Origin of the sequence: Bradyrhizobium sp. 187 (assembly GCF_023101005.1) — a bacterium.
Taxonomy (GTDB): Bacteria; Pseudomonadota; Alphaproteobacteria; order Rhizobiales; family Xanthobacteraceae; genus Bradyrhizobium; species Bradyrhizobium canariense_D.
In genome coordinates, this window is sequence record NZ_CP064693.1 from 561,099 (window position 1) to 616,986 (window position 55,888).

Here is a 55,888-nt window from a genome sequence, read left to right on the forward strand (position 1 = left end):
AGCGGGCGAATGCGGGCAACGTCATCCCGATTTCCGTTCTGGAGCCCGGCGATTTCTTCGGTGAGATGACGCTGATTGAAATGCAAAATCGATCCGCCAGGTGGTCGCGGAGAGTCCGACCGTGCTTTACGAGCTGACCGCCCAGAAGCCCTACGCTTGCTACAAGGCCGATATCCACACCTATGTGATCGTCCTGCAAAACATCAATCGCGAGCTATGCCGACGGCTGCGCCGTTCAGACGATCGGTTAGCGGGGCATCAGGTGGGTGACGAGAGTTGACATGCGTAGCATGGGTAGAGCGAAGCGAAACCCATCATGTCTCGTCACCGCGCAAATCTTCCATGGATTTTCGTTTCGCTGTACCCATCCTACGAACTCCCCGGCACCGTAGGCTTCGAATAGGAAACTAACATGGCTCAAGCCGGAGATAATGGACGGTTCGCGGCGTTCAAGCACCACGCCAAGGTGCACTCCTTCAGAGTCAGCACTGCTTTTCCGACTTGGATTCTGCTCGGCGCGACGCTCTTTTACAAGCCTGAGTGGGTCCGATGGGCCCTGCGAACAGGCACGCACGCTATTGAAGCTGTCGGCGATGCGCTTCCTGGTTATTGGGGCGCTCAGGCCGAAATTGTCTTGCGCGAACTCGGTGGTTTCCTTTGGATCCAGATCACGGCCGCGATCCTGTTTGTCCGGTTCGTGTTCTGGCTGATCGGGGCCTCGTGGCGCCGTGGTCGGCGGTAGATCCAGTCAGCTCGCGTAGGATGGGTAGAGCACTTGCGAAACCCATCATGCTTCGTCACCGAGCAATGCTATGCAATTCCTGGCCAAAACTGACTGGAGCTCTCGCTCGGGCGATGCCCGCAAGTGACCCCGAAGCGGCGGTCGCGGGGAAGTTGAGGTTCGCTAAGGCCCCACAGGCCTAAAATGTGCTTTAAGGAATATAAGAGACATCCTCAGCTGAGGGAGCCAACCTCAGCGGCGATTTCTTCCGTCAACCACGCAATGCCCGCATCCATCATTGCTGCCTTGGTCGTAATGGCCATGATTGCATCGGACTTCCGCTTCAAAGGAAGCTCAACCAATTGCAGCGCGAAACGAGCCGCGTATCTCTCGACGAGACGGCGCGGCAATGTTGCTATCAAGTCCGAGTTTGAAATTTGCGTGAGTGCCATCATAAAGGTGGGCACGGTCAGGACAATGCGGCGCTGGAGGCCGCGCTTCTCCAGGAGTTGGTCGACAAAACCTCGCGGATCGCCGTCGAGCGACACAAGAAGATGCTGTGCTCTGCAGAATGCAGCAATCGTTGGTGCGCGGGCGAATCCGTTTCCCTTGCGCATCGCGACCACGAAACACTCATCGTAAAGCTTTCTTGCCTGGAAGCGGGTTGGCACTGTGCCCAGGGGCAGGATGGCCAAGTCGATTTCGCGCTTCTCCAGCTTCTCCAGGCTTGACCGCCAAGGGTGCTCCACAGCGCTTGCATGCCGCCCTGGCATCAGATGGATCAAGCTCAGGTCGGCACGGGGTGCCTTTCTCCTGAGCCGCCCCGCAAATGGTCCCATCACCGTGTCCATGATCGCATCAGGAGCGCCAATGGAAAAACGGCGGCTACTTGTAGTCGCGTCGAAGGGCGTAGCTGAAGCAAATACGCGCCCTACGCGAGAAAGGATATCTCCTACTGGCTCGCCGAGTTCCAGCGCACGCTCCGTTGGCACAACACCCTTCGGCGTCCGTAAGAACAGGGGGTCATTAAATAGATGCCGTAGCCGCCCAAGTGAATGACTTACGGCAGAAGGGGTGATGTTCAAGCGGCTAGCCGCTCGCGCCACGTGGCTCTCCTCCAGCACAGTGTGGAAGACCAGCAGCAAGTTAAGATCGACTTTTGACAAGGAAATGTGGTTCAGCATATTGCTGAGGTTATATCACTGGATTCATGTCCCTGAAAGCTCCATGGATTGCGCAACGTTAGCCACAGGAGCTGAAATGACCAAACACCATGCAAACTGGCCAGGAACGCTGTCACGGCGGTCCGCGATCACGACAGTCGCTGCGGCATCGTTGACCCCTCGATTTTGCGCTAGTGTGGCTGCCAGTGACGACGTCGCTCACCTTATCGAGCGCGCCGCTGCGAAAAACGCGGCCTTCATGCGCGGGGACATGGATCGTTGGCTGGCCCTTGTTCGCATCGCCAGTGACTTCACGTTAATGCAACCATTCGGCGGCCCAACTAGCCACGGGTTCGACGCAAGTGCTGAACGTTTGGCGAAGCTATCTCAGTTTTTCAAGAACGGTGAGACGACCTTGGAGGTCGTGCAAACCTATGCATCGGACAAGCTGGTCGTTCTCGTCATGGTCGAGCGGCAATATGCCGAAGTCGGGAGCTTACCAAAACAAGACTGGTCGCTCCGAGTTACGGAAATCTATCGCAAGGACGGTTCTGAATGGCAGTTAGTCCATCGCCACGCAGACCCGCTGGTTCATGCCGTTACGTTGCAGGAAGCGGCCACGATTGCTCGCGGTGGACGTAAGGATGAATGACCGCGGCAACTGGCATCTTATCAGAAGAAGGATCGATTGCGCCGAAGACTGCATTACATGCAGGTCCACTTCCCCTTTTGGCCCCATAGCGGAAGTCTGCTCGATGTCGGCTTGTATCCCCTTCCATAGGTGGGGCGATATACGTGCTTAGGCGCGCGCTAGGCAGGCAAATCTGACCCGTCGGGCAAAACACCTCTCTCCTGCAAAATCTCGTCAACCCTCCTCCACAAAAATATTCCACTTTACCGAAATTCGGAATCGCAGTATCAATCCGCCATCCCGGTCCAGGGAGAGGGGCGATCGTCCGTCGTAACGTACGTGGATCGGGGGGCGGTGGACGCGGCAGTGTCGGGCACGCGGAGGCGGAACCAGGGCGAGATGAACCTCGTGAGGTCCTGTTGCGTGCGGACGAACGGCGCCTGTCCGGCGAAGCCTCTTGGCGAAGCCGGATCGCTGCGTACGGCAAAATCGTGTGGTCCTGGCCGTCGTTGCTACGGTCAAGCCTTGCGGAGATGGATCGAGGCTCAACCGGGTCTCAATGCATCGTCAATTCGCAAGGCGACGGTGACAAAAAGGAACTCGTCGCCGGGGAGAGCGCGGCATAAGCCGTCAACCCACTGCGCAGGGAAGGCCGAGTGTTCGGCGTCACCTGTATGCTGCTGTGCGGTCTTTTTGCGCTACATTTTCGCGCAGCGGACCGCGGGTGCCAGCCGGCACCCGGTCTTCCCTGCGCCCTCTTCACAGAGGAGAGTCAAGGTAGAAGCAAAACTCGGGCATCTCATGCCGCGAGAAGGCTGTTTCATGTGTGATTTGAGCGAGGGAATGGTGCTGCCAGACAGGATTGAACTGTTGCAACAATCCTGCCAGGTATTGATTTTGTTGAAGTTTTCGGCCCGGCGATCTATTTTTGTGTGGCGCTCCTGGGGGGCGCCCCGCGCTAACGTTTAGCACATTCCAGGCAAGGTCACGACGGAGGAATTGACCGGTCTGTTTGATGTTGTCTTTCTGTCGCAGTACCAAAGGTTGCTCTGGCGGAGATAGTGCGACTCTCTTCCCCTATGCCGCGAGAGCGCGAAATTCCGCAGAAACCCAAGGATTCCCAAAAAGCCAGGTCGGATTTTGTGACCACCGCCGTGTACCACTCATTCCCGCCTCGCGGGCCGTCAATCCCAGACTATTTCGAGGCAACTCGCGGGCCCTTCGAAGCGTGCGCCCGTCCCTGCCTTCGCCGGTCGAGCAACCTTTCCATGAGCCTCGGCGGACGATCGCTCGATATCAGCTTGTCGACGAATTCCAACTCCGAATGGTCGAGCCCGTAGACGTATTTGACGGCCTGTTTGGCGACTTGGGAGTTGACTTCTTGCGCCAAATCCTTGGGCGGCCGATCCTTGAACATCCTCTCGACTTCTTCCGTGTTGGCCGCGACGAACAGCCGGTGGGGACCTATCGGGAGGGTAAGGTAGCATCCGGGCTCGCTGAACGTCTTCGACATGTAGAGCGGCCTGTCGGACGTGAGGAACGGCGGGGCATCGTCCAGTGTGACGACGACAGACCAGCGCATCGCGGTGAGTGCCTGCCCAATTCCCTCGTGATCCGTCAGATCGCGCAGATCGTCCATAACCCATCGACCGATGTAGTCGGGGTCCTTCTTCTCGATGAACTCCTCGATCGTCTCGGGATCGTCCGACTTGCGGTTGGCGGAATATCTCTCCCTCAGGTGCGGAAGAATGCGTTTCCAGTCGTCTTCCACTACCTGCGTGAGGGCGACCAGGTCCTCGGGCATCCGCGTCATGAGCGACATCAGGAAGAGCGACCAGGCGGACCGCCGCTCCGCGTCGTTCTGGGTCTTCCCAACGTCGGCTTCGATGATGTCCAGAGCTTTCGCGGCGAAATTGTCGACCGGGCTCATGAACTTGTCCTCGACCTGCTGCGCGATAGATCTGGGTACGCCCGGCGTTTCGTAGAGCCGGTCCTTGAAGCCGGTCTGGATCGGATAGACGCGCTGGCGGTAGATCTTGTTTTTGTAGGGGCGGCTGAACTCGCAGACTTTATCGTCCTCTCCAGCCCAACGCCTCAGATAGAACTGGGGAATGTAATGGTGTCGGGTGGACTGCTGGGCCGCGCCGCGCAGCCAGATCATGTTCGGACAGGCGGCCTCCGTCTCCGCTGTGCAGGGTTGGATGTACGGATGGCTGCAGAAGCCGCACGCCACGGCGCGGGGCCGCGTCGGCGGGACCACCGGCCTGGCGTCAACGCCGCTCATTTGCGTACGCGATCGTTTTCAGGGCTTTGTTCGCGTCGCCTCGTCCCTGATAGAGGCCCAGCAATTCACCCTCGTCTTCGATGGTCTCCACGCGAAACAGCGACCAGCGTTTATCCTTGCCCTGCACGATCCGGAAGGTTCGGCCATTGCGACGGCAATAAAACGAAGTCGCGCTACCGATCGGGGTCCATCCGCAATCGGCACCGGAGAGGAAGCACTGCTGGAGCTTCGCCCGCTCGTCTTCCTTCAGCTTGCGATATCGTTCCTCCCGCTCCCTGCAGAGCCTCTCGTCCTCCCGCTCCAGATGCTCCTGCAGCATGCCGATGATGGCCCGCATCTCCGTACCCTGCGCCTTTTCCGAGTGATACAGCGCCAGGCAGCCCTCCTTGAGGTCTTCGTTGGGATAGCTCGTGTAGGGCTCCTCCCAGATCGCGCGCAGACGCTGTTCTACGTCCGTCTTGGTGAGCGGCGGGCCGGGCAAATTGTTGAGAGTACCGCGCAGGTCTTCGATCGGAATCCAACAGGGAGCGGCAGCCTTCGCCAGCTCCACCCGTTCTCCTTCCCATTTGCTCCAGATTGAGCTGGCCCGATCGATCGCGTTCACGATTTCCCGCGCAAGCTTATGCACGCTGTGGGGATCGCGCAGATGCCGCAGGGACGGGCTTTTCACGTAGTCGAAGAGCAGTGACGCCACAGCATACTGGCGGTCGGAGTTCATGCGCGGCCCCTCTGGTTCGTGCGCTCGACATCCTAGAACCGGGGATAGCCGCCGACCAGAACCTGCACGCCAAGGATTCGACGACCAGGTCACCGCGCGACTCAGTCTCAGCTCTTCTCGCAGCCCGCGGGGAAGGGCAGGTGCCGGACCTGCCCTTCCCCAGGCCTCCAGAGACTTGCAAGTGACCGGGCATCCCTCAAATTTGCGCTCCTTCGGTTCGGGCGCATTTGCGTAGAGCTTAACAGGCCTGAATCACAAGCTGGCAAATGCAGGCTACTATGCGCTTTTCCCTTGTTGGGGCACCTTATGTTCGATACGGCAACCACCGCGCGTTTGCGCGCGGTCTTCGACGAAGTATGCGAGGGTCTTCCGCGCCGCGAGATCGGGGCGCGTACGCACGTGGCATCGAAGATCCTAGAGGCCGCCACCAAGGGCGCGCTCTCTCCCGAGGACCTCAGGCAGGTCGGCCGCAAGGCCCTGTCACACGCACCCACCATGAGGCGCTAGTGGTGGCCGGGGGGCGGACATGAACTTCCAGGTGACTGTCCTGAAAATCCTGGCGGCGTATCCGGACGGGTTTGCTGTGATGGAGGACCTCAAGCGTGACATGGCTATCTTGGCGACCAGCGGCCGCGACTGGGCGGACCGGACCAGGCGGCTCGCGGCCAGGGTGCCCGACCTCGACATCTGGTCACAAGGACTGGTCGAACGCCTAAGCGGAGGATGGAAGATCACATCCAAAGGGCGGGCCGTGCTCGAGGTCATGGAGGCCCGACCGGCGGCGTCAGAGACGGCTCATGTGACCGCGTCGGAGAGTTCCAGTCCGTCCCTGCCGGAGAGTATTCCTCCGCTGCGGCAGCCCCCGGATCGTGCCAAGCGGCGCCGCGAGCGCTGGGAGCGTCGCCGTGAGGCCCGTGAACGAGCGAGGGCGAACGCCTCCTGAGGGAGGAGCGAGCCAAAAGAAAGCCGCCAGCGGAGCTGGGCGGCTTGATAGTCCCGGACCGTCGGTTGCCTCCCCAGCCCCAGCGTACCGCCGTTACCTTGTTTGCGGCCATGCCGCTCCGACCTACCGACGCGCTTCGATTCGGCCATCGGGCCGCCGAGTTATGCACGGGGCAGTCTACCGAGCCGGCAAGAGATCGAATTGGACGGGAGCCGAACCCGAGTGTTGGGGCCAGCCGCGACCGTCCGCGCCGGGACATAGCCCAGCACGCCGACTTGAATGGGGGCCGTTTCCGCCGACGAGAGATCGTGCCGTCAAGGCCGGCTTGCAACCGATCGCGGAGAGCGCCGTCTAAGAACTGATCGCGACTAGGCGGGGGCCTTCAGAGAATCGAGACGCTTGCGCAGAAATGCCAGAACTATGATCTCGTCGGAAGTGAGCTTGGCATACTGGCGCTTGAACTTCTGCGCGATCTTGGCTTCGATCATCTTGACGAGATCACCAGACATGTAGGCGTTCAGGACTTCCGGGTGCACGTAGCACTTGCGGCAGATTGCCGGCGTGTTGCCGAGCTGCTTCGAGACGCTCTCGATCGCGGCGACGACGTTGCGCTTCGCCTCGGCCTGGCTGTCGTACTTCTTGAACTCGGTCAGCGCCAACGCCGCCAGAACTGTCCCTGCCCAAGTGCGGAAATCCTTAGCGCTGAAGTCCTCGCCCGTGATGTCCTTGATGTAGGCATTGACGTCGCCGGAATCGACGGTACGCGGCTGCCCGTCGTCGTCCAGGTACTTGAAGAGCTCATGTCCCGGGATCTCCGCGCAGCGCTTCACGATCCCGGCTATCCGTTTGTCCTCGACGCGAAGCTTCCACTGCTTGCCCGACTTGCCCGTGAAGTCGAACCTAAGGACGCCGCGGCCGACCGCGACGTGCTTCCGGCGCATGGTAGTGAGCCCGTAGGATTTATTCTTCTCGGCATACTCGGCGTTGCCGACCCGGATCAACGTCTTCTCCAAGAGACTGACGATCGTGGCCAGTACCTTCTCGCGAGGTAGCCCGTCCAGCTTCATGTCGGCCGCGACACGGTCGCGCAGCGCTGGCAGCGCGGCCGCGAACTGGATGATGTGTTCGTATTTGTTCTGGTCGCGCAGCTCGCGCCATTTTAGGTGGTAGCGGTACTGCTTGCGGCCTCGCGCATCGATCCCGGTCGCCTGGATGTGGCCATTGGCCGAGGGGCAGATCCACACGGATTCGTACGCCGGCGGGATGCCGATCGACTTGATGCGCCGGATGACTGCGGCATCGGTGATGCGCTTTCCATCCTTATCGTAGTAGCTGAAGGTAGTCCCCGTGCGCTTGCGGGTGTAACCCGGCGCGGAGTCGCTGACATAGCGAAGGCCTTCTTCCGCGATGGTGGCTGCGACCTCGGCGGTGCGGTCCAGAACCTGTTCTTCGTTGCGAGTCTCTCGGAGCATGGGCCTGTTCCTCGGAAGCACCCTGCGATCGAGGCCCCACTCCTCCTAAAGGGATGAGGACACCAGTTAGTTCCGTTCCGAGATCGGTGGATCCATCTCAGGTGAAGCCGGGCTGGTTCCTTTTCGAAAGGCGCTGCGAGTCGTTGGTTGGCGTAGCTTAACTTCAGACAATCGCCACAAAGTTCACCGACACGATCCCAGAGTCAGAGTTCACTAAGGCCGCCATGTCCCAGTATTCACTCGATGTGCTACGTCAGCGCTATCTCGTCGAGAAAAGACCGCTCGAGACGAGCGTCGAGCAGATCTTGCGGGCCGACACCCGCGCGGGGGCACGCGCCATCCTGGCTTCGATCGATAAGCGGCGCTTCGAAAACAGGTCCGAAGGGCAGCGCCTCCGCAAGATGCTCAGTTTTGAAACCTCTCTGTGGGAGAGCGGCGTTCATGCCGTGGCAGGCGTGGACGAAGCCGGAATGAGCCCGCTCGCCGGGCCAGTCTCCGCTGGCGCCGTGATCCTGGAGCCGGGTACCCGGATAGTCGGGATCGACGACTCGAAGAAACTCGACGCTGCGGCCCGCGACGAACTCGCGAAGGAAATCAAGGCAAAGGCAGAGAGTTGGTGTGTGGCGTTTGTGGAGGTCGAGGAGATCGACAAGATCAACATCTATTGGGCGGGCATCCAGGCCATGCAGCGCGCGGTCAGGGGACTGGGATTGACGCCGCAGCACCTGCTGATCGATGCGAAGCGGTTGAAGGAGATCGATATCCCTCAGCAGCCCATCATCAAGGGCGATGCCAAGTCCGCCAGCATCGCTGCTGCGTCGATCCTGGCGAAAGTCGAGCGCGATACGGTCATGCGGACTCTCGACATTCGTCACCCCGGCTACGGCTTCGCGGATCATAAGGGCTACCCCGTGCCGGCTCACTACGAAGCTCTCGCCAGGCTCGGTGCGTGCGCAGCTCACCGGAGGTCATTCGGACCTGTACGCAAGGCTCTCGGGTTGCCGCCCCTGCCGCCGTGGCCTTCAGCGTCCGAGCGCGAAGCCGGCTGACCGGGTCGGACGTCTTCTCTTCTCGGCGGCGCTACTTTCGCGACCAACTCTTTTCGCGAACGACGTCCTTGGCTTTTTTGTCGGACCGCAGGCCGAGATAGACTGGCTGGCGCAGCTCTCCCTTGCTGGTCCACTCCGCGAACTTCACCTCTGCGACCAACGAAGGACGGACCCAAGTCGTGACCTGCTCATCCTTCACCTTGGCGGGAAAGGGCGACTTGGCCGTCTTGAGCTTCAGGAGCTTGCCGTGAAGCTCTTCGAGAACTTGGTGGCTGAAGCCGGTGCCGACGTGGCCGATGTACCGCCACCCGCCATTTTCCCGCACTGCCAGCGCGAGAGCGCCGAAGAAGGGCCGGGTTCGCCTCGGCGCCGTGAAGCCAGCGATCACGACCTCCTGGCGCTGCGCGGTCTTCACCTTCAGCCAATCCGCGGTCCGGCGTCCAGACGCGTACGGACTGTCGGCGCGCTTGGCCATGATGCCTTCGAGATGCCTCTGCTCGGCTTCTGCAAAGAACTTTGTTCCATTGCCTTTGCGGTGGTTGCTGAACGCGATCAGCTTGTGGCGCGGCAGGATAGCCTTGAGCCGCTTCTTGCGCTCCAAGAGCGGCAGCGCGCGCAGGTCTACTCCGTCCGCGAACATGAGATCGAACGCGCAGTACAGAAGCTTGGCTTCATGGCGCAGGGCGTTCTGAAGCAATTGGAAATGGGAGACGCCGTCTTTGCCGATCGCGACGAGTTCGCCATCGATCACGGCGTCCGCCTTCACGCCCTCTAGCGCTTTCGCGACCTCGACGTAGGAGTGGCTGATGATCTTCCCGTTGCGGCTGTAGAGCGCGACCCGACCACTCCGAACCTCCGCGACCATGCGGAAACCATCGAATTTGTCCTCGAAGACCCAATCTGGATCGTCGAATGGTGAATCGGTCAGCGTGGCCAGCATAGGCTGCAGGCGACGAGGCAGGGTCGATTTTCGTGCCATGGCGGGGGCTCGCTATAAGGCCGGCAGAGGCCGAAACGGGGAAGACAGGACGCGAACCCGCGCGATATCATCAGCCGCGACCGTCCCGCCGGCCCGTACCACGCCGAGCACCCCGGATTTGAACGGAGGGCCCGTTTCCGCCGACGAGAGCACCTGTCGCTTCAGGCCGGCCCGAAAGCGGTCGATAAGGAGACAGGGCGTCCGGAGACCGGTCAGCTCGACGATGGCCGAGGGGCCCAACTCGATGAAGGTGCCGAGCGGCATCCGCTCCAGGTCCAGGCCAGTCGTTGTGATATTCTCACCCATATCCCCCGCTGACACCTCGAAGCCGGCTTCCGAGAGGAATGCAAAAAGCTCGGCCGGGATCAGGTGGACCTGCCGGAGATTGGGCAGGCGAGGTCGGCGGCGGGCGAGATAGCGGTGCCGGACGAAAGGGCCGGCGTGGGCGTCGCCTTGGACTCCGTGGTCCTCGATCAGAACGATGCGATCCTGGACCGGTTTGCTGAAGTGGTGTCCAGGGTCGGCGGCGACCGCCGCCACCTTCCCCTCAAGCGATAAATCGTGCGCCTGCGGCATCAGGCGGCGCGGGCGAGCGAGCGCCGCTTCTGGCGGAAGTAGCGCGTGATCTCGGGAAGCTTCATCGAGTTCAGCACCCGATCGGCAGGGACGCCGCCCTTCCGGGCCATTTGGACGCCCCAGTGCATGTGGTCGAGTTCGGGGATCGAGTGCGCGTCCGGATTGATGCTGAGCATGCAGCCGAACTCGAGCGCAGCCTGGTGCCAGCGCCAGTCCAGATCGAGCCGCCATGGATGGGCATTGATCTCGACGACGACGTCGTGCTTGGCGCAAGCCCGCAGCACCTTCTCCACGTCGATCTCATAGCCGGGCCGCCGCTGCAGCTGCCGCCCGGTCATATGACCGATGATGGTGGTATGAGGATCGGAGGTGGCCCGAAGCAGTCGCTGCGTCTGCGCCTTGCGGTCCAGCTTGAAGCGGCCGTGGATGCTGGCGACTACGAAATCGAAGCGCTCCAGCACGTCGTCCGGATAGTCGAGCGAGCCGTCAGCCAAGATGTCGGACTCGATACCTTTGAGGATCCGGAAGTCCTTGCCGAAGCGCTTATTTAGGCGGTCCGCTTCCCGGTGCTGCTGCGCGATCTCCTCAACGGAGAGACCGCCGGCATAGTGGGCAGACTTGGAATGATCGGCCACGCCGAAATACTCGAAGCCTCGCTGGCGCGTCGCCTTCGCCATAGTCTCCAGGGTCTCGGTGCCGTCGGAGGCGTCGGTGTGGCAGTGAAGGATTCCGCGCAGGTCGTTGTCGGTGACAAGCTTCGGCAACTTGCCCTTGAGAGCCAGGTCGATCTCACCACGCCCCTCCCGCAATTCAGGATCGATGAAGGGCAAGCCGAGAGCGCGAAATATGGCGACCTCATCCTCGGCGATCAGGGTGCGGCCCTTGTGCAAGCCGTCGGCCTCCAACCGCATTCCCTTCCCAATGGCCAGCGCCTGAAGCTGGGCAACGTGAGGGGCAGAGCCGGTGGCGAAGAGAAGGGTGGCGCCGAAGTGCTTGCGGTCGGACAAGCGGATCTGCAACCCATCCGTCGCAGACGACTTCGCCCCTTTGGCGACTTTGGGCGCTTCTGCAACGATCGCGAGGTCACCGAGGAGTTCGCAGCCGCGACGGAAATCACCTGCGACTGTGATGCGCTTGAGTTCGGGCCGGGCCCTGCGAAGCGAATCCTTGGCGTGCGCGAGCAGAGCGGCGGCACGGTGCAGGTGAAGGCGGCCTTCTCCGCCTTTCACGATGGCCAGGTTCTGAAGGATCTTGGTCTGCAGCGCGGCGCCAAGTCCCTTGCCCTTCTTGATGCGGTCGTCCTTGGCCGCGGCCTCCAGCTCGGCGAGCGAGGCGATGCCGAGATCCTTGTAGAGACGCAGCACTTTCTCCGGGCGAAGACCGGGCACCGACAGCATCTGGAGCACGCCCTCAGGGATCTCCTTCCGCAGCTTTTCAAGGCTCGGATGAGTGCCCGTCTTGTGAAGCTTGGTGATGATGTCGGCGATCGCCTCGCCGACGCCCGGGATTTCCATGAGCCGGTCTTCTGCGATTAGGACGTCAAGCGGGTCGACAAGGGCTGCCAAGCTGTCGGCGGCCCGAGAATAAGCTTTTGCCCGGTAGGGGTTGCCGCCACGCAACGCGGTCCGCTGTGCGTATTCTCGCAGGAGACTTGCGACAGTGCGGGCATCGAGGGAGGTCACTTAACGAGCCTCCCGTCCAGCGCCCTGCCGCCTCGCTGGATCATAGCGACTTTGGCCGGTCGGCCCATCATCCGCTCGATTGTCGATTGATCTCTCAAGATTCTGGGCTGCCCTGAAGTCCTCAAGGTGCTGCGTATTCGGATTGTAAGCCGCCTCTTTCTTGAGGAGATTATAGATACGCCCGGCCAGCAGTTGCAGATGCTTCATCCTGCCGTGCGGCATGGATCGGGCCTTGCACAGAGCTCGAACAGCGTACGCACGGAAGTAGTCGAAAGCGTCTGACATGATGCCGATAACGTCTACTTCCGCCTATAGTTCGGTTCTGGCGTCCGCCCTTGCCGGCGAGCGCCTACCCGCCCGCTCAAAGGTCCTCCCGAAGTCCTTTGAAGACCGGATGCCGCACTTTCCCCTCGGCCGACTTGGCCCGGTACTCGATCTCCGCGAGCAGCATGGGCTCGACCCAGACGCCCTTGTGGGTGATCCGCTTGGCGTAGGGCTGCGTCTTCCGGACGAGCGGCTCCAGCCGTCTCAGGAGCTCCGCGGTCGAGGCTTTGTCGAAGCCGTGGTCGACCTTGCCGGCGTAGACGAGGTCGTCGCCCTTGCGCCGTCCGACGTAGAGCCCGTCCCACTTGGTACCATCTAGGGCGAAGCCTGCGATCGTCAGCGTCTCGCGCTGCGCGCAGGACTTCTTCACCCAGTTGTTGCCGCGCCCGCTCGCGTATCTGCTGTCGCGGACCTTGGAGACCACGCCTTCGAGGCCGACCTTGCAGGCGTGCGCGAACATGTCTTGGCCCTCGATCTCGAAGCTTTCGCTGAACTGGACATCGGTCCCGGCGATGATCTTCTTGAGCTCCGCCTTCCGCTGGTGAAGCGGGAGCTTCCTCAGGTCGCGGCCGTTCAGGTAGAGCAGGTCGAAGGCGACGAGGACGATGTGCTTCGAACTCCCCCGTAGCTCGTTCTGCAGAACGGAAAAGTCGGTGGTGCCGTCGGCGGCCGGCACGACGATTTCGGCGTCGACGACCGCGGAGCTTGCCTTGACGTGCCAGGCGTCGTGAGCGACTTTCTTAAATCGGTTGGTCCAGTCGTGACCGCGCCGAGTGAAGACCTTGACTGCCTCGTTATGCAGATGGACCTGGACGCGATAGCCGTCGAACTTGATTTCGTGAATCCATCGGGATCCGGACGGCACCCTCTCGATCGAGGATGCCAGAGCCGGCTCGACGAAATCCGGGAACGGTGCCTTGACGCCGATATCGGACGGCTTCCTACGCGCAAACGCCACTAACGAACTCCACGCAACAAACGTGATTCAAGGTGGCACATGGGGAATCGTTCCGGAACCAGTGAATCCTTGTGACGTTGCTTCCGCATCGTTCAACGATGGAGCCGACCATGGCAAAGGCAGCGAAGAAGAAGACCACTCGAGGACGCAATCAGGACCGGGCCCGCGTCGCCGGCGGGCAGAAGTACGAAGTCGGCTACGAAGCCAAGAAGACCGGGCGCTCGGCCTCCGCCGTCAAGAAGGCGGTTAAGAAGGTCGGCAATGGCCGCAAGAAGGTCGAGAAGCGCCTGGCTCGCTGACGTCTACTGCGCCTGCGTGCCCCTGCATCGCGGTCCGCGCCTGCTCAAATCCTGCAGGAGAAGCGGGTGAAGGCGGTAAGCGTCTGGAGGCGCGGCTCGACATCGCACAGGTAAATCTCCGCCTTCAGGAATGCGAGTTCGTCGTCGACGGCGGGCTCGCAGACATCGACGTACCATGACTTGGGGCGCCCATCCGTACCGTCACTCCAGCGGTACCCGCGGCGTTTCAGCGAGTCCTTCAATTCGAAGGGCGATTGCTCCGCCCAGATCCGGACCGTCTTCCGGCGTGCTGTATCAAGCAGGAGCGCGAGCGCCGGTGATCCGGTCGCCGGCAGAACGAAGTCCAGGATCTCCAGCAGCGCATGGCAGTCGTCGACGGCCCTGTGCGCCCGGTGGAAGAGGCCCGCCCCGTTGAGCAGGTATCCGAGTTGGCTCCCAACGAAGCCGTGCGCTCGCCAGTCGACCTCGGTCATGCTGCAGCCCCAGGCCATCCGCTCGAAGATCGGCCAGTGCCGCTCGGCAAACTTTCGATCGAAGCCCGCATTGTGCGCGATGGCAATTACCGCGCCGTCGACGAAGGCCTCCACGGTGCCCGCGTCGATTCTATGTCCCGCCACCATCTCGTCGGTGATGCCGGTCAGCGCCGTCACCTCGACCGGGATTGGCCCGCTGGGCTCGTTGAAGCCGGAGAAGACGTCGCGGACGCCGACGATGCGGCCGTCCGGAAGGTAGTCGAACTTGACCATGCCGAGCTCGATGATCTCGTCGCGGGCGTGGTCGAGGCCGGTCGTCTCGGTGTCCAGCAGGATGGCCGTCCGGACCTCTTGCCCGACGGTCGCCGGGGTGTACGTCCCCCGGGGGACGAGGCGGCGCAGCACGCGGTAGTCCCCCGACCGCCCGAGCGCCTCGGCCATCGCGGCCAGGGCCGCTGGGTCCAGAAGTTGCTCGTCTCTTAGCGGCTGGGTCAGCGCGTCCATTGGTCCATAATACCGGCCAAAACCTCCACGAGGTACCTCGAAAACAAGCGATTCACGACGTTATCGGGCGTGCTGCGGGCAGCTGGCCGATTTTCCTGTTGACTGGCTCGGCCCATGTCGGAACCGCTCGGCCCCGTTCGTCTTGAGTCCATCACCGTCACTCGGAGTAACGCGTAAATGGCCCCCCGCGCCAACTGGAAAGGCTTCCTCCGCCTGTCGCTCGTCACCTGCCCGGTGGCGCTGTACCCGGCGACGTCGGAGAGCGAAAAGATCTCCTTCAATCAGCTGAACCGGGCGACGGGCCACCGCATCAAGTATCTGAAGGTCGATGCGGACACCGGCGACGAGGTCCCGAACGAGGACATCGTCAAGGGCTACAAGGTCGACACCGATACCTTCATCGAGGTCACCAAGGAGGAGCTGGAGAATGTCGCCCTGGAATCCACCCGCACCATCGAGATCGACGAGTTCGTCGACAAGGCCGACATCGACCCGCGGTACCTGATCCGTCCCTACTACCTGCGGCCGGACGGCAAGGTCGGACACGACGCCTTCGCTGTGATCCGCGAGACCATCCGGGAGATGGACAAGGTCGCGATCGGGCGGGTGGTGCTGACCAACCGCGAGCACATCATCGCGCTGGAGCCGCTCGACAAGGGCCTGATGGGGACGCTGCTGCGCTACCCGTACGAAGTTCGCGATCCGAAGGAATATTTCGACGAGATCGATGACGTCAAAGTCACCAAAGACATGCTAGACCTCGCCCGACATATCGTCGAGCAGAAGGCCGGCAACTTCGAGCCCGACAAGTTCGAGGACCAGTACGAAACGGCGCTCGTTGACCTCATCAATCAGAAGCGCGCCGGTAAGCCGATCGTGCCGAAGGATCGGCCCAAGGGCGAGAACGTCGTCGATCTGATGGACGCACTGCGCAAGAGCGTCGGCGGCGCCGCGGCTGAGACTAAGGCTCCTAAGAGGCCAGCCAAGAATGCCAAGAAGGCCAAGACGGCGTTGGCCAGCCAGAAGGAGATGCTGATGCCCATCGCCGGCAAGAAACCTGCCAAGGAGGCCGCCGCCAAGAAGCCCGCAGCAGGGGCGCGGCGGAAGTCCGCGTGAAGTATCCGGTAACGCCCGACGGACGCTACTTTGTCGTCCGGGGCCGGCTCCCGGCCCGGGCGAAGCCGAGAGCTTGAAGCTGACGCAGAAGTTGATGACGGCTAGGCGCGCCGTCCGCGCCGCGAAGGCGGACCAGGACCAGGATGTAGAGGCGGCAGCCCCCCGAGCCGTCGACGAGGCCAAGCGGGCTCTCGGCGAACGCGGGGCTGTCTGGTGGACCGACGGCTCGCCGGACCTCAACCGGCACATGGCGAAGAACACGCCCTACGCCCACTGGTATTCGGAAATAGGGCGGTGCTTTTCCGGAGGAACATGATGCCCAAGGTAGCCATCTTCGACGTTGACGGGACCCTCGTGGACTCGGTGGATCTTCATGCGCTCGCGTGGCACGAAGCGATGTTGAGATTCGGCCATGACGTGAGCTTCGAACAGGCCCGGGGCCAGATCGGCAAAGGCGGCGACAAGCTGATTCCTCATTTTTTGACCGAGGACGCGCAACGGGATCATGGCAAGGATCTGGAGGAGTGGCGCGGGCGGCGGTTCAAGAGCGCATACCTGCCGTTGGTGCGCCCGTTTACCGCGGTGCCCGATCTCCTGAAGCGCGTGCGCGACGCCGGCGTCCGGATCGCCGTCGGTTCGTCGGCCAAGAAAGACGAGCTCGCCGAATACCTCGATATTGCGCGCGTCGCCGATCTGATCGATGTCACCGCCTCCTCCGAAGACGCCGAGGAGTCCAAGCCGGCGCCGGACATCTTCGAGGTCGTGCTCCGGAAACTGAAGCTCGAAGGCGCCGACGCCGTCGCCATCGGAGACACGCCCTACGATGCGGAGGCCGCCCGGAGGGCCGGTATCCGTACGATCGGTGTTCTCTGCGGCGGGTTTACGGAGCAGTCGCTGCGGCAAGCCCAATGCGTAGAGGTGCATCCGGGGCCGGCGTCGCTGTTCGCTCGTTTCGATCAGTCGTTGCTTGCGGGGCAAAAATGTAACTCGGTCAGTTGAACGACCGAACGGACCTTGGCCACGCCCCGGTCAGTTTCTGACCGCGTCCAGCAGTTCGCGAGGAGCGAAGGGTTTTCTGAGGAATACCGTCCGCGGCGGCAGCCGGTCAACGACGTTGCCCGACATCACGACGATGTTGAGCCAGGGATGACGCCCCCGCGCGTAGTCCGCCAAGTCCGAACCGGTCATGTTGCCGGCCAGGTTTTGATCGGTGATCAGCGCCTGCAATTCGGGGCCTGTCGAAGTCACGATGAGCTCCGCCGCTTCGGCCGTCGCGCACTCGACCACCTCGAAACCTTCGTCCCGGAGCAGATCGGACATGATCTCCCGCTGCAGCGGGTCGTCCTCGACGAGCAGAGTTACGAAGTTCGACATTCCGGTCTCCTCGGCCTGGAGGTCAATCCGGAATCGCCCCTTTGGTTCGAGGCTCGCTCCCGTCCCACCTTCAGGTCGTCGCGCAGACCCTTGAAGAGAGGATGCCTGACCGGGGCTGCAGCGAAGAAGGCCACGCAGAAAACCGCAGGCGGTCGGGACCCCGCACCGAGCGGTCGAGAAGCGTTCGGCGCGCTGAATGCCTAGACGCGGCAGCAGGCCAGATCATCTGCCCGGAAGGCATTCCGGGCACGTGTCGCCGATCGAGTCGAGGACATCGCGGACTTCCGCCACGGCGTCCGCCGCGGAGAGGCCAGCCGGCGGGTCCTGGCCTGCGAGATCGAAAGCGTGTTCGCGCGCGTGCGGGTCGGCTCGGTCCTTCGCCCAGCCGTGCTCCTCGCATTCGTGAATGGCGCCCGCCTCCTGCAGCACGTGGATGGCCCAGCCCCGCGGCGTGCGGGGCGCCGGCCGTCGTTCCTTCGTCTTCAGCATCGAGATAGCTCCTGCCAGGACGAATCCTTCGCCCGCCTGCTCGTTCCGGGCGATTAGCACAGGCCAGGGATTCGCAATCGGCGGGGCTGAACCTTGTCCACGTGTTCCGTTCCCGTTAAAGATCGGCCGGGCCGACATCAGCAAGACCTCGAGCGAAAAGAAACAGACAAATGACTCGAGTTGGCTCGACAAGGCTCCTAGACGAGAAGTCCGTGATCGCTCCGATCCGCAAGATGGCGAAGGGCTGCAGCGACCTGCGTTTGGCGGTAGCCTTTTGGGGCCTCGACGCGTCGAAGACGCTGGGACTGTCGGGAGCGAAGAGCGGCCGCATCATCTGCAATCTGGAGTCGGGCGCGTGTAATCCAGCAGAAATAAGAAAGATTCGCACTTCAAAGAAGTTCAAGATCAAGACCCACGCTCAACTCCACGCAAAGATGTACTGGTCCCCCGACCGCGTCGTGGTCGGCTCCTCGAATGCGTCGGCCAATGGGCTCGTGGTCGACGCCGCCGTGGCGAAGGGTTGGCGGGAAGCCAACATCCTGTTCGATCAGGAGAACGAAGTCCGTCGCGCCGGCGAGCGCTTTGACTCCCTATGGAAGCAGGCAAGGCCGATAACGAAAGAACTGATGGAAGACGCCGAGCTCAAATGGGAGAGTAGGATCAGAGCGACGAAAGTGTTGTCGCTCAAAAGCCACACCCTGTTCGACGCGTTCGCCGAAGACAGGTCGATCTTCCGCGATGAGAAGATCTTCCTTGCTATATACGACGGCTACATTTCCCGCGAGGCATCGGCAGAGCAGAAGAAATGGAGAGCGAAAAAGAAGACCGAGCGGTTTGAGGATGGCGTGCTAGTGAGATCGAACACGCTGACGACGTACGAGGACTGGCACAAGATGCCGGCGAGGGCTTGGCTGCTCGATTGCTCATTCATCAATTCCAAGAAGCCGACATTCCGCGGCATCTTTCGGGTCTGGGAAGGCGGGGTCCTGAAACTTTCCGAGTCCGACGTTCAGTTCGCATACCGGACGCCCTCCATCACGATCGGCGCTCGATGCTTCAAGCTGTCGTCTGACGAGAAACGCAGCATCGAGAAGAACGCCGCTAGGCTCATCCTGGCGGCCCGAAGACGTCCCAACGGTCTGCTGGAGCTGGGAGCTTTGGTGCGGATGTGCCGGAGCTGAGCACGCGACCGTCCGGGACGGCGACCGAATAGTCTTCTCGATCTCGCAGCGCGAAAGGCGCCGTGGCATCGATTCATGCGACAGCCCGCGCGTCCAGGCTTGCCTCCAAGCGCGTTCGCAAATCCTCCGCCGCGGCGACGAGCGCGGCGGCGCGATGCCGGACGGGATCCTTCGGGTCGAGTTCCGAGATCTTCTTCTCGCCGAGATAGACCGAAACTTGGCTGCCGCCCTGCCTCGACGGATGCGCCAACCATCCGAGAATCCGGCTTCGGTCGATCAGTCCCTTGTCGGCGGCGAACGACAGCGCCGCGGCTGGCGTCGGCCCTAGCGCGATGTAGTGCGCATCGCGGGCGAGGCCGGACAAGGTCGGCAGGAAGTCCCGCTCGAAGCAACAGCGCAGCAGTTCGATACGCAGGATTTCCTCGAACGAGCCGGCGAACGGCTTGCGACCTACGAAAGCCGCATGCGGGACGACCGACGTGGCGTGGAGCAGATCGGCCCGGCCTGCCCAGAGCTCGGCCGCTCGACCGCCTCCAACGAGGTCCATGACGCCCATCGCATCGAGCATGCGCTCGAGATTGGGACGCATGGCCGGCCCGCCGAAGGCCGCATGCTTCTTCGTTCTGCTGAGGATTTCCTCGTCCGTCAGTCCCCGGCGCAGCAGCAGCTTCGCCTCGACGTAGGCGTCGTCGCGCTGGTTCGGTCCGGGCGTGATGCCTACGATCACCAACCTCGCCTCGGTGTTTACGTGCTCGAACGGTACGTACTCGAGAGAGTAGCGCCCCTCCGAGCCGATGAGCAGCGGTGCGGCGTCTTTGCCGGATTTCGCGATGGCGTTTTTGAATGCGGCGGCGATTTCCATTTCGAGTCCCCCTTGTTTGCGATGATCCCGTTAGCGGCGCCGGAAGCGTTCCTGCTTGTGCGCGGCGGTCACCACGAGACCGTTGCATATTACTTATGTGGCGGATCTTCCTTCACGCCGCGGGCGACGATCTTGAGCGTCCCGTCCGGAAGCGGGCGCTGCAGCTTCAAGGCCTCGTCGGCCGGCGCGGTCATCCAGGTCTCGACCTCTTCGGGCGTCGTCAGGATCACGGGCATCGCCTTCGGATGGATGGCGAAGACTTCGGCGTTGGCCTCCGTTGTAAGGAACGCGTAGAGGTCGTTGGTGGTCTCGCCTTCCTTGACCTTCCGGACCGACGTCCAGTTCGCCCAGATGCCGGCGAAACAGGCGAGCGGGCGGGTCTCGTCGAGCGCGAACCAGATGTCGCCGCCTTCGGCCTTGTTGAACTCGCTGAAGCTGTTGAACGGCACCACGCAGCGGTTCTCGACGCCGAGCCAGCGCGTCCAGTGTTTGCTCTTCACGTTGCGGATATTGGTGGTTCCGGAATCCGGCTCCATCCTGAGCAGCTGCTTGAAGTCGACGGTCTGGCCCTTGGCGTCCAGCTTCGCGGCGCGCTTTTTGGTCGCCTCCATGAGCGCGTGCGCCGACGAGGGCATGCCCCACCGCGCGGTCGCGAGCTCGCGGCCATCGGGGCCGGTCCGGACGATTGGCGCCTTGTAGTCCGGAAACACGCCGGGCATCGGCGCCAGGTTGCCGACGTACCGGTTGACGACGCGGAACAGCGCGCTGATTGCCGCCTGGTTGGTGGTGATGGAATAGAGGTTGCACATCGTCAGGTCTCCGGAGCGGCCTGGCGGGGGCGCTGCGCCAACTGTAGCAGCGTCGCCGGCGGCCGGCGATTGGCCTTGGCGCACTTGCTGCAGCGGAGCCGGCTCGCCAGGTCGTGGACCAAGGTGGTCGGCGGATGGCGCAACGCGGCCAAGTCGACATCCCGCTTGGTCGTGCAGCGGGAGCACTCGATCTCGAGCCATGGGTAGCCGCCGCCGATCGCCTGGTCGACGGTTGGCGAAGGGTCGATCGGGCCGCCGTCAGCCCACATGCGTTCGTTCCAGCTTTCGCATAGGAGCCGGTCAGCCTGTTTGATCAGGGCCTCGCCCTTGGCCCGGGCATCGGCAGACTGAGCCGCGAGTATGGTCGTCATCGCACGGGCCCGGCCGAGCTCCTTCTGCAGCGCCCTGCGGTCGCCTCCAGAGAGCGGGGTGGGATGGTGCTTCGGCGCCATCGCCGGCGCGCTAGTCGAACGAGGGCCAGCAGCCATCGTCTTCGTGGCTGCCGGTCCGGTTGGTGCACGTGTTGTCCAGCAGGCGCTGGCCGACGTCCTTCCAAAGGGCGTCCCGGCCGTACAGCCGGACCGCGTCCAGCGTCTGGATCTCGACCGTCCTGCTGCAGCGCCGGCAGCCCACCCTCAGTAGATGCTGGCGAATTTGGCCGAGCTGCTGCAGGCGTCCGGGCGCAGCAGGGGCCGGCCCCCTGACGTCGGCACAGGCGTCCTGCAGTAACGCCTGCCAGTGTTCGGGCGGCAGGTCAGCGTCCGGAGCCAGCCCGGGCGCTGGAGGCGCGCTCCTCCCGACGGCACGAGCCATCTTATCCATCTGGGCTCGGGTCGGCATGCGCCAGCTCGCGGGGCGGTCGGTCATCTCTTGAATAGAACATAACAAGAACATAAGAGTCCAGCCTGCGATGTCCGCATCGGCCGATTGCCGCGCCCAACTCGGTATCGACCGTGCGGCCCGGGAAGGGTTTCTGCCGGCCAAGCCTTTATGGAGTCCGCGCGTGGAAGGGACCGACACCGGCGAAGCGACGACATCGAGCCCCCGGAACGGGGGCGCGCCGCGCATCGGCCTAGCCCTGTCGGGCGGCGGCGTGCGGGCGGCGACTTTCCACATTGGGGTTTTGAGACGCTTGGCAGCCGACGGCCTGCTGGAGCAGGTATCGGTGGTCTCGACGGTCTCCGGTGGCAGCCTGGTGACGGCGGCCATCATGTCCGGATCCGGGATGGCGTGGCCTTCCTCGACGGATTTCCTGACCAAGGTCTACCCGGCCGTCCGGGCCAGGATGACGTCCTGCGATCTCTTCAGTCTCGGCGCCATCGGCTGGCGCGGACTGCTCGACTTCAACGTCGGTCTGATCCGCGACCGCGCATCGGTGCTCGCGCGGCTCCTGGAGCGGAACTGGGGCGTTTCCGGCACGCTCGCGGACCTGCCCAACGCGCCGCACTGGCTCATCAACGCGACCTGCATCGAGACCGGCAAGAACTGGCGCTTCGCCAAGCGAGAGATGGGCGACTGGAATTTCGGCCGCCACTACGCGCCGGAGGTGCCGCTGGCGGTCGCAGCCGCGGCGTCCGCAGCGGTCCCCTACGTCATCGGCGCGGTCAATCTGCCGCTGCCGCCGGCGGGGTGGTGGGAGACCGATCCCGCCACGGGCAAGCAGGTCCGTACGCGCGCCCCGTCCCGGGACCGGGTCCGGCTGTGGGACGGCGGCGCCTACGACAACATGGGCCTCGAAGCGGTCACCAAGCCGGGCAAGGGCCTGCGCCATTGCGACTTCTTGATCTGCAGCGACGCATCCGGTCCGCTGCGGCCGCCGGGAAGGTCGCCGCTGGCGGCGCTGCTCGGCGGCAGACTGTCGAGCCCGCGCCTGTTCGACGTCGCTGGCGACCAGATACGCGCGCTGCGGTCGCGGGTGCTGATCGCGGATATCGCGTCCGGCACCGTCGACGGTGTGCTGCTGCGGATGGGCAACTCGGTGCGCGCGGTGGACGTCAAGAACGGTCTCGGGCGGCCGGTCGGCTTCTACGACCGCTTCCAGACCGACGAGCAGGCGGCCACGGCGCTCCAGTATCCGACGGACCTCAGGGCGCTCTCCGCCGCGGGATTCGACGCGCTCGCCAGGCAAGGATTCGAGGTCGCCGATGCGACGCTGACCACCTACGCCGCCCCGCGGTTCGGGACGCCGCACTTCTGGCAGGACCACCGTTCATGAGAAGCATCCGCACGCGCTTCCGCGCCTACCACCTGGGATCCGCGGGATCGTCGTTCTCCTACTTCGCCGACGGGCATTTCACGATGATCGAGGCCCGGCTCACCGAGGAGAGCCGCGCGCAGGTCGAGCATGAGATGACCGTGAGGTGCGGCGTCGACCACGCCGACGTCCTGCACATCACCAGTTGGGACGCCGATCACTGCAACAAGCACGAACTTCCGGACCTGCTGAACCTGATACGGCCGATGAAGATCGAGTGTCCCGGCTACGATCCGTACAAGGACTCCGGCCATGGCGAGGAATGCCTGGAGATGATCGCCGAATACCGGTCGAGGCGCCGCAACACCGGCACGACGCCGATCATAAGGCACATCACGCCGCAGTACATCCAAGGCCTCGAGCCGGCTTCGGCGAAGGCGTTCCGGGACACGCTCTACAACCCGGTGCAGATCTTTGAGAACGCCAACGACAACTCGACGGTCAAGCTCTTCCGCAAGGGTAGCTTCAACGTCCTCAGCCTCGGCGACGTCATGTCGCCGATCATCGGCGCCAGGCTCCGGCGCCAGCGCGTGCTGAGGAGCGAGGTCGACGTGATGATCCTGGCGCATCACGGCGCCGACAACGGTTTCACCACCAAGAAATTCCTGAACCACATCGAACCGGACGTGGCGATCTGCTCGTCGGACTACGACAACATGTACGACCACCCCCGCCAGGAGATCCGCGACCTGCTGCACGAACAGGGAATCCACCTGAAGACCACGAAGACCGGCGACGTCATCGTACGCTCGACGGGGGACCACACCGGCGGCTACGAAGTGATCAACCTCATCGGGCGGTCGACCAAGGAATCGTCGCGCGTCGAAGGCCTGTTCTCCAAGAAGAGCGGCATTCTGGACGCAAACGACGACACGCTCCGCCAGCGCTACGCCGCCAAGCGGACTTGGCCGCGCTGACCGCCGCCGCCGGCGCTATCGCGACATGTCGGCCTTGAGGGAGTCCAGCGTCGTGCCCATGCAGACCCGGATGCCCTCGTCGCCGACGATGATCATCAGCGCGGGACATCCGTCGGACGCGAGGCTGTCGGTCAGCCACGCGATCTGCGCGACGTCGATCGTGCTGGGGTCGGCGGAATGGTGGCGCGGGTGCGAGTGCCACTCGCCGACGTACCTGACCTGGTCGAGCGTGCGCTCCATCGCGGCGAAGACGCGCCGCCCGAGGCCGCCCGTACCCCTCTCGAAGATGGCGAGCGATCCGCGGCTGTCGGGCGGTTGATCCCACGCGTCGACGACGTCGATGCGTTTCGCGGCGACGTCGACCACGCCCATCAGCACGCCGCCGGTCTCGACCGGAAGTCTTTCCGCACGCATGCTCCGGAGCCGTCGCTCCACCTCTGGATCGAGCACGATCTGCCACAGCGACGCGTGGCGGAGCGGCGGCTCTACGCGTCTCGTGACGACGCCGACGGCGCCGTCCTCGGCGAGCGACCAAACCCGGACGAGCGCTTCGTCCCGGTCGATGGCCTTCGACAGGCCCGTGGCCGCCAGCCCGCTGAGGGTGATCGCCCTTGCCGCGGGAATGCGGTTGGTCACCGAGCGGCAGGCGCCAGCGTAGGGAATCGCGTCGGCCGACTGAGACAGGTGGTCGGCGAGTTCGTCCCTCGCCAGGATCTCCGCGTAGTACGCGGCTTCAAGTGACCGCAGGTCGACATCGCCGGCGCGGTCCTGGACCAGCAGCACGGCAGCGGTGCCAGCCGGATTGAAGAACGCGCTGGCGCGGCGCGCGTCCGTCTCCAGATCCGAGATCGCGCGCGCGACCGGAACGGAGGCCGAGGTGTCGATGATGACGTCTGCGGCGGCGAGCGCGTCCGTCAATTCGGCGTCGTGCGGTTCGAGGAAGTCGGCGACGATCGCCTTGCACGCGATGCCGGACCGCAACGTGCCGATCCTCGCGGAGAGGTGGTCCGCCTTGAAGGCGCCGGACGACTGCAGCGTCAGCGTGTGCCGCGCCAGGTTGTGCGGCAGCAGGTAGTCCTTGTCGACGACGGTCCAGGAGAAGCGCCCTTCGCGGACGAGGGCCTCCGAGAGGTTCGATCCGATCGATCCGGCTCCGACCATCACGGCCTTGCGGTTGTCGGGGGCATCGAGGCCGGACATCGTCGCCGCCGTCCGCGCGTCGAATTCGCCGTGCGCGATCGCGGTGCGGAGCGTGATCGTCGCAAGACCGCCGGCGCCCGTGACGGCCGGCACGATCTGTCGGACGAATCCTTGCCGGTCGCCCACGTCCGAGCGGTTCTCGAGCAGGCGGCCCATCGCGACGCCGACTTCGCCGAGGGACTGGTCCGTCACGAAGGCCAGATTGTCCGTGCGCGTGGTTTCTCCTGACGTCGGGTCGGTCACCGGCACCTTCAGCACGACGGCCAGTCTCGACGCGAGGCGGAAGGCGTCGCGCCGCTGCACGCCGGCCCATCCGTCGATCCTGGCGCTGAGATCCGCGACGAGGTGGATGCCGTGTCCGCGCAGTTCGGCCGCCAGTCCTTCCAGGGTGGTCGGCGCGTGCCGCAGCCGCCGCATGTGCTGCGGCGGGATCGCGTAAGAGGTCATGACGATGCCGCCGACGGAGACTGACCCGTGGCGCTCGGGCGAATACGTCTCCGCGATGATCACGGGATGCCGCTTGCCCGCCTGGATGAATCCGACGAGACCGGCGTCGTCGGTCGCCGACGCGGGCAGGATGATCTCGAAGGTCGCGCCGGTGAAGTAGGGGTCCGGCGCCCGGCCGGCTTCGTGGAGTTCTCCCATCCCGGCCAGCTTGAACCAGTTCAGGATGCGGTACAGCAGGCCTCCCGCGGTGTAGGTCAGCCTCGCCTCCACCCACGGACGGTCGTCGACGCACAGGCAGGCGGGGATGTGCTCCGGCACCCAGTTCTGATGAGGCGTGTCCGGGAAGTCGGCCCGCAGCGCCAACACGATCGGCGGTGCGCCTTCCTGCGGAAACAGGATCGCGATCGGTTCGGTCCGGTCCAGCGGGTACGCGGGCCGCTGCGGGCGGCCCGTCCGGACGTCGAGCACCAGCACCTCGGCCTGCCCGGACCGGCGGGCGCCCCGGATTTCGGCGACGCCACCGCCGTCGGTCGACAGAAGGCGGATCAGCTGCGAGGCGAGCGGGATCCGGAGATCGTGCGGATCGCACTCCTCGCCCCACAGACCGAGCCACGGGTGCAGCATGGTCAGCCCGCCCGGGCCGAGGTCGACGTGATGGTGCCGATCACGGTCGGCGCCACGACGCTGAGGCGGGTGCCGCGGCTGGTGATCTCGACTTCGAGCGGCTTGGGCGACGTCGCGTTCGGCGACTCCATCGTGACCTTGAAGTCGCCGGCCTTGTCGTCGACGACGCGCCGGTGGTGGTTGGCGGCCTGGCGGTGCGGTGGCTGGACGTCCTTGTCCTCGGTGGTGCCCTTGACCGGGATCGGCCAGCTCGGGGACACGATGATGCATCCGTCGCGGCTTCGGTCCTCGAACAGCCACTTCACGTCCGGCACCGCGACGGTCTCGTCGGTGCCGCGGTCCGGGCCGAGGGACAGGTAGGAGCAGTGGTGGAAGAGCTTCAGCACGTCCCAGAGCAGCCGGTCTTCCCGTCCGTGACGCTTCGTCGTCTGCACGATCTTGGAGAGGGTGTCGTAGTCGACGTCGGATCCGAAGATGGCGTAGGTCTCGTTGCCGCCCTCGTCGAACGTGGCCTGGAAGACGATGGAATCCTGGTTGCGGTCCTCGACCTCGCGGTCGTTGACGCGCCAGGCGAACGGCGAATGGACGAAGAACTCGGCCCCGGCGCCGCCGGTCTTGCTGAACCCCGGCACGGTCTGGCCGGCGTCCACAATGCAATGGGCCCGGTCGGCCACCGTCAGGCCCCGCGAGGCCAGGAAGTCGTGGAGGCGCGCCGGCCGCGAGAAGACCTTGATGCCCTCGCCCTTCTCTAGCCGGTAGCGCGCTTCCTGCCGGATGACGCGGGCGTCGCCGTCGAGCCCGTCCTCGGTGATCACCGAGGCCGGCACCCACATCTCGTTCATCTTGACACGGTCGTCGCCTTGGTACTTCGAGGCATGGCGGAACCAAAAGAAGTCCGCGGCACCCTTCACGTGGTCCGTGTCGAGGTGGGAGAAGCAGACGACGTCGTAGTCTTCACGGTCGGTGTCGTCGAGCGCCCGCCGGAGCAGCGCCGGCAGGTCACACCGGCGGTCGGAATCGTCGTCGGCGCAGCGCATGTTGGCGTAGTCGATCAGGACCGTCTGGCCGTTGGCTAGGTCGATTCGGGTGGTGTCGGCGTTACCGAGCGGAAAGAACGTGATCTTGGCGGTCATTTGACCTCCCTGGGTTGTAGGTGGCGGGAACTGTGTCATCATGCGTTTAGGCGTGCCCTCGCGGTCCACGCGGACATCGATTTTTCTTGTCCGCGCCGGGTGGCGGGCCGCGCCTAAGCCGGAGATGGCAAGGTTCCAGGGAAGAGATGCCGAACGCCGTGATGGAGGAATCAGCCGAAGGCCGGCCGGACGGCGGGACTTACTCGCCGGACGAGCTCCGGACGCTGATCGCCGCGTTCACACCGCTGGACTGGCTGCGGGTCAGGAAGGCGGCGATCCACTTCTCCAAGCGGTGCCGTCTCGAATGGCGCGAGCTTCAGAACGAAGCCCTGGTCCGAAGCCTTGACGGCCGCCGGAACTGCCCCAGGAATGTCGCGGTGACGACCTTCCTGGGAAACGCGATCCGCAGCATCGCCTCAGAGGCCGACGGGTCCGAAGGCCACGTGCATCTGTCCGAAGAGTTGGAGCAGCAGCAGCGTACGGTTTCCGGACTGACCGATCTTTCGAAGCCCGCCGATCCCGCGGCTTCGACCATGGATGCCCAAAAAATCCTGGCCGAGGTCGTCGCTGCCTTTGACGGAGACGCGACGGCCGAGATGATGTTCGATGGGATCATCGACGGGGTCGAAGGCCAGGAACTCCGGGAGTTGCTGGAGCTCCCGCAGAAGGACTTCGATTCCAAGAGGCGTTTCGTGCGCCGCCGCCTGAACGACTATGCCGAAAGGAACCCCCATGTCCGATGACAAGAAGGCGAGGGATCGGCTCGAAAGGATGGACGACTTCGTACTGGACGATCTGTCCTCGATTTCGGACGAGGAGCTCCTGAAGGAGGCGATCGAGGACGGCATCGACTTGGAAGAGGTCGGCAGGTCCGGGCTCGCGGCGCTCGATCGGGCCCAGCTCGTCGTAGGAAGACGGCGCATGGCGGCCATCCGGCGCGAGATGGAGATGGATTCGAGAAAACCGCCGATGCGGCCCGTGCGCGGCGCGTCCCAAGCCAGTCTTCGGGGCATACTCGCGCGAAACCAGGAGGCGGCCAGCAAGTTGACGATGGCGGCCCGTAACGAGACCGGATCGCTCGACGACGATGCCGAAGGGATAATGGCCGACTTCATCGAATTGGGAGCCATTCCGGGGGAGGGTGAAGGAGGGACCTGATGAGTTACTCGGCACCCGAACGGTTGTTGCGGTCGTTGGGGATAGAGAAGCCTGAGGAGATTGACCTTGAGGCCGTAGCATGGAGCGTGGGTGCGAAGGTGAAGTATCGGCCGCTCAAATCGTGCGAGGCGCGGATCTGCGGGTGCGGCGACAAGGCGATCATATCCGTAGACGACACTAGGATCCCGCAGCGGCGGCGCTTTTCGGTGGCGCACGAAATCGGACACTGGATCTACCATCGCGGACAACTTCTCGTCTGCAGGTCGAAGGACATAGGTAGCTTCGGCGCAAGGGGAGCTACCAATCCGGAATCCGTGGCTGACCAGTTCGCATCAGAGCTTCTGCTGCCCGCCTACATCCTTCGGCCGGTCATCGCCCAATACAAGGTGCTGAACCTCAAGACCGTCGGCGAGATCTCGACTGCCTTCAAGGCGAGCCGTACCGCGACCGCGATCCGCCTGGTCCAAAGCAACAAGTTTCACGCCATGCTCGTCTGCCATGGCCGGAAAGGACGGAAGTGGTTTCTCCGGCCACCCTGCGTTCCCGACCGCTGGTTTCCGCGCGACGAGCTGGACCGGGAAAGCTATGCCTTCGAGACCCTCTACGGCTCCAAGGTCGAACAGACGCACCCGCGGAAAATCGATGCTGACGCCTGGTTCGACCGCCGCGGCGCCGAGCGCCACCAGATGTTCGAGCACACGTTCCCTCTGCCGAACGACGAGATCCTCACTCTCCTAACGTTTACGGATGCGGAGATGATGGAGGAACAAGACTCTTCCTGGTCGTACAAGCGAAGAAACTGAAGACAAGCGCGGAATTTATGAGCTTGCGTTTAACCGAACCGAATTCGCTCAGGAGATCTAACTCCGCTCCCGCTCTCCCCATCCGCGCGACAGCCGCTGCTTAACGTCATGCCGCGCCAACACCTTCTCGCAAAGCTCCCAGCGCTCCCCCTTCGGCGTCACATCGCCGGCGTATCGCAGGTCGAACGCGTTCGCTTTGGTGCGTCGCGCCGTGTATTCTTTCAGGCGCGCCTCGAGTTCCTCCTCGTCCTCGATCCAGTCGTCGTCGATGACGTCCGGAAGCGTGCCGAAGATGTCGAAGCGATTCCGCATCCGCTCGGACAGTTTGGCGTACACCTTCTCGTCCACGGTCGGCTGCAGCATGCCGTGATACAGAAGGTTGAGCATGTCGACGCGGTCGCGGCGCTGACCGAAACGTTTGATGCGGCCGATGCGCTGCTCCAGTCGGCTGGGATTCCACGGGAGGTCGATGTTGATCAGGGTGCCCAGCGTCTGGAGGTTCAGGCCCTCGCAGGCCGCATCGGTGGCGACCACCAGGCGGATGGTGCGCTCCTTTACCGCCCGCTTGATCTGCTCGCGCTCGACGCTTTTCCACTCGCCACTGATGAAAATACCAGACTTGCCGGCGCCGGCGTAGACCGCGATCGGCTCGCCCAGAATCCGCTGCGTGAGCGCCTCGCCGACCCATTTGGCTGTGTCGAAATATTGGCTGAAGATGATGCATCCCTTCGGCAGCCAGGGATCCGGACGCTCCAGTAGAAAGTAGAGGACGGCGTCCAGCTTGGGATCGGTCGGATGCGGCGACAGGACGTCGAGGATCGCCTGAAGCTGCCGGACCTCCTCGCCCACGAAATCCAGGTTTTCGTCGCCGAGTTCGAGTTGCATTTCCTCGTCGTCGAGGACGCGCCCGGACAGCAGCTTCTCGGCGGTGGCCAGACCGCTCGCATAGCTGGAGCACAGGCGCTGCAGCATCAGGCTCCGCATGAAGCCGGCGGACTTCTTCCGCTTGCTTAGGGCGCGGGTGAAGTTCTCGGCGGCCTGGTAGGCGGCATCGAAAGCGCTCGAGGTCCGAAGCCCGAGTCCGTCGAACATAGGCGGCATGTGGGCGCCGGGGAGCGGGTGGATATCGACCGGGATACGCGGAATTAGGCCCATCTCCTCAAGCGTTGAGCGCTTCCGGAGCACGACATGCCGGACGACCGGATTGTTGCGCTGAAAGAATCCGAGCGAGCCGCGCGGCGTCAGGACATCATCGACGAATTGATCGCGATAGAATTGATCGTCGATGTCGCTGAAGGCAACCGACGAGACGAACCGGTTCTTGGGTAAAGCGATCGCGGCGCGCATGTGTCCGAAGATGACCTCGGCCTCGGCCGCGGCAGGAAGCGGATTGCGGAATAGCCCCCAAGCCTCGCGTTCGTCGGTGACTTGCCGCTTTCCGCTGATGACTGGCACGCCCTTCTCGGCCGAGCGCCAGTCGCTCCAGGCGTCGCCGAGCACGTGTTCGGCGCCCATGCCGAGAACCTTCAGGAGATCCCACAGGTCTTCAACGTCGGTCTGGACGGGTGTCGCGGTGCCCAAGAGGACATGCCGAGCCTTCTTGGCGATTTCGTGCATGAACGAGAGCAAGTTATTCGGCGTCCGCTCGTCGTTGTCGGTGTCGACCTTGCCGCGAGCACGGTGTGCCTCGTCCAGGATGACCATGCCGAAGGCCTTCGACATCAGCAGACGGCGTTCCTCTGTGTTGTGAACGATCAGGCCGGTCGAAACCAACGCGATCTGTCGCGGGCACCTGACGACCCCCTCGGGGCCAATCGAAGGCATGGGAATCTCGTCCGGATCCAAGCGCCATGCCTTTTCCGTCGAAAGCCAGACCGCCGATGGGATGTTCAGCTTGTCCTTGAGCTCGATCTGCCACTGCGCCGTAAGCGTCGCCGGGCACAGGATCAGGACGGGACCGTCCCCCAGTAGGGCCGAAACCAGCGCCGCACCGGCGAGCGATAGGGTTTTGCCGACCCCGACCTCGTCGGCGAGAAGCAGCCGGACGTCGCCGTAGGTCTCCCGGTGTTCGAGGAACAGACCGACGAAGGCCCGCTGCCACGGCATGAGCTCCTCGCCCTTCCGGTAGATGTCCGCTTCGACGAGAGCGGCCGGAGCGACCTCTTCAGGCCTTAATTCCTCGAGTTGGACCTCCGCGCGCCTGGCGCTGCGACCGATTTCCTCGACGATCGCATCGGGCAGCGGCTTGCCCCGCTCCCAAAGGGCCTCGAACTCTTCCTCAACCCACGCCACGCCGTCGGCGGAGGTGTCCTCCCAGACTATCTCGTAGTTGCTGGACCAGCCTTCCCGGGTCTCGTTGAGGCTGCCCATAAAGGCCGACGCAGCGCCGTCGGGACGGCGGATGACGCCGGCCTTTCCGTGCACGAAGGGGGCGTCCCGCCGGGACACCACCCTGATCTCGACATTGCCGCGCGTCAGGATCTCATAGAGCCGCTTGTAACGGGGACGACGGAAGAAGCTCTCGACCGCATCGTCGACCTCGTTCCATTTCTCCTTGAGAAGCTGCTCGCGGGCCTTCTGGGCGGCGTCGATGTCGAGTTGGTCGAGGTCGGAGTTGCAGACGATCCGGACCTTGCCGATCGTCTCGACCTCCTCGTTGATGAGGTCGAAGATCGAGGAGCGGAAATAGCCGGCGATCCGGTGATACTCCGAGGCGCCCCTAAGCTGATCCTTGAGGTAGACGTGGGAAAGCCGGTGGGTACGGGACGAGAAGCGCTGCAGGTTGCCGCCCCCGACGAGGCCGGTCGTCCGGCCAGCCGCCAGCATCTTCATTTTTCTCTACCCCAGGCGCTCGTTCCGGATCAGTCCGTGGAGGATACGCGCTGCGCGGGATTCTGTCTCGTCCACCTTTTCGCGCTTCTTCACGATGTACTCGGCCATGGCTGCTAGATCGTCGCGCTTGGACATGTACCCCGGCACCATATCCCGGAGATGCGCCAGGACCTCGTCGCCCTCGACGTCGTTTCCGATCTCGAAAAGGGCATACAGGACGGCGCGGGTCGCAGAGGGGCCGAAATCGGGTATTTCGAAGCTGTTCTTCTTAAATTCCCGGGCCAACTTCAGCCGAGCCTTGTTGGGTTCGACGCTTCCCATCAAACCTGCGTAATCGCCCACCCGAAAAGCCTTGGCGAAGTTCTGATAGTTGTCGAGCTTTCGAAGCGTCGTGGTCTCGACATCCATCATCTTGAAGTAGAAGCGCTCCGCTCCGGAAAGTCCCCCCCAGAGCTTCGGATCCATGGGATCCGGCACCATATGCTCGTTGGCCACCTGCACCGCGAACTCGATCACTTCGCCGACAAGGCTCTTCTCTCCTATGCGTCGGGGCCGTAGTGATTCCTTCGTCATGTCGATGCCGTCGATTACGCTGTACCGCGTGAGCACGCGCAACGCCGCGGCATATCCGGCCATCTGAAGATCGGCGTCTTCGAACAAGTTCTCGATACGACCGTGACCGACGAGGTCTTGGTTGAGGCCCGACATGGTGTCGATCTGATCAGACACCTCGGACTTAACTTCTTGCACGATCTCGTCCTTGTAGGCGTGTTCGGCGCCGATTCTTTTCCGCAGCACCAGAATGACCGTGCCTTGGACGTAACCGCCCTTCTTGAGCTCCGATGAGACCTCGGTCGCGATGTACCAAGCTGCGACGACCTGCAGCCCGGCGCCCCAGAAGATCAGCGCCATGTCGGCCCACACGGAGGCCGATTGATGGGTGAACATGACGATCTGCAGGCCATTGGCTGGCATATGATCGGCCATCGCCTTGTAGGCGTCGATCATTCCCTTCTTGAATTCCTCGCCATCTCCCTTGATCGCGAGGGCACGTCGAGAATCCCAGATGAAATTCTCGAACATCGCGGGCGGTTTCTTTCGGAGCCATGCGATGAAGAATTCGGTGATTTCCTCGTATCGGACGGAATCCGCGTATGGCGGATCGGTAACGTAGATATCGTTCTCCACCGAGATGGCAGCTGCCGGCTGATTTCCGACCTCGCAGTCCGTTCCGATAGGATGGTTCTTCGGTTTCGTGATGAGTTTGATCAGGTTGTAGGAGGCGTATGCGCCGTAGTTGAAGAACGTGTTCAAAGCTTGCGTGTCGAACACGTTAGTCGGTTGTCCGCTCGAGCCATTGGACGAAGACCATCGATTGACTTTCGAGGAGCGGTCTAGCAGACGAGCGATGTCGAGCCAGCCGGTCGGAAGGTGTCGACGCACGTGCCTGGACAGGGTCGCAAAAAATATGAGTTGAAGAGGACTGAAGAGGTGATGCCAATGGGTCCAACCGTTGGTGCGGATCGGCCCCTCGTTCTCCTTTCCTGTTTCGATAGGCATGTCGGGAACGAGGCCGACGTCCTGCCAATGTGCCAGGTTCCCCTCGACGAACTCGATGGCCTTTCTTTCGCGCGCGCGATCGGCTTCGGTAACTGACGCGAAGAAGCTCCTTGGTCGAGCCGACTGCAGCGTTTCCTTGTCCATCCACTGGATCGCGATCAGTCGCTCCTGCAAAATATCGTCGGGCCGGGGCACGACATCCGACACTTCCCACTGGCGGAGCCGATTCCTGGAGACGCCGGCAGCATCCTTGAAGTCCCCTCGAATGGCTTTGATGGAGGTCGAATATGTTTCTCCCGCGACTGTGTGAACCAGGTTGCCCTTCTGGATGGTCCCCTTTTCCGCGGCTTTGAGTTCGCTGTCGGATACGCCGGATCGGATTTCGATTTCGTAGCGCTTGCTCTTCGCGTCGGGCACCAGCACGGCGATCGTTTTCCACGATTTGGATATGACCCAAGTAGGGGCCATCGGAACCATCCAGCCGGTCTGAGGGCAACGGGTCTCCAGACAATAGAGGAGTGTCTTCACGCGGTTGCCCGTCTCATCGTATTCGAAGCCGAGATCCTTCAGGTCGTTCTCGACAAGGTCGGCGACGATCTTCTGACTTTTCTCGATGCTCTTCAGGTGGGCGGGCGTGGCGCCGACGACATTGAGCGCGCCCCAAGTGAGCATTGCCGCAACCGGATTGAGATCCGACGCGAAGACGTCGCATCCAATGCGTGCCGCCTCGAAAGGAATCGAGCCTCCTCCGGCGAAGGTGTCGGCCACTCTCGGTCGCCTTCCGAAGCGCATGATACCAAGCTGCTCGATCAGCTCGGTCAACGTAGTCGCGGAGGTCCCCAACTTCGCGTTGATGCGCGCAAAGTAGGGTCCGAGCAGCGGATCTTCGGGTAGCTCTTCGAGACGATATAACCGTTCGACCCTATCCTGATAGGGCATCTGGGAGATGATTTCGCACGACAGGGCATCTCGATCGGTCCGCGCAACCGGTCTTTCGCTATCCTGCATTCGCGCGAAAGCCTGCTTCTGCGATTCGCTTCCGAATTTCTCGACGTCCGCAGCCGTGACACCGACCTTCAAACGAGCACCGATCTGATCATCGTGCATTCCCATAAGAAGGTCGAATATTTCGAGATCGCCGGCTACGTCATCGGAGGCAGGCAACAGAGACGCAAGAATGCAGGCCCGCGCCAGAATCAGAGGCTTACGGCCCTTCCAGTAGGATCCCAATGACGTAAGCGTTTGCGCCTGTTTGGCGTCGCGCTCCTTGAACGTTTCGACCGAAATCTTCTGGGCGGGCCACACCTTTTGGATCAAGGAAGGCGCGTCCTTCAGGACGAACGGGGTCACGGCCGTTTTCGGGGTAACTGCATCCATGGCGACACTCTTCACTTGACGCGCTCGAATAACGGGAGAGTGGGACGCTCCTCGGGACGGCGCGGATTCTTCGAACGGATCGCTCCGACCTCTTCGCCCGTCGGATTCTCCGTCATCGCGACGCGGATCGCCTTGCGCCACCCGATATCGACGTCGTCGGACGTGCCCGTGACGGACGCAGCCATCGCGAACAGCCACCAGCGCTCTTCGGGCTTGAGTCCCGTCCAGTTGCGGATCGCGTTCGGGATTGCCTCCTTCGGTGCCGCCTCGACGGCCCACAGCAAGACGCACAGTTCGCGCCCGAGCAGGCGTTCGACCTGGTTCTTGCCGCTCTTCCAGCGGGCGGTACCGAGTTTCTTCTCTTTGAGACGCTCGTTGAGGACCCGCTCCAGTTCCTTCCGGACGGCGTTCCAGTGGTCCTGAGGCAACTTGCAGCGCACGACTGTGTCGGCCAGGCCGTTGGTGCCCCCTGCCAGGCCGAAATGCTCAGTGACCACCACGGGATTCTCGCGCACGGCAGGTATCTCCACCACGAAGTGGTGGGGATCGATGTCGTTGGGCACGCCGAAACCGGTGGTCTTGCGATCGTTCACTGCTGTTCGACCTCGTTGGGCTGCACGTCCCATCCGACGGCGCCGATGAATTCCTCCATGTCGCGCCCGGTGGAAAACTCCACTTCCGAGAAGCCTACTTCGACCTCCGCCAACTCGTCGGCGATGGCCGCGCGGCCGGCACTGAGAAAACCTTCCAGGATCTCCGCCGTGAGTTCCGTCTTGGGCCCGAAACGTGTCGTTGCGTTGACGTCGCCCTGACCTACTGTCGCCGAAAGGCTGCCGCGGACCTTGCCGCGGGCCCCCTTGAGCGCCTTGATCAGAACGAAGACGTCCTTGGTCGAGGCGATCTTCTGACGCTTCTTGAGCACCACGGGCCTGTCCAGATCGATCTGGACTTCACCGCCCTTCACCGGCCGGATGACGAAGGTCTTCTGGGTCTCCACACCGGCGTCTTCCGCGTAGGCGTAGATCTTCACCTCGTCGCCGCCGTCGATCGGGATCGGACCGGTATAGGGCTTGCCTTCGCGAGCGTTGGTGCCGTCGGTGTTCCAACGAATCTTGCCCCGCGGCTTGACCGTCAGCGCCACGCTGCGCTTGCCCATGACTTCCTTCGGCTCATAGGTCAGGGTCAACGTGTTGACCCACTTCACCGGCTCGCCGACTTCGTGCTTGCCGTCCGGATCCACCGCGACGAACCAGAGCACGGTCTCGTCCCGCTCCATGATCAGATCGGGGACGATGGGCGATTTGTCGGAGACGTCGGCGGTCTGGGCGAAGTGGATCTTGCCGTTGGGACCGGCGTCGGTCGCCGTCAACTCGATCGTCGCGACGCCCGTCTGGCCGTCGTAGCTGCGGGCGAGCACCTTAACCGACGTCTTGGCGGCGGGGAACGGGCCCTTCTCGACGTAGCCGTCGCCGTTATCGCGCCACTGCCCGTTGGCCAGCGCGGCACGCTTGATCTCGTCAAGACCGCGCAGCGGCAACCATGGCCAACGCACGTTGCAGATGGCCCGCTCCTCGACGTCCTTCCAGCGCGTCTTGCGCTCCGTCGTCCCCCAGAGCTGGTCTTCCGCCCTGGATCGCAGGCTCGAGAGGGTCTGCTCGGTCGTGAGATCGAGAATGAGCTTGGAGGCGCCGGTGGCGCTCAAGGCTTCCTCGACGGCGGCCTCTCCGTCGATCGTGGTCGGGCCTCCGCTCTGACTGCGACGTTCGACGAGCTTGAGCGCGGCGTAGGTCAATCCGTCGACGCCGCCCTTGGGTAGCCTGGCGGGAAAGTAGACACGGTTGAAGAGGTTGATCAGCGCGGAGTTGAACTCGAACTCGGCCGTCTCCGCCTCCTCCTCGAGCTCGGCGAGGTTTGGCGAACGCTCGCCCCCGTCTTCCTGCATGACTTTCGCGGTCGCCCATATGCGGCGGACCTTGTCTTCGAGCTTGGCGAGATCGGTGCCGTCGCCGGTCACGACGCAGAAATTGTTCTTCTCGGCGACGGCGTTGAACAGGCGCTCCGCCTCCTCCGGCGGGACGCGCTTGTCGGGACTGAGAACGAGTAGGATGCGCTCGCCGCTGGTCTTGATGTCCTCGACCTTCGGAAGCGGCAGCACCGCCGAGTAGGCGTTCCGGCGCTTGGGCTCGAACACCATTGTGAGCCGGCGCTCCATCTCGGCGTCGATCTTAGGCTGGGGGGCGGTGACCGCGTACTTCTCGATCTTCTTCTTGAGGTTCTCGTTCTTCGAGAAGTACCAGGCGTCGTTCTCCTTGCGGTGCAGGTACCAGCACTCGATCCGCAGCTTCTCGAACGCCTCGTCGAACTCGATCGGGGAGCGGTGGGGAGCCACGAGGTTTTGGACGACTTCGGCCTTCGCCAGTCCTTTCACCGCGTCGTTCGCCTCCGAAAGCGAGGCCATCAGGACGAGGCGAGCGACCTGGCTCGCGGAATCGTTGTCCATCTGCTCGTCGATGGTCTGGGCATGCGCCTTTTCGGCTCCGGTGCCGGCGATGTCGTGTGCGATGGCGCCGGAGAGGTCGTAGACGTTGGTGATGGCGTCGCGCACGTCCGGATTAGACAGGTCGATGTGCTGGCAGCCAACCAAGAACACGTCGTTGGTCGGCCGGGCGAGGGCCGACTTCACCATGAGGGCCGCCATCGTCATCAGGCCGCGGGTCTGGCGGAAGCGCTCGTTTTCCTTGAACAGCGCCAGAATGTGCTTGAACGAGGGATGAAAGGGATAGCTGGCCGCAATCTCGTCGGCGATCTGCGTCGCGGACTTGGCGACCGCCTTCGATTTCAGGGCGTCGGAGATGGCGTCGGAGAATGCTGTCGCGACGGAATTTACGACCTTGGGATTCGGCTGCTCGTTCAGCAGGCGCGTCCGGAGGATACTGTAGATCTCGTCCGATCCGAGTTCGACGGGAGTGATGCCCTTGGCTTGGCGGCCGGTCTCGTTCTGCAGGTCGCGGGTCGCCTTCGCAACCATCGCGGTGATGTCCTTCGTCGCCCCTTCGTAGGCGCCGGACAGGTTCGAGATCACGATGCAGAGCCGCTGCAGCTTGAGCGCCGCCGACAGCAGGTTCGAGACCGCGTAGGTCGTGACGTCGGCGAGCGTGCCGCCGCCGACGGGCTGGGTGATCGCGTTGCGGAAGTAGGGCGGAAGCTCGTCGAGCAGGATCAGGGTCGGCTCGTCGCCGATCAGGGCGGTCCAGTCCTTCTCGTTGGGCGCGGAGGGCGCGCCCTTGTAGAACGGCAGGAACTGCTCTGCCTTGCCGAGTTGCTCCGCGATGTCGCCCCACAAATGCTTGTCCCGTGAGATTGACCGCCCGGAGATGGCGACGATCCTCGCGGCCGACGGTAGCTTGACGCCCTTCGTGACCTCGCCGTCAACCAGCGGGAACAGCGAAGGATTCGCAGCTAGATACCCGAGCGCGAGCATCGAGTGGGTCTTGCCGCCACCCATCGCCTGCTTGAGTTCGAACACGGCTTGGCCGGACGCGCCGGTGAGCCGCTGCAGCCCCTGCCGAAGCAGGGTCTTCATTCCGCCCGTGACGTAGGTTTTGTCGAAGAATTCCTTGGCGGCCTTCGCATCGTGCCCGATCAGGTCTTCGAGATTCTCGATCTGGTCGCTCAGGGCGTAGTCGATCGCTTTCGGATCAAACTTGCACGCGTCTTTCACTGTCTGGAGCATCGTTCCCCCGGCCTAACCTTATTTCTTCAAGCCCGTGTGCAAGTGGAGCCGAACTACGCGGCCTCAGACAGTCTTAGCGCGCAGCTTGGTGACGGACAAACCTGCAGTACCCCTGTCACCTGTTAAATCTTGCTACCTTAGTCGGGCCTCTCGCACGCTTTCGTCGCGGAAGCCATGGAGGAAGATCGCGGAGGAGATGCTCATGATCCCAGTGCCTCTCTCAGGGGATAAAGGATCAAATATTTGACAGCGTTCTCGTTCTGTGCTAAACAACAATCACATCGTCAATCATTTCGCAGAGAAAAGCCCCGCCACAAGTGGGGTTTTTTGCGTCGCCCGTCCGCGCCTCGGCAAACCCGCCGGGGCGTTTTGTTTTGGAGGAACTATGACTAACCGCCTTTTCTACGATCCCGATACTGCACGGCCATACGTCGGCTTCAGGTTGTCAGCGCACCAACTGGCCGCGCTCGATGAAGCACGCCTGAACCTACGTCAGGGCAGGTCGGCGTTCGTGAGGCAGGCCATCGAGGAGCGTCTGCAACGGCTTCAGGCCGCGTCGAAGTAGCACCATCAAGCGAAAGCCCCAGCGTTGGAGCGCCGGGGCTGAGAGAAGTTCAAAATCTAGCAGAGTTCTTATGTCAGAGAATCGGAAAAAATTCAAGTCGAAGTATCCGCTGAAGCTCAGCGACGAGAAGCGCGCCTTCGTTGTGATCGCGCTCACGGACAAGCTGAGCCTCGCCGGCAAGGCGGCGGCTGCAAACGCACTGGCTCACTACGACTCCCGCAAGGGCTACGCCTATGCTTCGATCCCAACGATGACGCGGGAAGCCGGGTACGCACCATCCTCTACCAAGACTCTCAACAACGGTCTGAAAGAGATCCACGATAAAGGCGCGTTCAAGGTTGTGCGGCGCACGGGCGCAACGAACACGCACCACATTTGTCCGATCCTGGCCTGGTTCAAGGCTGAGTACGAACACCTCCGGAAGTCCGGCAGGGTGGAAGAGGACGAGTTCGCCAACATCAGGGACGCGGAAGATATCTCGGGTTCTCAACCCGAGATGAACCAGGGCTCTGAGCAAGAGAAGTCGGGTTCAGGACTCAAAAACTCGGGCTCTCAACCCAACAACTCGGGTTCTGAGCCGAAAAACCCGGGTTCAGAACCCGACGAAGAAGGCTCTGTGAAGAGGGCTTCTGAAGAGGACCAAGAGAAGAGGATCAAACCAAGATGGACGCTCGCCTCCGGCGAGCGCGGGCCGGATGTTGGCTTGGATGTTGATGATCGGACCACGCCGCCAGAGGATCGCCGCAGCCGCGAGACCCAAGAAGATAAGGTGGTCCAAGATAACCAGAAGGATGATCGACGTCTTGAGCAATACCGGGAGGCCGGCGAGAAAATCTGGCTGATGTTCCACAAGGCTCCCGTTAAGCAGCATGACAGGTTCATCGAACTGTTCGTTGAGTTGGCGCAGGCGGAAGAGATCAAAAGCTCAGAGGAAGTGCGGTACGGACTCATGTGTCATCTGCGCGACACCGAACCGAAGTGGCAGAAGAGCCCGGTTAATTTCCTGACCGAACGAGTTTGGAAGACCTACCGGGCGACAGCCAGCGGCGCGGGCGAGACCCAAAAGCGCATGGCCATCTAGCCAGCGATCCTGACCGGCAGCCGCCGACCCACCGCGCTGCCGGTCACCCTCATGTCAGCGCCACCACCATCATCACCCATGCCGGTACGCCCGAGCGCGCCACCGGGCGAAAGCATTTGCCGTGACAGCTTCACAGGACCAATCCACTGGCCGCTCTAACTCTTCCCGACCTTCAGGAAAACCCGCTGGCCGCCACCGCATCACCATCAGGGAAGCTGACGACCGACATGGCCGGTTCGAAATCCTGCTCCCGGACAGGGCAACCCTGCCGGCCTCCCGCACGCCGCTGCTCGCCGCAGCTCGCTACCTGCTCGGTGAAGGTGCGGACCCTTCCGCCGTTGTCGAGATGCGTCACGATAGCCGGCCTGATACTGTCGCCGCATTCGGCAGGGTGGGCGCACTCGCAAAGCTCGACGTTCGGGAGGATCAAACGAGTGGACCGCGTTTCTGTAAGTGGCGACCACCACCGCAAGACCGGGCCTAGACGCTGCGGGTATCGATCGTGGGTGCGTTATTTTGCGGTGGGGCTATACCAGCGGCCTTCGACGTCAGTCGCGCTCCGCGGGACTGCTGCACGACACCCAGCGCGATCGATCGTGGGTTATAGAAGGGGCCGTCGACTCGCCCGTTACACTGTATAAAAAGCGAGAGGCATTTTCGGGACGAAATTTGCATTCCGATCCTCGCGGGCTAGACAAACTCACAATATGGGTGTACATTGTTTGCCACGATGCCACCCGATTAAACGGCGCCCCAGCATCGACCACATGGACCCCGAGCGGGTCCATTTTCAATTCTACCCAGACCCGCTGCCGCCTTCACTGGCGTGGCGGGTTTTTCTTTGGAGAACACCATGAAGAAAACCACCTTCGACGCGGACGAACTGGTCACGTCGCCGATGGTCTACGTCGGGATCAGGCTGCCCAAAATACTGATCGACAAGATCGACGACGCGGCACAAGCCGACGACCCATCGGCCCCGAACCGATCGAGCCTGATGCGTCGATTTCTAATCGCCGGTCTCAAGCGGGAGGCTGCCTAAGATGACCACTGACTCAATCGAGGACGCGGTCGTCTCTGCCGCACGCTCCAAAGGCTACGCGATCAACTCCACGACTATGGCGACAGTCGCAATCGACCTCGCCGGAAGCAAGTTGGACGGCGAACTGATCGCAGTCCCCGGTAAGGGTTCGCTGTCCGTCCAGGACTATCTTCGCGACCTGCATGACCGGGCACCGAGCGGCTTCAGCCGACTGCAACAGCCTGACAAGCCAGACGCGGAGCGGACAGTCACCGAGATGCGTCGGAAACGTTCGCTCGATGCCACATGGCATGCACGCCATGCCAAGGCCACCGGCATCACCAAGACCATGATGGACGAGATCGCGAGGAACCGCGCATGACCTATCGAAGATTACGAAGTGCAGTTGCCACCAGGGAAGCGATCGAAGCGATTCCGCCGGATGCGCGGGAGCAACGGGCTCTGCACCTCGTGGCCCGCGAACGAGGCCAGCGACTTGCCGCAGCTCAAGTGGAGTTGGCCATGGCAGAGCGGACGCATGCGGACGCCCTTGCGCTTGTGCCGGAGGCTGAAGCTGCTTTAGCAGCCGCCAAGTCACGGCTCGCGGAGATCGAAGCAGAGATGAGCGCTGCTACACGGGCCGCCTGATAGGCAGCTCACTAGTTCGGACGGCAGTTTCAGCATTTCTCCTGGGAGTCTGCCGTTCGTGGAGGGAGGCGTAATGGTGATCGAGACAACTCGTCGCGGCTCTCGCTGTTGCGCCTCCCGCCTTCACCGCACTCAATGCCGCGGCTCAGAAGCGCCTTGCTGAGGTCGAGCGAGAGGCGACACATGGCTGACCAAATTGTTATGCCAGTGATACACTTCGGACGGCGGTTCAGCTCACTCTCTCCAGAGGCTGCCGTTCGCATAGGGAGGCGCGACAGGTGATCTGCAGACTCGCGAAACTGCACGCCCTCGCGGTGGCTCTCGCCGTCGTCGCACCTCCCGCCCTTGCCGGACCCTACTGCATGCCCGTCCACGGTCGGGATCAGATCGCCAAAGGCGGCAGCGTGTGCCCGGTCGGGTATCTGGCGTCGGGACCGTGCTGCATCGCGCTCCATGTGGACACGCCACGCGCCTTTGCCCGTCTGCCCGGCCGATCGTGTCCGACCGGGACATTCACCAGCGCTGGCAGCTATTGTGTGTCACTACGGTAGCCGCGCCAAAACGCGCTGCACCTGCACCGCCTGCCACTTGCCATTGCCGAGCGCGGTAGGAATGCCGGCCTCGTTCAAGGCATCTGCAATCGCCCGCAAAGACGTTGCGCCCTCCGCCTGTAGCTTACGGATCGTCGGGCCGATATCTGCTGCATGTTTCGTGGTGCGGTCCCGTAGGGCTTTCCGAGACGCTTCCTGCATCTTCGCCCCGGGGACAACGCCACGGTTGCCACCGAGCTGCTTACCGCGCCGCTTGGCCGCTGCTAGTGCGGCCTTAGTACGGGCTGAGATCATGCCGGCTTCCAACTCCGCCACTGCCACCATCTGCTGAAGCAGGAAGCGGCCGGTAGCGCCTTCGATCACGGGCAGGTCCGCGAACCGAACGTCAACGCCGGCCTCAAGCAGGCGGGACAGGAAGGCGACAGAGCGAGTAAGGCGGTCAACCTTGGAAACCACCAGCGCAGCCCGATGCAGTCGCGCCGCGGCCAGTGCCTGCTCCAGTGCGGGCCGGTCAGCTCGCTTACCCGACTCCACCTCGGTGAACTCGGCAACGATCGTCCAGTCGCCTCCGTTGAGATACGCCGCGACTGCCGCGCGTTGAGCCTCGATGCCGAGACCAGACTTGCCCTGCTTCCCAGTGGAAACCCGGTAATAGGTAACGAACTTCCCGTTGTGCTGCGCCATGGTCGCCTTGTTACGAATACTTCAACGTCCGTTGACGTATCTGTAACGGTCGGCCCAGGACTTCGTCAACACGAATCTTGCGCCCGCAAAGGACGCCGGACAGGCGATGATCGCCGATCCACCCGCCCTTGCAGCACCAACTAGGCGACGATCGTTTCGCTTGGGTGCAACACGCCTGCGTCTTGGCACCAGCGCTCCACCGCCCCGAGATCGCCAGCGTCCAAGATGGAGTTGCCATCGATCAAGGCGAAGCGGCTGCCGTGCATGCCCTGCCGCTCCCGTGGCGAGAGCGTGCAAATTTTGCTGCGGTGGTTCTGAGAGCGTTCGAAACGACGCTGGATGGCTTTGAATGTAACTGTCGTGCTCATGGCATGATCCTGCCATGGGCCGCGCCAAATACGGCACAGCCTTGTGTTGATGATCGATGCGAGGCGTTGCGATGAGCACGGTCCCCGACGAAGCGGGGGCGCACAGGTCTCATGAAGAGACTTCGCCGCAGCACTTACACCCAACATCTTCGCTGCACAAGGTCTCGCGCCCGTCGTCCTCGCCATCGCCCAAGCGCAGGCCTGTGAGGTTTCCCAGCGCTCGCGAGCGCGGGAGGGGATGAAGGCGAGATTTTTTGTGCGGCATACCCCCTCGGTCGGCCAACCCCTTCCTACTAGCGAGCAGCAAAAGGCGCCTTTCTGAAAGGCCCACCCCACCAAGAAAAAGACCCCACCCCGTTCGGGTGGTCTCCGTCCGCGCGCCAGCCGCGCCAACAACACAAGAGAAACATGTCAGAGATCATCAGCGTCCACGCATCATTGACCGCGACCGACAGCGCGAGTCCCGTTATCGCCGGACTTCTCCGGAACGTTCGCAAGCTCGAAGCCGCGGTCAAGTCCATCAAGGGCGTCTCAGCATCCAAGCTGTTTCCCGACAGTGTCTCAGCCAGCCTCCAGAAGATCACCGACGACGCTCGGAAGGCCGCCTCGACCTATCGCACTGAATGGAAATCGGCGTATGCAGACAGCCTGCGTGACGCGAGGGCATTCCATCGTGAACTGGACCGCCTCGACCGGCAGACCTACAACCGCCGGCAGGCTGAGCAACGCGCCTTTGGCCGTGGTGCCACCTCCGGGGGTCGTGGCTCGCTCCCCCGTGGTACGTCGCCGACCACCGCGCTCATAGCAGGCGGAATCACCATCTCCGGCGTCGCATCCGCCTTCAAGCGACGGATGGAAGCCGATGCTGCCGAGACCAAGGCGCAAATCTTCGGTGGGCTGTCACAGGCTGAGGTGAAGCGGCTTCGTGGTGACTGGTCGGATCAGGTCGCGATCAAGTTCGGCGAGTCTGCCGCCGCGGTGCTGGACAGCTACACCGAGGCGCTCAAGCAGGGCTTCGACGGATCGGCCGCAAAAAAGGTCACAGAGAACGCCTTGGAAGCGTCGTCAGCGCTGGAGATGAACATCGGCGAGCTGATGAAGTTGGCGGGTAAGACTGCGACCAGCCTCTATGGCAACGTCCGGAACGCAGACCCTGCCCGCGTTGCCAGAATGATGACCTCGGTTGCCGTCGCCGCCGCTGCGACCGCCGCAGACCCGAACGAAGTGGTTGAGGCGAACAAGCGTGCCCTGTCCGCCCTGAGCACGACGAAGATGAAGGAAACCGACCTGAGCGCCTTCACGTCGGTTGGCATCTCAGCAGGCCTCCAGCCGAACAAGGCTGGCACGTTCCTCAGTTACTTGACTTCGGAATTTGCAAACGCTGGCAACGCTCGCGGCCAGCGCGGCAAAGATCTGGACCAAGCTGCACGGATGATCGGGTACGGCGGCCGGGCGCAGATGGCTCAGCGGATGGCCTCGGCTCCAACCGAGTTCATGTTGGATATGTTTTCGAAGATGAGGAGCATGTCTGAGCAGAACCGGGCGAAATTCGCGAACCTCGCCGGCATGCGGGAGTGGCGCGATGAGCTGGTGCAGATGGCCAAGGCTGCCGATCAAATCCGGGAGACCTTGAACGAAATCGACCAGAAAAGCGACGCGGCGTCCGCGTTCTCCCGCACCAAGCTCAACTCGCTTCAGAAGCGGTGGGACCGCATCAAGGCGATGTTCGGTCTCGCGTGGGAAAAGTTTGGAAGCGGCTTTGACCAAAGCTTCATTGAGGTCTCGGATTGGTTCGATAAGCACACCAGCATCGTCACCTCCGGCCGGATCGGGGAGAAGTCGAGAGAGTTTGTCGAGAGGCTGAAAAAGGCCTTCGGTGTCTCCAACATGGGGGAAGCTCTCGACAAGATCGCGGCGAAAATATCGTCGATCGACGTAGACCGGATCATCGGCTTCGCGTCCAGCTTCGTCGGCGGATTGAAGTCGATCTCCGATTCCCTCATCATCATGCTGAAGGCCACCGCCAGCCTCATGAGTAAGGACGGTAACAGCGCCGAAGTCCTGGGTAGGTTGGCCGGCCAGATCGTCGGCTTGTCTCTCGCACTCGGATTGCTTGCTCCCGTCATCGCCGTGCTCTCCGGCTTCGCGAACATCATCAGCCGCATCGCCGGCCTGCTCACTGGTCGGGCGTTGCTCGGGGCCGCCAGCGCCAACCCTGTAGGAACCACCGCGTTGCTGGCCTGGCTCTTGGCAGAGAACAACGACACCGGCATCTCGGACGCCGCCAAGAAGCGACCCGGGGAGACGACAAGCCAGTGGCGAGAGCGTCAACGCCAGCACAAGAAAGACCTATACCAGAAGCAGAGTGGCGACGGCTTCAACCCCGCGGACGTTCACCCGATGAGCTTCATCGGGAACATGCTGGACAACCTTGGCGGCAAGATCGAACGAGCTTCGCTGATCAGCACTGACTTCAGCAGCCGTGGTCGCGGTGGGCTGAGCGGTGGCACTGCCGTAGCCACCAACATGAACCGCATCGCCAGCGGCGTCGGCACGCCGGATGCTCTGTGGAAGAACGTAACGCCGGGCGGCATCCTCCCGAACTTCGGCCTGGAGTCATCTGGCATCATCAAGCGCAGCAACATCCCGTCATTCAACGGCGGAGGCGGCAGCGTTGACGACATGAGCCGGTCAGCCTTCGATAAGAAGTTTGCCGGCACTCCTCTCGCCGGCAGGTACGATCAGATCGTCGCGGCGGCCAGAGCTAACGGCATCTCGCCTGCGCTACTGGCCGGTGTCATCGCACACGAAACCGGCAATGGTCATGTGCTGTCTGGAAACAACGTCGCGGGCCTGATGGACCCGGCAACCGGCATGGCGAAAAAGATGCAGTTCGGCAGTCTCGATGCCGGCATCAGCAAGGCCGGCCAAGTGGTCGCGAACAACTACCGTCTGGCCGGGGGCGACCTCGACAAGATGGGAGCACGGTACGCGCCCCCGGGAGCCGCGAACGATCCGCGTCGGCTGAACGGCGGTTGGCCCGCGGGCGTACGCAAGCAGATGAATGCGCTGTCCGGCGGTGGATCAGCCGGCAGCGGCGATGCCGTTGCATGGGCCGAGAAGTACAAGGGCATGAACGAGTATACCGACAACCGAGCGTTGGCGGCGGCCCTTGGCGGCGACGTGCGCGGCAGGTCGAATGCTTGGTGCGCTCGCTTCGTTAACAAGGCATTGGAGGCGGCTGGAGGCAACGGCACGGGCAGCGCGGTGGCGAACAGCTTCCAGAAGTGGGGTTCGGCGATCAGCCCGCCCGACGTCAAGCGCAATGACGTTCTGCTTCAGACGAAAGGCTACGGTTACAATCAGCCGGGCGGCCACGTCGGACTCGCTACCGGGGAGACCCGCATGCAAAACGGCCGACTGCAAGTCAAGATGCTGGCCGGGAATGACGGTGACGCTGTTAGGGAACACTGGATCGATGCCGACAAGAACCTGATGGTTCGTCGCGGCAATCCCATCGGTCAGGTCCCGGCGCCAGCAGATGCGATCAAGAACGTCCCCGAATCGAACGGCACGATCACCAACAGCCTGCTTCAGCGCAACAACAGCGCCGTCCTTGGCGGTGGCCGCGGTGGTCCGGTAGCAATCAACATCAACGGCAACAGCCACGATCCGGTAGCGCTCGCCACGTTGGTGCAGCGCCGCGTTGACGAGTCCATGAACTGGCGCGCCCATGACTCAGAAAGTGAGTACACCTGATCCCAGTCCTACGGGGGCCGGGGGGAGAGACATCACTGCGCAGGCGCATGTAACCTCGCGTGATGGCTCTCCCGTTTGTCTGAATGCAAATGCTCAGCTCGAAATTGCAAATTCCAATGCCCGGATTCCGCCGGTATGAATCACCAGACTATCATCCAACGGAGTCACACATGCACTATGCCAGCTATATCATCACCAGAGAAAAGGACCGCTTCGTCGGGTTCGATCCGAATGAGCCTGAGGCCTTCAAGATCTTCTCGCGTGATCTGAGACGGCTCAAGGCCGGCATCGATGCACTGTGGCTGCCATGCGTTGTCGGTAATTCGAGACAGCTTGCGGATGAGAGCGCGCCAAGATGGCGCCGCGAGTGGGCGAGAAATCCGGTCGGTGAAGTCGATCTCGACGCAGAGAATGCACGCGGTGCCTGCTGAGACATCAGCCACACCGACCACCGGACTCCTTTGCAACGCCCTCAGCCGATCCGGCCGGGGGGTTTTTTTGCAATCCGGGGGATGGCATTGATCACCCGGGCCATGGCGAACACCGACACGTCGCCGTAGTCCTCGCCAGATGTTCGGGCCGCGTGGCCCTGAATGGCGTCAACGACACGCGGATCGAATCCAAGGTTACGACTGACTGACTTGAGGCGATGCCGCCATGCGTGGTTAGGCTGGACCCGTTCGTCGGTTACCACTGCCCGAACGAAATCAAGAACACGTTTGTAGCTGCCTCTCGCGAACAGCGGGCCGTCTCTCGAGTCAGCGACGAAGCGCAACAACCCGAGTTCGATCAGGTGTGGGTGGATCGGGACCAGCCGGTAAGTCCCGGTCTTGATGCTTCCAGCAAGTGGATTGAGATCAAAAACATGGTGACCTGACTCGGTGCGAACATCCTCTTTCCGAAGCTGGAGCGCCTCCGCGATACGGCAGCCGGTGTAGCAGGCGATCAGCGGAGCCCACCGCTTGGCGGCGGCAGTCATCGGGTCCTCTTTCCGCTTCTGCACGTATGAAAGGCAGGCCCCGAAGATCGAGCCGGCTTCCTGATCTGTGAAGCCCTTCGGACGGGTCCGGATTTTCTTCTCTGCCTTGACCTTGACTGCGTCCGCCGGATTTTTCGTCAGCCTGCGATTGTCTACGGCCCAGCCGAAGATGGATTTGATCCCCGGCAGATCACCATCCTTCAAGGTCTTGGCGGTCACGACCTTCAGACGGGCATCCTTGAATGCAAGCATGTCCTGCTCGGTCACGCGGTTGGCATCGTCATGACCAAGATGCTTAACTAGTCGATCAACGGCCCCCTTGTAAGTGTCATAGGTGGTCCGACTGCGGCCAGTTGCTTTGGCTTCAGCCCACCATAGGTCGAGCAGGCCGGTGATCGTCTGTCGCGGCTTGATTGCTGTTACGCTTTCGATCGGAGGGAAGCGCTGCGCCCTCGGATCGGGGCTGTAATCCCCCTCCGCATTGCGCCGGAGCTGCCAGCCTGCATCGAGGCTGGCCGTTCCGACAAGGCGCAGGAAGCGTTGTCGATCATTCGGGTTGAGGTGGATGCGCTGGCGGATCAGAACCCAATCCGCGAGCAGCCCGAACCGATCCTCCAGCGCGTCATGCTGACCGGCAGGGAAGGTGTTGACCGCCGCAGTCAGGTCGTCAGTCCCAAACAGTTCTATCGCGGTGTTCGCCTCGTTCGGCATCAACGCGGCAGGTGGTGGGTTCTTGATGCGACCTTCGAGCGCCGCGCGACTGAGCGCCTTGTGATACATCCATGCGTCAGGTTCGCCCGGGTTGTCGCGGTGGATTTCCTGATACAGCCGGTAAGTCTCGCCGCTCAGCGCAACCATGTCTTTGTGACTGAGACTGATCGGAGCCGCTTCGGTCAGATCAAACAGCCGGCGCAGATGATCCAGAGCGTTGGCCTGTCGCGCCTCTGCGATGGTCCTGTCGTCCGTTCCGAGGCTAAACGCTACATCGCTGCCGATCGTCACCGTCCGGACGAATGGATAGTCGTCTGGTGTGCTGATGCTCAGCAACACGCGCTTGCCGCGTAGTCGATCGACGATCTTGGTAGGAACGCGAATTCGAAATTGGGGAACGGTCGAGCCGGCACGTTGGGACATTGAGAACTTCAGAGAAACCATTGGTCTGTGTGGCACTTTTGTGTGGCACTCAGGACCGAAATTTCAAGAAAATCAATGTTTCCAGCAGGATGGGTGGTGCTGCCAGACAGGATTGAACTGTCGACCTCTCCATTACCAATGGAGTGCTCTACCACTGAGCTACGGCAGCATGTGCTGGGATTAAGAATCGGCCGCCACGAGGGGCCTACCAAGCGGGCCGATATCTGCCACAAGGCCCCCTCCTGTGCAAGCTTGCTAGCTCTGCCAAAGCGATAAAATCGGGTCGATATCGGGGCCAAAATGCCTGTTCTGGCGCGAAACGGCCGACTTTCCGCGGAATAGGTTCCGATATCCCCACCCAACTGGCCAGTTGCCCGATACGCCGGATTCGATCCATTTCGATTTTCGCACGATCGGATCGCGCAGGCCTCTTGAGCCGCCTTATTCCTCGGGCATGTTATCGCCGATCGCTGTAATGGACCGGTGATGGCAGACGAGAACGACAAGAGCACGAAGCAGGACGCCAGACAGGCGAGGGCGTCCCGCGACGACCGGCTCAAATCGGCGCTGCGCGAAAACCTGAAGCGGCGGAAGATGCAGGCGCGCGAACGCGCCGCAAGCACCGACCCCTCGCAGAATGAAGATGGTTCCCTAGATGAGGGGGCCGCCGGCGAGATAGCCGGCAAGACCGGCGACTAGAATTTTTGGAGTGCATGGACGTGGCAATGGGGCAGGACGAATCGCAACGACCCGAGAGTGACGCGCAGATGTCGCGGTTCACCCGCCCTGAACAGACCTTTCCGGCGCTGACACCAGCCGAGATCGAGCGTGTCAGGCATTTCGGCGAGGTCCGCAACTATGCCGATGGGGAATTCCTGTTCGAGACCGGTAAGCCGGGACCCGGCATGTTCGTCGTGCTCAAGGGCCACGTCGCCATCACCCAGCGCGACGGCCTCGGCCATGTCACGCCGTTAATCGATCAGGGGCCGGGGCAATTTTTGGCCGAGCTGAGCCAGCTCTCCGGACGGCCGGCGCTGGTCGACGGCCGCGCCGAAGGCGATGTCGAGACGCTGCTGTTGCCGCCGGAGCGGCTGCGCGCGCTGCTGGTCGCCGAGGCCGAACTCGGCGAGCGCATCATGCGCGCGCTGATCCTGCGCCGGGTCAATCTGCTCCAGGGCGGCGTCGGCGGCGTGGTGCTGATCGGTCCGTCGCATTCGGCAGGCGTGGTGCGGTTGCAGGGCTTCCTCACCCGCAACGGCCAGCCGCATCATCTGCTCGATCCCGCGCGCGATCGCGACGCCGCCGACGTCATCGCGCGTTATTCGCCCAAGCCGGACGACTGGCCGCTGGTCGTCACACCCGATGGTGCGGTGCTGCGCAATCCCGGCGAAACCGAGCTTGCGCGCGCGATCGGCATGATCGGCGGTCCGCGCAACGACCGTATCTACGACGTCGCGATCGTCGGCTCGGGGCCAGCCGGGCTCGCCACGGCCGTGTATGCCGCGTCCGAAGGCCTCTCCGTCGCCGTGCTCGACACCCGCGCCTTCGGCGGCCAGGCCGGCGCCAGCGCGCGCATCGAAAACTATCTGGGCTTTCCGACCGGCATTTCCGGCCAGGCCCTGACCGCGCGCGCCTTCAACCAGGCACAAAAGTTCGGCGCGGAAATCATGATCCCGGTGACGGTGAAGTCGCTCGACTGCACGCGCAAGGACGGCGCGTTCTCGGTGGCGCTTGACGGCTGCGATCCCCTGCATTCGCGCGCGGTGGTGGTCGCAAGCGGCGCACGCTATCGCCGGCCCGAGATCGAGAACCTCGACAAGTTCGAAGGCCGTGGCGTCTGGTATTGGGCCTCGCCGGTCGAGGCGAAGCTCTGCGCCGGCGAGGAAGTGGCGCTGGTCGGCGCCGGAAACTCGGCGGGGCAGGCCGCTGTGTTCCTGTCGGGGCACGCCAAAAAAGTGCTGATGATCATCCGCGGCGGCGGTCTCGGCGCCAGCATGTCGCGCTATCTCATCGAGCGCATCGAAGCCACGCCGAACATCGAACTGATGTTCAACACCGAGATCACGGCGCTCGAAGGCGACGAGGCCTCGCTGCTGCGGCGCATCCGCTGGAAGAGCCGGCTCTCGGCCGACGAGGATTTCGCCGACATCCGCAATCTCTTCCTGTTCGTCGGCGCCGATCCCGCCACCAACTGGCTCGACGGCTGCGGCATCACGCTCGATCGCGGCGGCTTCGTCGTCACAGGCGCGCAGTCCGAGCAGAACCAGGGCCGGCTGGTCGCGCCGCTGGAGACGTCGGTGCCCGGCGTGTACGCCGTCGGCGACGTCCGCTCCGGCTCGGTCAAGCGCGTCGGCGGCGCCATCGGCGAAGGCGCCCAGGTCGTGGCCTCCCTGCACGGCTTCCTCGGCGACGCCGCAAAACCGGCGCTTTAGTCAAGGACAAGGCAAGTAAATGGCAAGTCGAATGAGGCTTGCCATCTTGCGGTGTGATGCGTGACTATCTCCTCATCCTGAGGAGCGCGCATTGCGCGCGTCTCGAAGGAAAGGCCCAGCTGCCAAAGCCGGGCCTGCATGGTTCGCGCGGCGATGCGCAAGCATTGTCCGCAGGGGCGCTCGCGCGCCTCCTCACCATGAGGATCGACAAAGAAGCGCTTAACGGGAGGACTAAATGGCTGAAATCGTCGTGCTGTATAAAACGCCAACGGATGCTGCGGCCTTCGACAAATACTATGCCGAGACCCACATTCCGCTCGCCAAGAAACTTCCAGGCTTGAAGAAGTACGCCATCAGCAAGGGGCCGGTCGGCTCCCCCGCTGGACCTTCCGGAATCCATCTCGTCGCCATTCTCACCTTCGACAGCACAGCCGACATCCAGGCGGCATTCGCTAGCCCGGAAGGCAAGGCGACCGGTGCCGACGTGCCGAAATTCGCCAGTGGCGGCGCCGACCTGTTGATCTTCGACACCAAGGAAGTGTGAACCGCGATTCGACTTCGTCGACTCGTAGCCCGGGATTTCGCCTCGCTCCATCCGGGCTACAACTGCCGTCGTTTGTGACAGCGGTGCAAATAATTCAGCCATGCGTTTTCTATTCGCACGATGACGCATGGCTGCGCACGCATGTGTGACGCCAGCGCGTGTGGCAATTCGATGAGGACCGTAATATCAATCCCGACCTCAATACGGAGAGTAGGAGAGATGTCATGGTTCTTGGGTTGAGCTTGCCCGCCTTCACGCTGGTTCATGTCATCATCAGCCTGATCGGCATCGCCGCCGGCCTTGTCGTGATGTTCGGCCTGCTCGGCTCGAAGTCGATGCCCGGCCTCACCGCGATTTTCTTAGCGTTCACGATCCTCACCAGTGCCACCGGCTTCCTGTTTCCGTTCAAGGAGCTGCTGCCGTCGCATATCATCGGCATCATCTCGCTGGTGCTGCTCGCGATCGCCTGCGTCGCGCTCTACGGCATGAAGCTCGCTGGGGTGTGGCGCCCGGTCTACATCGTGACCGCGATGATCTCGCTCTATTTCAACGTCTTCGTGCTGGTGATCCAGTCGTTCCTGAAGGTGCCGGCACTCGCCGCGCTCGCACCCGCCGTGGCGCCCGCGCCGCCCTCAGGGCCGGTGTTCGCCGTGGTGCAGGGCCTCGTGCTGGTGTTCTTCGTGGTGCTCACCATCGGCGCCTGGCGCCGCTTCAAACCGATGGCGTTCGCCTGATCGTTCAAGGAGCCTGACAATGCCTACCATCACCACCAAAGACGGCGTCGAGATCTTCTTCAAGGACTGGGGCTCGGGCCAGCCGATCGTGTTCAGCCATGGCTGGCCGCTGTCGGCCGACGACTGGGACGCCCAGATGATGTTCTTCGTGACGCGCGGCTATCGCGTCATCGCGCATGACCGTCGCGGCCATGGCCGTTCGTCGCAGGTCGCCGACGGCCATGACATGGATCATTATGCCGATGATCTTGCGGCGGTGACCGCCCATCTCGATCTCAAGAACGCAATCCACGTCGGCCACTCCACGGGCGGCGGCGAAGTGGTGCATTACATCGCGCGCCACGGCGAGAGCCGGGTGGCGAAGGCCGCGATCCTCTCCGCAGTGCCGCCGCTGATGGTGAAGACGGAGGCCAATCCCGGCGGCCTGCCGAAGAGCGTGTTCGACGATTTCCAGGTGCAGCTCGCTGCCGGCCGTTCCAGCTTCTACCGCGACATCGCGGCCGGCCCCTTCTATGGCTACAACCGTCCCGGCGCAAAGCCCTCGGAAGCGGTGATCCAGAACTGGTGGCGCCAGGGCATGATGGGCGGCGCGAAAGCCCATTACGACGGCATCGTCGCGTTTTCGCAGACCGACTTCACCGAGGATCTGAAGAAGATCAATGTGCCTGTGCTGGTGATGCACGGCGACGACGACCAGATCGTGCCTTACGCCGACTCCGCGCCGCTGTCGGCCAAGCTCTTGAAGAACGGCACGCTGAAGACCTACAAGGGTTTCCCGCACGGCATGCCGACAACGCACGCCGAGACCATCAACGCGGACCTGCTTGCGTTCTTCAAGGAGTGAGCGGCCTCAGTCCACGCGCGGACCGATCTGATTTCGAACGGGCCGGGTGCGAACACGTTCCAGTCGCGTGTGAGCCGGTGGTTGCAGCCTTTCATTAGTCAGTCTGCCGCGGAAGGCGCACTGCGGGGAGGTCCCGATGCAGATCATCATCTTCGGCGCGACCGGCATGGTCGGGCAGGGCGTTTTGCGCGAATGCCTGATCGATGCCCGCATCGATCGCGTGCTCGTGGTCGGCCGCAGCCCGACCGGCGTGCGCCACGCCAAGCTCACCGAGATCACACACGGCGAGTTCACGGACTATTCGGCGATCGAAGCGCAGCTCACCGGCTTCGATGCCTGCTTCTTCTGCCTCGGCGTCTCCTCGATCGGCATGAGCGAGGAGCGCTACCGCCATCTGACCTATGACATCACGCTCGCAGCGGCGACCGCGCTGGCACGGCTCAATCCGCAGATGACATTCGTCTATGTCACGGGCGCCGGCACTGATTCCACCGAGCAGGGTTCGCGGATGTGGGCGCGGATCAAGGGCAAGACCGAGAACGACCTGCTCAAGCTGCCATTCAAGGCGGCCTACATGTTCCGGCCCGGTGCGATCCAACCGCTCCACGGTGCCCGCTCCAAGACTGCGTGGGTGCAGGCCGTGTATGCAGCAAGTTGGCCGCTGTGGTCGGTGCTGCGCCGGCTCTCGCCGCGGCTCGTTACCTCGACCGAGCAGATCGGCCGCGCCATGATCCGGGTTGCGCGGGAGGGGTATCCGCGAAAGGTGCTGGAGATGGAGGATATCAATAGCCTCTAGTCCCGTAGGGCATTAGTTCTAGGGAAATTTCGCCGCCCGCGCGCGTTGAGCCCTATCCGCCCGAAGGAGAAAGCGCCGTCGATGTCTCCCCAGCTCAAACTGATCGCGCTCGACGCCGACGACCTCTCCGTGATCTCGGCCCACGTCCAGGACGCCCACGTGCAGCCCTCGGACATCATCTGGCGGCAAAGTGAAAAGCGGCTGGTCGTCGGCATGAGCCGGTTGGACTGGGAGCAGACGCTGGACGGCGAAGCCGAGCCGCGCAGGCTGGTGGCGGCTCTCCGGTTCGACCGCGTGCTCGCCTGCAAGTCGCGCGACATCGACCTCGACGCGCCGGACACTGTCCTGGACCTTGTCGGCATCGAATTCCACGGCCAGGACGCCCCCGGCGGGAGCGCCCTGCTGCTGTTTGCCCAAGGCGGCGCCATCCGCCTCGACGTCGAATGCCTGGAATGCGAGCTGACTGATCTGGGGGCGGATCAGCTGGGGACGGGGTTGGAGGCTGAAGGCGAGGGGTGAGGTGGCATGCCAACGCCACGCCTTCCGGTTTCGCCAGGACGACGCCGGAGGGGAGCGGCCCGGCTCAAGGGTTGACGCAGCTTCCCCGCCGCGCCATTGAGCAGGGGCCTGGTGAGCCAAACCGCGCCCCCAAAAACCAGTTAGAAGCCAAGATGCCCGTTCGTCTCGACCGCAGCAGCGCCGATTTTGACCAGCGATTCGGGGCCTTCCTCGCCGCCAAGCGCGAGGCCTCGGCCGATGTCGAGGCGGCCGCGCGTGCCATCGTCGACGACGTGGCGAAGCGGGGCGATGCCGCCTTGCTCGAGGCCACGGCAAAGTTCGACCGGTTGACGCTCGATGCATCCGACCTGCGCGTCACCGCCGCCGAGATCGAGGCCGCGGTGAAAGCCTGTGATGCAGCGACGCTGGATGCGCTCAAGCTCGCGCGCGATCGCATCGAGACCTATCACCGCCGCCAACTGCCGAAGGACGAGCGCTTCACCGATCAGCTCGGCGTCGAGCTCGGCTGGCGCTACACCGCGATCGAATCCGCCGGCCTCTACGTGCCCGGCGGCACCGCGGCCTATCCGTCCTCGGTGCTGATG

54 protein-coding genes, 1 tRNA gene and 2 pseudogenes (2 of these 57 only partly in view) are annotated in these 55,888 nt (G+C 62.9%); 31 read left to right on the forward strand and 26 right to left on the reverse strand.

From position 1 onward, the window contains the following. Both IVB19_RS02715 and IVB19_RS02720 read left to right on the forward strand, forming a co-directional pair. Positions 1-280 (forward strand): annotated as a pseudogene (locus IVB19_RS02715) (cyclic nucleotide-binding domain-containing protein); it begins 196 nt to the left of the window's first position. Positions 281-412: 132 nt separating this feature from the next. Beyond that, positions 413-742, forward strand: coding sequence for a hypothetical protein (locus tag IVB19_RS02720; RefSeq protein ID WP_247820986.1), 330 nt, complete (start codon positions 413-415; stop codon positions 740-742). A gap of 212 nt (positions 743-954) precedes the next feature. Here the strand turns inward: IVB19_RS02720 and IVB19_RS02725 are convergent, their stop codons facing one another. Then, a complete protein-coding gene (locus IVB19_RS02725) occupies positions 955-1,905 on the reverse strand; it encodes a LysR family transcriptional regulator (RefSeq protein ID WP_085361133.1) in 951 nt (316 codons plus the stop codon). Between the two features lie 76 nt (positions 1,906-1,981). Here IVB19_RS02725 and IVB19_RS02730 point away from each other — a divergent pair, with 76 nt between their 5' ends. Then, positions 1,982-2,536 (forward strand): YybH family protein, encoded by a 555-nt coding sequence (locus IVB19_RS02730; protein ID WP_247820987.1) that lies wholly within the window; start codon positions 1,982-1,984, stop codon positions 2,534-2,536. A 1,174-nt stretch (positions 2,537-3,710) separates the two neighbouring features. Here IVB19_RS02730 and IVB19_RS02735 read toward each other — a convergent pair. Next, positions 3,711-4,799 carry a DUF4238 domain-containing protein gene (locus IVB19_RS02735; RefSeq protein WP_247820988.1) on the reverse strand — a complete coding sequence of 363 codons (1,089 nt, stop codon included), beginning with the start codon at positions 4,797-4,799 and terminating at the stop codon, positions 3,711-3,713. Continuing rightward, positions 4,786-5,517: a hypothetical protein gene (locus IVB19_RS02740; RefSeq protein ID WP_247820989.1), complete on the reverse strand. Its 732-nt coding sequence runs from the start codon at positions 5,515-5,517 to the stop codon at positions 4,786-4,788. The genes IVB19_RS02735 and IVB19_RS02740 overlap by 14 nt, the downstream gene beginning before the upstream one ends. Positions 5,518-5,823: 306 nt before the next feature. Here IVB19_RS02740 and IVB19_RS02745 point away from each other — a divergent pair, with 306 nt between their 5' ends. Continuing rightward, positions 5,824-6,024 (forward strand): hypothetical protein, encoded by a 201-nt coding sequence (locus IVB19_RS02745; protein WP_247820990.1) that lies wholly within the window; start codon positions 5,824-5,826, stop codon positions 6,022-6,024. A gap of 19 nt (positions 6,025-6,043) precedes the next feature. After that, positions 6,044-6,460 (forward strand): hypothetical protein, encoded by a 417-nt coding sequence (locus tag IVB19_RS02750; protein ID WP_247820991.1) that lies wholly within the window; start codon positions 6,044-6,046, stop codon positions 6,458-6,460. 368 nt (positions 6,461-6,828) lie between these two features. Here IVB19_RS02750 and IVB19_RS02755 read toward each other — a convergent pair whose 3' ends face one another. Next, positions 6,829-7,932 (reverse strand): DNA topoisomerase IB, encoded by a 1,104-nt coding sequence (locus IVB19_RS02755; protein WP_247820992.1) that lies wholly within the window; start codon positions 7,930-7,932, stop codon positions 6,829-6,831. Between the two features lie 224 nt (positions 7,933-8,156). On the opposite strand from IVB19_RS02755, the gene rnhB reads away from it, so the two are divergent. Next, positions 8,157-8,981, forward strand: coding sequence for a ribonuclease HII (gene rnhB, locus IVB19_RS02760; RefSeq protein WP_247820993.1), 825 nt, complete (start codon positions 8,157-8,159; stop codon positions 8,979-8,981). Positions 8,982-9,012: 31 nt separating this feature from the next. Here rnhB and ligD (IVB19_RS02765) read toward each other — a convergent pair whose 3' ends face one another. From ligD (IVB19_RS02765) to ligD (IVB19_RS02780), 4 genes are all read right to left on the reverse strand, one after another. Next, positions 9,013-9,960, reverse strand: coding sequence for a non-homologous end-joining DNA ligase (gene ligD / locus IVB19_RS02765; protein ID WP_247820994.1), 948 nt, complete (start codon positions 9,958-9,960; stop codon positions 9,013-9,015). Between the two features lie 12 nt (positions 9,961-9,972). Continuing rightward, positions 9,973-10,536, reverse strand: a complete 564-nt coding sequence (locus IVB19_RS02770; RefSeq protein WP_247820995.1) for an MOSC domain-containing protein — start codon at positions 10,534-10,536, stop codon at positions 9,973-9,975. Then, positions 10,536-12,218 carry a DNA polymerase/3'-5' exonuclease PolX gene (locus IVB19_RS02775; RefSeq protein WP_247820996.1) on the reverse strand — a complete coding sequence of 561 codons (1,683 nt, stop codon included), beginning with the start codon at positions 12,216-12,218 and terminating at the stop codon, positions 10,536-10,538. The genes IVB19_RS02770 and IVB19_RS02775 overlap by 1 nt, the downstream gene beginning before the upstream one ends. Positions 12,219-12,579: 361 nt before the next feature. Beyond that, positions 12,580-13,500 (reverse strand): non-homologous end-joining DNA ligase, encoded by a 921-nt coding sequence (gene ligD / locus IVB19_RS02780; protein WP_247820997.1) that lies wholly within the window; start codon positions 13,498-13,500, stop codon positions 12,580-12,582. Positions 13,501-13,610: 110 nt separating this feature from the next. On the opposite strand from ligD (IVB19_RS02780), the gene IVB19_RS02785 reads away from it, so the two are divergent. After that, positions 13,611-13,799, forward strand: coding sequence for a DUF3606 domain-containing protein (locus tag IVB19_RS02785; RefSeq protein ID WP_247820998.1), 189 nt, complete (start codon positions 13,611-13,613; stop codon positions 13,797-13,799). Between the two features lie 44 nt (positions 13,800-13,843). Here IVB19_RS02785 and IVB19_RS02790 read toward each other — a convergent pair whose 3' ends face one another. Beyond that, entirely contained in the window at positions 13,844-14,776 is a 933-nt protein-coding gene (locus IVB19_RS02790) for a 3'-5' exonuclease (RefSeq protein ID WP_247820999.1), read from the reverse strand. A 177-nt stretch (positions 14,777-14,953) separates the two neighbouring features. Here IVB19_RS02790 and ku point away from each other — a divergent pair, with 177 nt between their 5' ends. The 3 genes and pseudogenes from ku (at position 14,954) to IVB19_RS02805 (ending at position 16,891) form a co-directional block, all read left to right on the forward strand. Continuing rightward, positions 14,954-15,892 (forward strand): non-homologous end joining protein Ku, encoded by a 939-nt coding sequence (gene ku, locus IVB19_RS02795; RefSeq protein WP_247821000.1) that lies wholly within the window; start codon positions 14,954-14,956, stop codon positions 15,890-15,892. Further along, positions 15,889-16,208 (forward strand): annotated as a pseudogene (locus tag IVB19_RS02800) (hypothetical protein). Before ku ends, IVB19_RS02800 begins: the two are co-directional and overlap by 4 nt. Beyond that, entirely contained in the window at positions 16,208-16,891 is a 684-nt protein-coding gene (locus tag IVB19_RS02805; protein WP_247821002.1) for an HAD family hydrolase, read from the forward strand. Before IVB19_RS02800 ends, IVB19_RS02805 begins: the two are co-directional and overlap by 1 nt. Before the next feature lie 30 nt (positions 16,892-16,921). Here the strand turns inward: IVB19_RS02805 and IVB19_RS02810 are convergent, their stop codons facing one another. Beyond that, positions 16,922-17,266 (reverse strand): response regulator, encoded by a 345-nt coding sequence (locus tag IVB19_RS02810; protein WP_247821003.1) that lies wholly within the window; start codon positions 17,264-17,266, stop codon positions 16,922-16,924. Positions 17,267-17,488: 222 nt separating this feature from the next. Next, complete coding sequence (locus tag IVB19_RS02815; RefSeq protein WP_247821004.1) at positions 17,489-17,755, reverse strand: hypothetical protein; 267 nt, start codon at positions 17,753-17,755, stop codon at positions 17,489-17,491. Positions 17,756-17,967: 212 nt separating this feature from the next. On the opposite strand from IVB19_RS02815, the gene IVB19_RS02820 reads away from it, so the two are divergent. Beyond that, on the forward strand, positions 17,968-18,936 hold the full coding sequence (locus IVB19_RS02820; protein ID WP_247821005.1) for a phospholipase D family protein: 969 nt from the start codon (positions 17,968-17,970) through the stop codon (positions 18,934-18,936). Between the two features lie 73 nt (positions 18,937-19,009). Here IVB19_RS02820 and IVB19_RS02825 read toward each other — a convergent pair whose 3' ends face one another. From IVB19_RS02825 to IVB19_RS02840, 4 genes are all read right to left on the reverse strand, one after another. Then, complete coding sequence (locus IVB19_RS02825; protein ID WP_247821006.1) at positions 19,010-19,798, reverse strand: hypothetical protein; 789 nt, start codon at positions 19,796-19,798, stop codon at positions 19,010-19,012. 89 nt (positions 19,799-19,887) lie between these two features. Then, positions 19,888-20,607, reverse strand: a complete 720-nt coding sequence (locus tag IVB19_RS02830) for an SOS response-associated peptidase (RefSeq protein WP_247821007.1) — start codon at positions 20,605-20,607, stop codon at positions 19,888-19,890. Between the two features lie 2 nt (positions 20,608-20,609). Then, positions 20,610-21,059 (reverse strand): hypothetical protein, encoded by a 450-nt coding sequence (locus tag IVB19_RS02835; RefSeq protein ID WP_247821008.1) that lies wholly within the window; start codon positions 21,057-21,059, stop codon positions 20,610-20,612. A gap of 10 nt (positions 21,060-21,069) precedes the next feature. Further along, positions 21,070-21,447, reverse strand: coding sequence for a hypothetical protein (locus IVB19_RS02840; RefSeq protein WP_247821009.1), 378 nt, complete (start codon positions 21,445-21,447; stop codon positions 21,070-21,072). Positions 21,448-21,517: 70 nt separating this feature from the next. On the opposite strand from IVB19_RS02840, the gene IVB19_RS02845 reads away from it, so the two are divergent. Continuing rightward, positions 21,518-22,822 carry a patatin-like phospholipase family protein gene (locus IVB19_RS02845; protein WP_247821010.1) on the forward strand — a complete coding sequence of 435 codons (1,305 nt, stop codon included), beginning with the start codon at positions 21,518-21,520 and terminating at the stop codon, positions 22,820-22,822. Further along, the gene (locus tag IVB19_RS02850) at positions 22,819-23,778 is read left to right on the forward strand and encodes a ComEC/Rec2 family competence protein (RefSeq protein WP_247821011.1); all 960 of its coding nucleotides are present in this window, start codon (positions 22,819-22,821) and stop codon (positions 23,776-23,778) included. The genes IVB19_RS02845 and IVB19_RS02850 overlap by 4 nt, the downstream gene beginning before the upstream one ends. A 15-nt stretch (positions 23,779-23,793) precedes the next feature. Here the strand turns inward: IVB19_RS02850 and cap2-3 are convergent, their stop codons facing one another. Beyond that, positions 23,794-26,049: an anti-phage 6A-MBL system cap2_3 protein gene (cap2-3, locus tag IVB19_RS02855; RefSeq protein WP_247821012.1), complete on the reverse strand. Its 2,256-nt coding sequence runs from the start codon at positions 26,047-26,049 to the stop codon at positions 23,794-23,796. 2 nt (positions 26,050-26,051) lie between these two features. After that, on the reverse strand, positions 26,052-27,182 hold the full coding sequence (gene mblB / locus IVB19_RS02860; protein ID WP_247821013.1) for an anti-phage 6A-MBL system MBL-fold protein: 1,131 nt from the start codon (positions 27,180-27,182) through the stop codon (positions 26,052-26,054). Positions 27,183-27,328: 146 nt separating this feature from the next. On the opposite strand from mblB, the gene IVB19_RS02865 reads away from it, so the two are divergent. From IVB19_RS02865 to IVB19_RS02875, 3 genes are read left to right on the forward strand one after another with little or no spacing between them, the layout of a single operon-like run. Next, the gene (locus IVB19_RS02865) at positions 27,329-27,925 is read left to right on the forward strand and encodes a hypothetical protein (protein WP_247821014.1); all 597 of its coding nucleotides are present in this window, start codon (positions 27,329-27,331) and stop codon (positions 27,923-27,925) included. Continuing rightward, on the forward strand, positions 27,915-28,340 hold the full coding sequence (locus IVB19_RS02870; RefSeq protein ID WP_247821015.1) for a hypothetical protein: 426 nt from the start codon (positions 27,915-27,917) through the stop codon (positions 28,338-28,340). The genes IVB19_RS02865 and IVB19_RS02870 overlap by 11 nt, the downstream gene beginning before the upstream one ends. Continuing rightward, the gene (locus IVB19_RS02875; RefSeq protein WP_247821016.1) at positions 28,340-29,143 is read left to right on the forward strand and encodes an ImmA/IrrE family metallo-endopeptidase; all 804 of its coding nucleotides are present in this window, start codon (positions 28,340-28,342) and stop codon (positions 29,141-29,143) included. The genes IVB19_RS02870 and IVB19_RS02875 overlap by 1 nt, the downstream gene beginning before the upstream one ends. Positions 29,144-29,200: 57 nt before the next feature. Here the strand turns inward: IVB19_RS02875 and IVB19_RS02880 are convergent, their stop codons facing one another. Genes IVB19_RS02880 through IVB19_RS02895 form a run of 4 tightly spaced genes read right to left on the reverse strand, consistent with a single transcriptional unit; the run spans position 29,201 to position 38,645 of the window. Further along, positions 29,201-31,969: a phospholipase D-like domain-containing anti-phage protein gene (locus IVB19_RS02880; protein WP_247821017.1), complete on the reverse strand. Its 2,769-nt coding sequence runs from the start codon at positions 31,967-31,969 to the stop codon at positions 29,201-29,203. Positions 31,970-31,981: 12 nt separating this feature from the next. Further along, positions 31,982-34,912 (reverse strand): anti-phage-associated DUF1156 domain-containing protein, encoded by a 2,931-nt coding sequence (locus IVB19_RS02885; protein ID WP_247821018.1) that lies wholly within the window; start codon positions 34,910-34,912, stop codon positions 31,982-31,984. An 11-nt stretch (positions 34,913-34,923) separates the two neighbouring features. Then, positions 34,924-35,505 (reverse strand): anti-phage-associated DUF3780 domain-containing protein, encoded by a 582-nt coding sequence (locus tag IVB19_RS02890; RefSeq protein ID WP_247821019.1) that lies wholly within the window; start codon positions 35,503-35,505, stop codon positions 34,924-34,926. Then, a complete protein-coding gene (locus IVB19_RS02895; protein WP_247821020.1) occupies positions 35,502-38,645 on the reverse strand; it encodes an anti-phage-associated DUF499 domain-containing protein in 3,144 nt (1,047 codons plus the stop codon). The genes IVB19_RS02890 and IVB19_RS02895 overlap by 4 nt, the downstream gene beginning before the upstream one ends. Before the next feature lie 385 nt (positions 38,646-39,030). Here IVB19_RS02895 and IVB19_RS02900 point away from each other — a divergent pair, with 385 nt between their 5' ends. Beyond that, entirely contained in the window at positions 39,031-39,210 is a 180-nt protein-coding gene (locus IVB19_RS02900; protein WP_247821021.1) for a ribbon-helix-helix protein, CopG family, read from the forward strand. Positions 39,211-39,280: 70 nt separating this feature from the next. Further along, a complete protein-coding gene (locus tag IVB19_RS02905; protein WP_247821022.1) occupies positions 39,281-40,291 on the forward strand; it encodes a hypothetical protein in 1,011 nt (336 codons plus the stop codon). Between the two features lie 172 nt (positions 40,292-40,463). Here IVB19_RS02905 and IVB19_RS02910 read toward each other — a convergent pair whose 3' ends face one another. Further along, positions 40,464-40,646 carry a hypothetical protein gene (locus tag IVB19_RS02910; RefSeq protein WP_247821023.1) on the reverse strand — a complete coding sequence of 61 codons (183 nt, stop codon included), beginning with the start codon at positions 40,644-40,646 and terminating at the stop codon, positions 40,464-40,466. A gap of 498 nt (positions 40,647-41,144) precedes the next feature. Between IVB19_RS02910 and IVB19_RS02915 the strand changes: the two genes are divergently transcribed. From IVB19_RS02915 to IVB19_RS02925, 3 genes are read left to right on the forward strand one after another with little or no spacing between them, the layout of a single operon-like run. After that, a complete protein-coding gene (locus IVB19_RS02915) occupies positions 41,145-41,333 on the forward strand; it encodes a hypothetical protein (RefSeq protein WP_166476320.1) in 189 nt (62 codons plus the stop codon). 1 nt (position 41,334) lies between these two features. Next, on the forward strand, positions 41,335-41,694 hold the full coding sequence (locus IVB19_RS02920) for a hypothetical protein (protein ID WP_247821024.1): 360 nt from the start codon (positions 41,335-41,337) through the stop codon (positions 41,692-41,694). Continuing rightward, positions 41,691-41,960, forward strand: coding sequence for a hypothetical protein (locus tag IVB19_RS02925; protein ID WP_247821025.1), 270 nt, complete (start codon positions 41,691-41,693; stop codon positions 41,958-41,960). The genes IVB19_RS02920 and IVB19_RS02925 overlap by 4 nt, the downstream gene beginning before the upstream one ends. A gap of 542 nt (positions 41,961-42,502) precedes the next feature. Here the strand turns inward: IVB19_RS02925 and IVB19_RS02930 are convergent. Together IVB19_RS02930 and IVB19_RS02935 are read right to left on the reverse strand one after the other, a co-directional pair. After that, positions 42,503-43,195 (reverse strand): recombinase family protein, encoded by a 693-nt coding sequence (locus tag IVB19_RS02930; protein ID WP_247821026.1) that lies wholly within the window; start codon positions 43,193-43,195, stop codon positions 42,503-42,505. A 140-nt stretch (positions 43,196-43,335) separates the two neighbouring features. Further along, complete coding sequence (locus IVB19_RS02935; protein WP_247821027.1) at positions 43,336-43,563, reverse strand: hypothetical protein; 228 nt, start codon at positions 43,561-43,563, stop codon at positions 43,336-43,338. Positions 43,564-43,971: 408 nt separating this feature from the next. Between IVB19_RS02935 and IVB19_RS02940 the strand changes: the two genes are divergently transcribed. Then, positions 43,972-47,322 carry a phage tail tape measure protein gene (locus IVB19_RS02940; protein WP_247821028.1) on the forward strand — a complete coding sequence of 1,117 codons (3,351 nt, stop codon included), beginning with the start codon at positions 43,972-43,974 and terminating at the stop codon, positions 47,320-47,322. 170 nt (positions 47,323-47,492) lie between these two features. Continuing rightward, entirely contained in the window at positions 47,493-47,753 is a 261-nt protein-coding gene (locus IVB19_RS02945; RefSeq protein ID WP_247821029.1) for a hypothetical protein, read from the forward strand. A 41-nt stretch (positions 47,754-47,794) separates the two neighbouring features. Here IVB19_RS02945 and IVB19_RS02950 read toward each other — a convergent pair whose 3' ends face one another. Then, the gene (locus IVB19_RS02950) at positions 47,795-49,435 is read right to left on the reverse strand and encodes a tyrosine-type recombinase/integrase (protein WP_247821030.1); all 1,641 of its coding nucleotides are present in this window, start codon (positions 49,433-49,435) and stop codon (positions 47,795-47,797) included. 94 nt (positions 49,436-49,529) lie between these two features. Beyond that, positions 49,530-49,604: transfer RNA gene (locus IVB19_RS02955), tRNA-Thr, on the reverse strand. Positions 49,605-49,921: 317 nt separating this feature from the next. On the opposite strand from IVB19_RS02955, the gene IVB19_RS02960 reads away from it, so the two are divergent. The 8 genes from IVB19_RS02960 to hisD all read left to right on the forward strand — a co-directional run. Then, positions 49,922-50,134 carry a hypothetical protein gene (locus IVB19_RS02960; RefSeq protein WP_085361131.1) on the forward strand — a complete coding sequence of 71 codons (213 nt, stop codon included), beginning with the start codon at positions 49,922-49,924 and terminating at the stop codon, positions 50,132-50,134. 26 nt (positions 50,135-50,160) lie between these two features. Further along, positions 50,161-51,867 (forward strand): FAD-dependent oxidoreductase, encoded by a 1,707-nt coding sequence (locus IVB19_RS02965; RefSeq protein ID WP_247821031.1) that lies wholly within the window; start codon positions 50,161-50,163, stop codon positions 51,865-51,867. 235 nt (positions 51,868-52,102) lie between these two features. Next, entirely contained in the window at positions 52,103-52,411 is a 309-nt protein-coding gene (locus tag IVB19_RS02970; protein WP_007615494.1) for an EthD family reductase, read from the forward strand. A 224-nt stretch (positions 52,412-52,635) separates the two neighbouring features. Continuing rightward, a complete protein-coding gene (locus IVB19_RS02975) occupies positions 52,636-53,145 on the forward strand; it encodes a hypothetical protein (RefSeq protein WP_247821032.1) in 510 nt (169 codons plus the stop codon). A gap of 19 nt (positions 53,146-53,164) precedes the next feature. Beyond that, complete coding sequence (locus IVB19_RS02980) at positions 53,165-53,989, forward strand: alpha/beta fold hydrolase (protein ID WP_247821033.1); 825 nt, start codon at positions 53,165-53,167, stop codon at positions 53,987-53,989. Positions 53,990-54,125: 136 nt separating this feature from the next. Next, on the forward strand, positions 54,126-54,785 hold the full coding sequence (locus IVB19_RS02985; protein ID WP_018453108.1) for an NAD(P)H-binding protein: 660 nt from the start codon (positions 54,126-54,128) through the stop codon (positions 54,783-54,785). Between the two features lie 81 nt (positions 54,786-54,866). Further along, on the forward strand, positions 54,867-55,304 hold the full coding sequence (locus IVB19_RS02990; RefSeq protein ID WP_247821034.1) for a DUF2948 family protein: 438 nt from the start codon (positions 54,867-54,869) through the stop codon (positions 55,302-55,304). Between the two features lie 152 nt (positions 55,305-55,456). After that, positions 55,457-55,888: the 5' portion of a histidinol dehydrogenase gene (hisD, locus tag IVB19_RS02995; RefSeq protein ID WP_204512533.1), read on the forward strand. It continues 864 nt past the right edge of the window; 432 of the gene's 1,296 nt are visible here — the first part of the coding sequence; its start codon is at positions 55,457-55,459; the stop codon falls past the right edge of the window.

Coding starts and splice junctions, on each gene's coding strand:
- IVB19_RS02745 (WP_247820990.1), top strand. CDS start 5,824: ATGTTCGATACGGCAACCACCGCGCGTTTGCGCGCGGTCTTCGACGAA.
- IVB19_RS02840 (WP_247821009.1), bottom strand. CDS start 21,447: ATGCCGACCCGAGCCCAGATGGATAAGATGGCTCGTGCCGTCGGGAGG.
- IVB19_RS02755 (WP_247820992.1), bottom strand. CDS start 7,932: ATGCTCCGAGAGACTCGCAACGAAGAACAGGTTCTGGACCGCACCGCC.
- IVB19_RS02960 (WP_085361131.1), top strand. CDS start 49,922: ATGGCAGACGAGAACGACAAGAGCACGAAGCAGGACGCCAGACAGGCG.
- IVB19_RS02925 (WP_247821025.1), top strand. CDS start 41,691: ATGACCTATCGAAGATTACGAAGTGCAGTTGCCACCAGGGAAGCGATC.
- IVB19_RS02975 (WP_247821032.1), top strand. CDS start 52,636: ATGGTTCTTGGGTTGAGCTTGCCCGCCTTCACGCTGGTTCATGTCATC.
- IVB19_RS02900 (WP_247821021.1), top strand. CDS start 39,031: ATGACTAACCGCCTTTTCTACGATCCCGATACTGCACGGCCATACGTC.
- IVB19_RS02750 (WP_247820991.1), top strand. CDS start 6,044: ATGAACTTCCAGGTGACTGTCCTGAAAATCCTGGCGGCGTATCCGGAC.
- IVB19_RS02895 (WP_247821020.1), bottom strand. CDS start 38,645: ATGCTCCAGACAGTGAAAGACGCGTGCAAGTTTGATCCGAAAGCGATC.
- IVB19_RS02845 (WP_247821010.1), top strand. CDS start 21,518: ATGTCCGCATCGGCCGATTGCCGCGCCCAACTCGGTATCGACCGTGCG.
- IVB19_RS02785 (WP_247820998.1), top strand. CDS start 13,611: ATGGCAAAGGCAGCGAAGAAGAAGACCACTCGAGGACGCAATCAGGAC.
- IVB19_RS02970 (WP_007615494.1), top strand. CDS start 52,103: ATGGCTGAAATCGTCGTGCTGTATAAAACGCCAACGGATGCTGCGGCC.
- IVB19_RS02805 (WP_247821002.1), top strand. CDS start 16,208: ATGCCCAAGGTAGCCATCTTCGACGTTGACGGGACCCTCGTGGACTCG.
- IVB19_RS02980 (WP_247821033.1), top strand. CDS start 53,165: ATGCCTACCATCACCACCAAAGACGGCGTCGAGATCTTCTTCAAGGAC.
- IVB19_RS02875 (WP_247821016.1), top strand. CDS start 28,340: ATGAGTTACTCGGCACCCGAACGGTTGTTGCGGTCGTTGGGGATAGAG.
- IVB19_RS02965 (WP_247821031.1), top strand. CDS start 50,161: ATGGGGCAGGACGAATCGCAACGACCCGAGAGTGACGCGCAGATGTCG.
- IVB19_RS02770 (WP_247820995.1), bottom strand. CDS start 10,536: ATGCCGCAGGCGCACGATTTATCGCTTGAGGGGAAGGTGGCGGCGGTC.
- IVB19_RS02935 (WP_247821027.1), bottom strand. CDS start 43,563: ATGAGCACGACAGTTACATTCAAAGCCATCCAGCGTCGTTTCGAACGC.
- IVB19_RS02990 (WP_247821034.1), top strand. CDS start 54,867: ATGTCTCCCCAGCTCAAACTGATCGCGCTCGACGCCGACGACCTCTCC.
- IVB19_RS02920 (WP_247821024.1), top strand. CDS start 41,335: ATGACCACTGACTCAATCGAGGACGCGGTCGTCTCTGCCGCACGCTCC.
- IVB19_RS02850 (WP_247821011.1), top strand. CDS start 22,819: ATGAGAAGCATCCGCACGCGCTTCCGCGCCTACCACCTGGGATCCGCG.
- IVB19_RS02880 (WP_247821017.1), bottom strand. CDS start 31,969: ATGCTGGCGGCTGGCCGGACGACCGGCCTCGTCGGGGGCGGCAACCTG.
- IVB19_RS02735 (WP_247820988.1), bottom strand. CDS start 4,799: ATGAGCGGCGTTGACGCCAGGCCGGTGGTCCCGCCGACGCGGCCCCGC.
- IVB19_RS02740 (WP_247820989.1), bottom strand. CDS start 5,517: ATGAACTCCGACCGCCAGTATGCTGTGGCGTCACTGCTCTTCGACTAC.
- IVB19_RS02940 (WP_247821028.1), top strand. CDS start 43,972: ATGTCAGAGATCATCAGCGTCCACGCATCATTGACCGCGACCGACAGC.
- ku (WP_247821000.1), top strand. CDS start 14,954: ATGGCCCCCCGCGCCAACTGGAAAGGCTTCCTCCGCCTGTCGCTCGTC.
- IVB19_RS02950 (WP_247821030.1), bottom strand. CDS start 49,435: ATGTCCCAACGTGCCGGCTCGACCGTTCCCCAATTTCGAATTCGCGTT.
- IVB19_RS02720 (WP_247820986.1), top strand. CDS start 413: ATGGCTCAAGCCGGAGATAATGGACGGTTCGCGGCGTTCAAGCACCAC.
- IVB19_RS02835 (WP_247821008.1), bottom strand. CDS start 21,059: ATGGCGCCGAAGCACCATCCCACCCCGCTCTCTGGAGGCGACCGCAGG.
- IVB19_RS02725 (WP_085361133.1), bottom strand. CDS start 1,905: ATGCTGAACCACATTTCCTTGTCAAAAGTCGATCTTAACTTGCTGCTG.
- IVB19_RS02915 (WP_166476320.1), top strand. CDS start 41,145: ATGAAGAAAACCACCTTCGACGCGGACGAACTGGTCACGTCGCCGATG.
- IVB19_RS02930 (WP_247821026.1), bottom strand. CDS start 43,195: ATGGCGCAGCACAACGGGAAGTTCGTTACCTATTACCGGGTTTCCACT.
- mblB (WP_247821013.1), bottom strand. CDS start 27,182: ATGACCGCCAAGATCACGTTCTTTCCGCTCGGTAACGCCGACACCACC.
- IVB19_RS02885 (WP_247821018.1), bottom strand. CDS start 34,912: ATGGATGCAGTTACCCCGAAAACGGCCGTGACCCCGTTCGTCCTGAAG.
- IVB19_RS02945 (WP_247821029.1), top strand. CDS start 47,493: ATGCACTATGCCAGCTATATCATCACCAGAGAAAAGGACCGCTTCGTC.
- IVB19_RS02815 (WP_247821004.1), bottom strand. CDS start 17,755: ATGCTGAAGACGAAGGAACGACGGCCGGCGCCCCGCACGCCGCGGGGC.
- IVB19_RS02905 (WP_247821022.1), top strand. CDS start 39,281: ATGTCAGAGAATCGGAAAAAATTCAAGTCGAAGTATCCGCTGAAGCTC.
- IVB19_RS02825 (WP_247821006.1), bottom strand. CDS start 19,798: ATGGAAATCGCCGCCGCATTCAAAAACGCCATCGCGAAATCCGGCAAA.
- IVB19_RS02810 (WP_247821003.1), bottom strand. CDS start 17,266: ATGTCGAACTTCGTAACTCTGCTCGTCGAGGACGACCCGCTGCAGCGG.
- IVB19_RS02730 (WP_247820987.1), top strand. CDS start 1,982: ATGACCAAACACCATGCAAACTGGCCAGGAACGCTGTCACGGCGGTCC.
- cap2-3 (WP_247821012.1), bottom strand. CDS start 26,049: ATGCTGCACCCGTGGCTCGGTCTGTGGGGCGAGGAGTGCGATCCGCAC.
- IVB19_RS02790 (WP_247820999.1), bottom strand. CDS start 14,776: ATGGACGCGCTGACCCAGCCGCTAAGAGACGAGCAACTTCTGGACCCA.
- IVB19_RS02985 (WP_018453108.1), top strand. CDS start 54,126: ATGCAGATCATCATCTTCGGCGCGACCGGCATGGTCGGGCAGGGCGTT.
- rnhB (WP_247820993.1), top strand. CDS start 8,157: ATGTCCCAGTATTCACTCGATGTGCTACGTCAGCGCTATCTCGTCGAG.
- ligD (WP_247820994.1), bottom strand. CDS start 9,960: ATGGCACGAAAATCGACCCTGCCTCGTCGCCTGCAGCCTATGCTGGCC.
- IVB19_RS02865 (WP_247821014.1), top strand. CDS start 27,329: ATGCCGAACGCCGTGATGGAGGAATCAGCCGAAGGCCGGCCGGACGGC.
- IVB19_RS02870 (WP_247821015.1), top strand. CDS start 27,915: ATGTCCGATGACAAGAAGGCGAGGGATCGGCTCGAAAGGATGGACGAC.
- IVB19_RS02830 (WP_247821007.1), bottom strand. CDS start 20,607: ATGTGCAACCTCTATTCCATCACCACCAACCAGGCGGCAATCAGCGCG.